Here is a 57671-nt window from a genome sequence, read left to right as displayed (position 1 = left end):
CCGTGAGCGCCGCGATGATTCCGGCAGTCACCACGGTGGCATAGCCAGCGTCATCCGCGTGGGCGCGGCGCCGCCCTGGGCACGCGGGCGTCACTGGTTGCTTCCCGTCTGGCCGATTTCCGCGGGGAAGACCGCCTGCGCGCGCATCGTTCCCAGTGGTGCTGGGACTTCCGCCCGCGCGGTGACCAACCCGCCGCTATCGGTGACCATGATCTCTACTCCTTCGCGCTGGTAGTCCACCCCGATGGCGTGGGCGCGGGCGGCGGCCCCGGCGGCGTCGACAGCCGCGAGGTGCGCGGACATGGTGGCAACCCCACCGACGATGCCCGCGGCGACGATCACCAGTGCCGACAGCGACAGCGCGGCCTCGATGGTGACCGAGCCGGTCTCATCACGGATGCTCATGAGCCCGTTTAGCCCGGCGTGTTCGAGAGGGCGTCGGTGATGATGGACTCGATGGCGTCTGGGACTTGGCCGCCGTTAATCACGGCGTAGAGCACCGCGGCCAGGGCGGCTGCCGCTAGGCTCCCCATGGCATATTCGATTGTGCTCATACCGCTGTCATCGGCGAGTTTTCCCAGCTTATCGCCCATATTCTTCGCGCGAAAGCGCTGCACTAGATACGTGTACATAGTGTTGTCCTTCCCCCGGTTCCACCACAGCCGCGCGCAAGCACCGCTGCGTGGTCACGTAGTTCTTTCATTGGTGTCTCAGTTGATTTCCGGTTTGAATTCTCGGTTGGATTTCTCGGTTGGTTGTCAGTTGGTTATCGGTCGGAGTGATGCTCACAGGAGCTGCTGCCCCAGGCTGATAATGACGGGCACCAGCCCCACGATGATGAATGCTGGTAAGAAACACACGGCCAGAGGCGCGGCGATGAACACGCCGGCCCTTTCGGCCGAAGCAGTAGCCTGCGCCGCGGCCTCGGCGCGCAGCTGCGCCACCAAGCGGTGGCACCCGGATACCATCGCCGCGCCCGAATCCCCTGACATCTGGGCCAAGCGGACCATGCCCGCCAGATGAGGTTCGGCACGCAGCGACGCCCATGCGCTATCCATGGGAACGCCCACCCCCAGCAACGCTGCCGCCTCCCGCCACGCGGGCGAGGTGGTCGCGACGGCCGTGACCGCGGCCTGGGCCGACATTCCGGCATCCAAGCAAGCAGCGAAAAGCTCCAGGTCACAGGCTGCGTCCAAGGGGCCAAGCTGGGGGCGCGGACCGTCGCGAGGGGTCTTCACCCGCAGCAGCGCCCTGCGCTTGGCCGGGCCCTCAGCACCTCGTAACCGCGCCCGGGGTGCTGCGTCTGGGAGCACCAGGGCCGCCGCACACAACAGTGCCGCCATCATGCCGCTGCCCTCCGCAGGATCCACCGTGACCACGCAAAGCCCGCGCAGGCCAACCCCACACCGATGACGAGGAGAACCCCGCCCAGCCCACCGCCGAGCAGGAAGCCCAGGGAATCCGCACCCATCGCCCCGCCCATGAGCACACCCGCCGCCGGCAGACCAGCCAGGATGAGTGCGGTAGCCTGCGGGCCCTGCAGGGAGGCCTCGGTGGCCTGCGCGTGGCGCTTGGCTGCGTCGAGCTGATTCTGTGCCTGCTCCACCAGCCCGGCCAGGGCCACGCCGTGCTCGGCCGACAGCGCCACCAGGCTGCCCAGACGGCGCAGCTCCGCGGAGGTCAAGGCCTTCTCTGGGCGTCCGCCGTGCGCCGCCAACCCGGCTGCGGTGCGCAGTGAGGTGACCAGACTCTCCGGCGCGGAATCCGGCAGCGCCTCCACGCCGTGCTGCAGTGCGGCGGCGGTGGTCGCGCCCGCGCGCAGCTCCGCGGCCACAGCACCCAGGTAGGCCGCCAGGGCCTCTCGCCCGCGGCGCTCACGGCGCGCCGCCGCAACGTCTCCGGCGTACCACAGCGCGCAGCCCACCACGCTGGCGGCAGCCAGGGCAATGCTCACCCGGCCCAGCAGCACGCAGGCAATACCCGTCGCGGCCACAGCCACCGGCAGCAAGCGGCGCTTCGGCGGCTCGGGCTGTAGCCTGCGTACCACCGCCGGTGGGTGAATGCTCAGGGCCAGGGCACACAGGAGATACGTCATGACGCCCCCAGACGCGCGCTGAGCTCAGCAAAGCCCTCTCGAGGGCCGCCTTCAGTGCTCCACACCAGGCGTGGGACCACGGGGTTTCCCTCCAGCACACCGATGTGCGCCAGCCTGCGACCGTGAGTTGTGCGCTCCATGCCCAGCACCACGTGTACCGCCGCGGCCAGTTGCGAGTGCAACGAGGCCCGGTCCAGCCCGCCCAGGGCGGCGAGCGCCTCCATGCGCGCGGGCACCTCATCCACCGAGTTGGCGTGCAGCGTGCCTGCCCCGCCATCATGACCCGTGTTGAGCGCAGCGAGCAGTTCGACCACCTCGGCACCGCGGATCTCCCCCACCACAATGCGGTCTGGACGCATGCGCAGCGCCTGCTGCAGCAGGAGGGACATCGAGATTTCCCCGCGCCCCTCCGCGTTCGCCCGGCGCGAGACCAGGGTGACCACGTGCGGGTGCACCGGGGCAAGCTCCGGGGTGTCCTCGATGATGAGCAGGCGATCGCTGGCCGGCACCTCCCCCAGCAGCGCGGCGAGCAGCGTGGTCTTGCCGGAACCGGTTCCGCCGATCACCAGGAAGGACGCCCGCTTGGCGACGATCCCGCGCACCACCGCCTCCACCTCCGGTGCGATGGTCCCATTGCTCACCAACTGTTGCAGGCTAGTCTGCGCCTGACGCAGCACGCGCAGGCTCATGCACGTCCCGCTGGCCGAGGGCGGCGCCAGCAGTGCGTGCAGGCGCAGCACCGTGCCATCAGGGCGGGTCAGGCGGCCATCGGCAAAGGGCTGGGCATCATCCAGGCGCACGCCCGCCACCGCGGCGAGCCGGGTGGCCAGCTGGCGGACCTCGGAGTCGTCGGCAAAGCGCACGTTCACCTGCTCCAAGCCGTTGCCGCGATCAACAAAACACGAGCGCGGCCCGTTAACCACCACGTCGCTCAAGCCCGGCAGCGAGAGCACCGGCTCGAGCACGCCGAGGCCTAAGGAATCATGGCGCAGGCGCTGCAGCAGATCCAGCACGTCGACGTCGCTGATCACCCCAGCTTCTTGCCGGATGCGTTGGGCTAGCGCCGTGGCATCGCGGGCGAGTTGTGGTTCGGTGGCCAGGACACCGCGCATGGTATCGATGAGACTCATACCGCCACCTCCCATGCTGCTGCCTCCCACGCCGCCTGGGCGGCCGCGCGCAGCGACCCCGGCAGCCGACGCGGCAGACCCCCGGTCTCGCAGGCCTTGGTCAGCCCGCGCAGCGTGGGAATCTCCGCGATGGGCTCGGTGTGCACGAGCGCCGCGATGTCGTTGGCGTCCAGCCCCGACCACTGGCGGTGACGTACCACCACCGAGCACGGCTGCTTGCGCGCGCGCAGTATCGCCACCACCTCGGCACAGGCCGCCGCCGAGCGCACCTCCGCGGCGGTAAGGATGATGACGTGGTCCGCCCCGACGGGCACGTCCCACGCCGGGCAGTCAATGACCACGGGGGCGGGATGCAGGCACGCAGCCTGGATGATGGATTCCCGGCGCGCCGGCTTCATGCTCACCGGGGTGGTACTGCGCGCAGCTGAGAGGACCGCCAACCCACCTGCGGAGGGCAGCGCCCTGGCCAATTCCACCGGGTCCACGGCGCCCGTGCCTGCGGCAAAGTCTGGCCATCGCGCACCGGGCTCCGACTCGATGCCGGCGAGCAGGTCGAGTCCGCCGGAGTAGGGGGAGGCATCGACAAGCAAGGCAGCGTCCGCCTCCCTGGCAATCGCCAGCGCCAGCGTTGAAGTGCCCACCCCGCCCGCCGAGCCTGTCACGGCAACCGTGGGCGCGCTGATGGTTTCCCTGCTGGGATGAGATTCTTGCGCGAGTGCGGCGAGCAGCCCCTTCGATTCCGCCGGCAGGATGAAGGCGGCCTGGGCGTGGCAGCGCAGCGCGGCTTCGTAGTCGATGGGCCCTGGGTCCGCCGCCACGAAGAAGACGCGCGGGTGCTCCGCCACCAGCCCCGCGGTCAAGGCATCCGCGATGACCACGTCCGCTTTGGGCAGGTAGCGCGGAAAATCCCGGGGATCCTCGATGGTGAGGACCTCCGCCGTGCTGGCGGCTGCTGCCGAAGCCGCCTCGGCACGCAGGGCTGAGTCCCCCACGGCCAGAGCAAGAAGTTGTGTGTTCATGGCACCAACTCTGCGCGAGGGCCAGCGCGCACACTAGGGCGAAAAATCTGCCTGTGGATAACCCAGCCCTCAAGCACCCCGCAGTGCCGCGGAGGATGACACGTCAACGTGCGCCTGTGGATAACACCCCGAAAAAGCCTTGTTACACGACAGCGTAAATTGCCCACGTGATGAGGAAGCCAACTACGCCATAGACAGTGGTTAAGCTGGTCCAGTACCTCAGTCCTTGCTTCACAGAGAGACCCAGATACTTGGTCACAATCCAGAAACCCGAGTCATTAATGTGTGAAAGCCCTAGGCCACCGAAACCAATAGCCACCATCACGAGTGCGCCTTGAATCGTCGAAAGCTGTGCGTCTGTAATCGGTTGGGCAAGCAGTCCCGCGGTGGTCAAAAGTGCGACTGTTGCAGACCCCTGAGCAGCACGGAGTGCGGCTGCCATAACAAATGCCATCAAGATGAGCGGCAGACCAGTATCGATCAGAATTTCTGATAGGACGTCACCGATTCCAGACTCGACAAGCACATTGGCGAATCCTCCGCCAGCGCCGGTGACAAAGATGATTACCGCGACCGTAGGCAAAGCAGAATCCATCACGTCAGTACTGCGCTGGCGATCCCAATGCTGCTGACTGCCAAGTACAAACCAAGCGACGATAACGCTGATGAGAAGAGCTACTGGCGAGGAGCCGAAGAATGAAACGAAGGTATAGAGGGCACTACCTTCCGTTGCCATCATTTGTCCAGTAGTTCCAACCATGATGATCAAGATTGGGAGCAGAATCAGCGAAATAACAGTCCACGGTGACGGCGCGTGATCGAAGTCTTCGATCACTTCGATTTCAGCCGGAGACTTCCCTCGTTCAATGGACTCCACCTTAAAAAGTTTCACAGTGAAGAAGCAGATTGCCGCTGTAACAGCTGCAACCGGAAGCGCGATGGTAAGTAGCATTCCTGCATCCTGTCCAAGAATCTCAGCAACTGCTACCGGACCTGGATGCGGAGGAACAACAACGTGAACTGTCAAGAGCGTTGCCGCAACTGGCAGGCCAATCTTGAGCGGATTGATCTTCGCGACGGCTGCGAAACCGAAAATGATTGGCGCAAGGATAATGAATCCGACGTCGAAAAAGACTGGAATACCTAGGATAAACGCGGCAACGGTAATAGCTACTGGGACTCTTGCCCTACCGAGTTTGTCCGTAAAGTAGTTGGCTAGAGATTGGGCACCACCAGATTCTTCGATGATCCTGCCGAGCATCGCGCCTAAGCCAACAACGACCGCTACAGATCCAAGTGTCTTGCCAACACCACCTGTCACCGTGGAGACTGCATCAGCCAAGGGAATGCCGGAAACTACCGCGGTAGCAAGTGCTACCAGCATCAGGGCTACAAACGCAGGCATTCGGACCCAAATAACCAATGCCAGCAAAACTGCAACCGCGAGTGCTCCCAGCAGGAGAAGAGAAGTTCCTGTCACTTAACTAACCCTTCTGTGCGGGATCCGTTGGCGACACGATACGGATAATGGCTGAATCATCGACTGCAGCCATGTCACGTGCAATGGCCTGTGAGTACTGCTGTTGCGCAGCAGCGGCGACAGGCACAGCAATTCCAGCTTCTTTCGCTGCTGTAGTGACAATGTCCATATCCTTGACGAAAATGTCCATACGAGACTTCACCTCAGCACCATCTTCGGTGTACGCCTCGAGCATCCGCTGACCGCGGTCGCCCAACATGAACGAGGACGCGGCACCCGACATCAGCGCATCGAGTGCGCTTTCCTGATCTAGGCCAAGCTTGCCTGCCAACGCCATTGCCTCACCGGCAGCAGCAATATGGACACCACACAAGAGCTGGTTTACAGTCTTGAGCGCTTGTCCCTTTCCTGGGTTGTCTCCAACGATGACAAGGTTTCCAGCCATGCACTCAAGGACGCCGCGATGCTTCTCGAGAAGCTCGGGATAAGCACCTACAGTCACGAGGAGATCTCCTTCGCCTGCGCGCACCGGCCCACCGGAAACGGGAGCATCAATAAGCCCGAATCCTTCCGATTCCAAACGCTGAGCTGCCTTTTCAACGGCTGCAATGCCAACCGTCGAGATGAGAAGAATAGTGGCTCCAGGCTTCAGCGCGCTGGCGATTCCGTCGTTCCCAAACAGCACTTCGTTGAGCTGCGCTTCGTTTCGAACCGCGAGCAAGACAAGATCTGAGTTGGTGACCGCTTCACGCGAGTTATCAAAAGTTGCAATTCCCGTTTCTTCGGCGAGAGCCAGCCTCTCAGGAGAGATATCCACGCCATTGACGTGGAATTGCGTTGAAAGATTGGTGGCAATGGGAAGGCCCATAGCACCCAGACCGATGACAGTGATGACAGACGTCATTATGTGCTCCTTGAAATTTCGAAACTTAGTTACTGAGACGAGAGACAACGTCCACGAGTGACTGGTCGTTGCCTACGTTTCCGGCAAAGACGATGTACGGGATGCCTTCCGCGGGGCCGTCTTCGGACTTCCACAGGCTGATGATTCCCGGCTGCATCGGCCCGACAACCGTTGCTCGCGTCATTTCAAGTCCTCGCGATGCAGTATCAGAGGATGTGATTCCGCCCTTTGCAATGACAAACTTCGGCGTAGATGTCGTGACAACCTTGTTGACTGCCGAAACCAGAGCTGCGGAGACAGTGCGTGCGATTCGCAAGCTATCATCTTCATTTTTTCCTGTGACCAGCGTCCGCGACGTGTGCAGGACGGCATTACCATGCTCCAATGTCTGGACAATTTTCTTCGCAAGTGCATCCACGTAACCTGATTCATCGTCGAGAACCTTGTGTACGTCGAGCTCAAAAATGGTGGCCAAATCCGATGCGACCAAGGCATTCAGCTGACGCGTAGTCGTTGGCACATGGGAGCCGACGACAATCAAACCCCCTACGAGATGGTCTTGGGTAACTCCTGCATTTTCTAGGGACTGCTCATCCACAACCGCAGGGATATCTTGCCCGATAACCGCACGGACGAACGGCGGGCCAACCCTATAAATAAACTTCTTGCCGCTTGATTCTGCAACGTGTAGCGCTACAGCCAGAAGGCGCAGATCCTCCTCGGTCACTACATCAACAACAATGGGGCTTTGATCAGTTGCTGCTTGAAGAACGTCAGCTGCTTTCCCCGCGCGAAGAGTATCGAGAGAAATTGACAACACGTCCGACGCAGGGACTCGGCCTTCTGTCTTTTCCTCGACCCACTCGTTGAGCTTGGAGCTGTGGTAGCCAAAGCTTGCGTCTTGGGCGAACTCAGTTTCAGCCACAGGGCTAAATCCGTCGAGCTTGGAGCCCGCATAGTGAACGCCATCGATAGTCACGCGTCCGGCATCGGGAAACGCAGGCACAAGGAGATATCCATCCACGTCTTCTCCATGCTCATGAGAAATCTCCGCCAGAGTGTCTGGCTCTAGCGGAAAGTGCCCTCTCAGGGTGGAGTCAGACCGAGAAACAAAACTCAACTTCCGCCCCTCGGAAGCTGCCAGCGCAGAGCGAGCAACGTCTTCGTTAATTCGGCGCGCATCTTCAGGCGACAATGACCTCGAATTCGTCATGACATAGATAGCCGGTGCGCCCTGGGAGAACGCCCACTCCATATCTTCTTGCGTCCAACGCGTTAGGACAGGCAAATCACGCACGGACTGCGTACCCGTCGGATCGTCATCAAGGACGATGAGTATGTCATTGCGTTTGGGAACTTCAGCAGCATCAATGGCTACTGGCGGGCGACAATTCTTAGTCAATTCTGCGAGAGAAAAGGGCACGGGACCCCTCCTTACTTACCAGTGGACAGACCTCTGAGGACTTCACGTGTAGTGTGTCACCTTGCATCGAAAATGTAAAGCAGCACAACGAACGGAGGCAGATCAAACTGGAAAGCTGCCAGAAATACTCACAAACTAGTGGAATGGGAAGTCAGCGTCAGCACCTTCGACATATGCCTTGATGTCATCAAACGTCTGCCCCATGTGACCGCGCATCGCATCCTTAGCCGCTTGGGTGTCCCCAGCTTCAATAGCAGCAAGAATCCTCTCGTGATGCCGAATCGCCCGTTCCCGAATTTCCTCCACGCTATTGGTTTCCAGGCGAGAACTCGCGAGCGCCCCTTTTAGCGGCAACATCATCGCACGCAAAAATGGGTTGCCCGTCGCGTCGAGAATTGCGTCATGAAAGTCAACATCGGCGATGGTTGCAGCTTCAGAATCATCGCGCTCAGACGCATCTTTATATCGCTGCAAACTCCCCCTCATGCGTTCAAGGTGAGAGTCAGAAATGTTGTAAGCAGCGAGCCCCGCCGAACCTACCTCGATCATGCGCCTCAGCTGTGTCAGGTACATGCCTACCTGCTTTTTATCCAACTGCTTCGAAAGCGCATATACGACTGTTCTGACATCGGTCCATTGGCTCTGAGGTTGAACGAATGTACCGCGACCGTGAATCACCTCGACCACCCCACGGTTTGCAAGAGTTCGGACTATCTCACGTGATGTCGGACGTGAAACTTCCAAGTATTCCGCTAGCTTTATCTCGCCCGGCAGCGCCTCGCCTTCGGGGAATGTCCCGGCCACAATCTCATCAAGAAGCCTATAAACGCCTTCAGTTACGCGGTCGATGCGCATCAAGTTCCTTCTCTCATGGGTTGCCTCTCAACGTTAACGCGTCAACTCCGCGCCAAAGCCATAGTCCCTAGTACATACATCGCCTGTTGCCGCTTACTGAAAACGGAAAAGTTCGATTTACGCCACAAAGCCCCTACGCTTTCCGCTGCAATGCAAATTTCCGAAGCTCATTCTTATAGTCCAAATAACGAATTAGTACCACATGAGCGCAAGAATAGGTGATGGCCCGCGCCTCGGGGGGGGTGTGCGCGGGCCATCGAAGTAACCCGGCCTCGGGGGGGTGAGCCGGGGCAGGCCGCACTGTATATCGGGGCCTTGCACCGCTCATTATGGCATGGACTCGAAGAGATGACAATAGCAACCGGCCATCAATTCTGTGGCATGCCGCGCTGGGCTGGTTTTCGCGCGCCGCGCTGGGGCGGTTCTGGCGTGCCACACTGCGCCGGATTGGCGTGCCACGCCGGGCCTGTCGCCGCAGGTTTCCCCTAGAATCGAAAGGCAATGACGCACACGCCCCAGACCCCAGCTCCCGTCGCGGCCCGCGGCGGGCGCGTTGCTGCGTTCTTCGATCTGGACAAGACCATCATCGCGACCTCCTCGGCCTTTGCCTTTGGCAAGGAATTCCTCAACAACGGCCTCATCACGCCCTCCGAGGCCCTTCAGCTCTCACTGGCCAAGGCCGGCTACATGCTCGCCGGGCAAAGCAGCGAGCAGATGGACTCCACCCGCGACCAACTCGCCGCCATGATCCAGGGCTGGTCCGTGCGCGAAGTGCACGACATCGCCGTGGAGACCATGCACTCCGTAGTCACCCCAGCCATCTACGCCGAGGCCCGCGAGCTCATTGAAGCCCACCGCGCCCAGGGCCATGAGGTGGTGATTATTTCGGCGTCGGCAAGCGTGCTCGTACGCCCCATCGCGCAGGAGCTCGGCATCGAGCACGTAGCTGCCACGGAGTTGGCCGAGGAAGACGGCCGTTTCACCGGGGAGATCACCTTCTATTGCAAAGGCCCCGCCAAGGCAGACGCGCTGACCTCGATGGCGGACAAGCTCGGCGTGGATCTCGCCGCCTCTTATGCCTATTCCGATTCCACCACCGACATCCCGATGCTGGAACTGGTGGGCAACCCCGTGGCCGTCAACCCCGAGCGGGGCTTAAAGAAGCACGCGCTGGAACGCGGCTGGCAGGTGCGCACCTTCAAGGACCCCGTGCCGCTCATCCCCAAGCCCAGCGCGCGCGAGATCGGGATTAGCTCCGCCGTACTGGCAGGCATCGCCGCCGTCGCCGGCGGCGTGTGGCTGGCCCAGCACCCCGGGCTGGTGTCTTCAGTCTCCGCCAAGCTCTTCGGGCCCAAGCGCGGGCTCTAAGAAGTACGGGTTCTAGGCGGCGCGGGCAATGCCGTCGGCTTCAGCGGCCCCGGCCTCCCAGGCCTGCATGAGCAGGCCCAGCAGCTCCGCGGGTTCCTGCGGGTAGGCCGCCAGGGCGTCGGCATAGCTCTGGCGATGCCGGTTGAGGTAGGTCTCCGGCACGGCCAGGCCGCGCGGATCCAGGCCCGTGTGTATCGCTGCGGCCCGGGCTGTCACCAGCGCCACGCAGGTGCTGCGCGGTCCAAAGAGCTCACGAGCGGCAATCTCCGCGTGCACCACGGCGGGAAGCAGCACGTCGAAGTCCCGGCCCGCCCCTTGCGTGATGAGCTGCGCCAGGGCCTGCGCCGCCGCGGGCTCAGCCGCTGGGGTGCCGGAACCGCCGGCGGCAACGTCCACCCGGGCAAGCACCTGGATGGGCGCCCTGGCAAAGACGCGCACGGTGCGCTCCTGAACCCCCGGCCCCAAAAGCGAGTACGCGCTGACCACCGGCCCCAAGGGGCCTGCTTCCACCTCCGCGGGTTCCACGGCGGGGATGCGCTTACCGCCCAGTGCCACGCAGGCACGCGCCCCGCGCAGCAAAGACTCCGAGGAAATGACGTCTGCCCTGCGCAGGGCGGCGGGACGCCGGTGCACGCGGGCGAGGGCGGCCGCAGCACGCTGCGCCGCCTGGGCCACCGCCGCATGCTCCATGAGCGGGGTCAACGGGTCAAAAGTCGGCATAACGATTAGGATAACCCCGTACCCTCTTCGCGAGCCTAGCCCCATGAGCTTTCCAAAAGCCATTACTATGGCCCATATCGACTAAAAATAAACGCGCTGAAACAAACTGTAGGAGTTTTTACCGTGAGCAACGAAGGACTATTCACCGACGGGACTAATCAGTTCGCCCCCAAGGTTGATGGAATCCCGCTGAGCGATGTTGACACCTCCCGCCGCGGCGAGGCATCCATCGGCCAGCTGGTGTCCAACGCCACCGAGCAGATGTCGCAGCTGGTGCGTTCCGAGGTTGAGTTGGCCAAGACCGAGCTCGCAGCCTCCGCCAAGAAGGGCGGCATCGGCGCCGGCATGTTTGGTGTCGCCGGTACCGTGGCCCTCTACAGCTCCTTCTTCTTCTTTTTCTTCCTGGCTGAGCTGCTGGCCAAGTGGATGGACCGCTGGGCAGCGTTCCTCATTGTCTTTCTCATCATGATCGTCGTCGCCGGCGTTGTTGCCCTCATCGGCGTCAAGCAGATCAAGCAGGTCAAGGCCCCGGAGAAGACCATCGAATCCGCCAAGCAGCTCAAGAAGCTGGTACCGGGCAAGGCCACGAAGTCCATCGACCGCGGCCTCTACACCTAAAGTTTCACCCGCGGCGCCGCCTGCGCGCCGCAGTGCATAGCACCCCGTTCCCGCCTGAGATTCTCTCGGGCGGTTTGGTGTTTCTGGCCCCCTTAGCCGAAAGGATGTCATGGCTCACTCTCCGCTGTCCCCCTCTGTGGTGGAACTCGACGGCCCCTTCAGCCACGAGCTGCTCCACACCCGCGGGTTGCGATTGCACGCCGCCACCGCCGGCGATCCGGCCGATCCCTTGGTCCTGCTGCTGCACGGTTCCTTCGGCGGCTGGTTCGATTTCCGCGCGGTCATCGCCCCGCTGGCCGAGGCCGGCTTCCACGTCGCTGCGATTGATATGCGCGGCTTCGGCATGTCGGATAAGCCCCCGGTGGAGCTGGGCCAGGACATCCGGGCCGCAGTGGGCGACGTCTCCGGGGTCATCCAGGCGCTCGGGCATGATGATGCCTTCCTCGTCGGCGCCGACAGCGGCGGCGCGGTGGCCTGGGCACTGGCCACCCAACGCCCCGAGCGGGTACGGGGGCTTGTCTCCGTGTCCTCGGCACACCCCACGGACCTGCGCCGCGCCATGGCCGCCCGCCCCTGGGACTTCAGCTGGTTGCTGCTGCGCGCCCTGCTCTGCCACACCGGCAACGCTGTCAGCCGCCACAATCCCTTGCTGCGCGAGTCTTCTTACCAGCGGGAGATGGCGCTGAACACGCTGAGTTCCTTTGACAGCAGCGCCCGCGAGGAGGCCCTGGCGCTGCGCATCACGGCCTCGCGCATCGGCAGCGTGAGCCGAGGCATCGTGTGGAATCACCGGCTGCGCACCGCGGTGGTGCCGCTGGCCTGGATCGACTCCAAGGTCTCTTGCCCGGTGCTCTTCATCCACGCGCAGCAGCACCTCTGGCAACCGTTGGCCCGGCGCGCGACGCGGCGCTGCACTGGCAGGTTCACGGCCACCTCCATTCCGGGGACCAAGAATCTGCCTTTCCTGGAGAATCCTCGGGAGTTTTCCGCGTCACTTATCTCTTGGCTGCGAGATAAGTAACAGACACATGGTGTCCGAGCGTCACCCCACAAAGGGGTGGCGCTTTTCGTCACTCCTGTCACAAACATGCAGGTGGGTGAATATTAACTAACGATGTATAGTTTCTAAACACGACGCATACTATCCAAATCCTTGTATATGAGAGCGCGCCCCGGTAGCTTCATAGAAAACCGCTTGAAGGTTTTCCCACTGTTTATCGCGACACGGAGGTCTCTCCCCCTCATGACCATCAAGAAGACTCTTGCTGTGGTGTCCGCAGCTTCTCTGTCTCTCACCCTGGCTGCTTGCGGCGGCGGCGAAGGTGGCAACTCCGCCGCCAGCGGCGAGAACTACGTCACCGCCTGGGGCAGCGAGCCGCAGAACCCGCTGATCCCAGCCAACACCAACGAGACCGGCGGCGGCCGTATCATCGACTCCATCTACTCCGGTCTCGTCTACTACGACAAGGACGGCGAGACCAAGAACGAGCTGGCCGAGTCCATCGAGCCCAACGAGGACAACACCAAGTTCACCGTCAATCTCAAGGAGTCCACCTTCTCCGATGGCTCCCCGGTGACCTCCAAGAACTTCGTTGACGCCTGGAACTACGCCGTGGCCAACGACCAGCTCGCCGCATCCTTCTTCAGCAACATCAAGGGCTACAAGGAGGGCGTCGAGAAGCTCGAGGGCCTGCAGATCGTCGACGATCACACCTTCACCATCGAGCTGTCTTCCCCGGAGCAGGACTTCCCCTCCCAGCTGGGCTACTCCGCGTTCTACCCGCTGCACGAGTCCGCCTTCGATGACATGAGGGCCTACGGCGAGAATCCGATCAGCAACGGCCCCTACAAGCTGGCTGAGTGGAACCACAACGCTGACGCCACCGTCGTACCCAACGAGGAGTACAAGGGTGACCGCACCCCGGCCAACGACGGCATCAAGTTCGTCTTCTACGCCTCCCAGGATGCGGCCTACGCCGACCTCCTCTCCGGCAACCTCGACGTGCTGGATTCCATCCCGGATTCCGCTTTCGACGTCTACGAGGCCGACCTCGGTGACCGCGCCGTGAACCAGCCCTACGCCGGTTTCCAGTCCTTCACCATCGGCGAGAACCTCGAGCACTTCTCCGGGGAGGAAGGCAAGCTGCGCCGCCAGGCCATCTCCTACGCCATCAACCGCGAGGAGATCACAGAGACCATCTTCAAGGGCACCCGCACCCCGGCCACCGACTTCACCTCCCCGGTCCTGCCCGGCTTCTCCGAGGACATCAAGGGCAATGAGGTTGTCAAGTATGACCCGAAGAAGGCCAAGGAGCTGTGGGCCAAGGCCGATGAGATGAACAAGTGGGAGTCCCCGTCCTTCGAGATCGCCTACAACTCCGACGGCGGCCACAAGAGCTGGGTCGACGCCGTATCCAACTCCATCAAGAACACCCTGGGCATTGAGGCCGTGGGCGCCCCGTACCCGGACTTCAAGTCGCTGCGTGACGAGGTGACCAACCGCACCATCAAGACCGCCTTCCGCACCGGCTGGCAGGCAGACTTCCCGAGCCTGGGCAACTTCCTTGCCCCGCTGTACGCCACCAACGCCTCCTCCAACGACGGCGACTACTCCAACCCGGAGTTTGACAAGCTGCTCAACGAGGCCGCAACTTCCGCTACCGATGAGGAAGCAGCCAAGAAGTACAACGAGGCGCAGGCCATCCTCTTTGAGGAGCTTCCGGCCATCCCGCTGTGGTACCCGAACACCACCGGTGGCTTCTCTGAGGCCGTGGGCAACGCCGCCTTCAACTGGAAGGGCGTCCCGGTCTACGAGGCCATCACCAAGGAGTAATCCCTCCGGAGTCCGCGCCTCAAGGCGCTCGCCCACCCCGGTTCCGCACCAGCGGGCCGGGGTGTTGCCGTTCTACCCGCGGCGCGCTCCACCCCAGCACCCCCACACGTAGTCATTAGGGCGAGCTATGGATGTTCAGCCATTAACAAAGCGGGTGCCCCCGACCACGTGGCGACGCCCCCATCTCACCCCACCACGCACGCCCGGCATTGGGGCGTATTAGCTGCGGCTACTGGAATCTCAGCTGCTGAGAAGTCAAGAAAGAATCAGTTTCTTGTGATTTGAGCAGCTCTATAGATTTCTAACGACAGTGGATCACACACTAATATGCCGGGTAGCCATGTCTGGCGAACTCTCCGGAGACGAGGGGCGTCGGCACGCACTGCACACAAATAAGTAAAGGACAACACTATGTTGCGCTATATCGGGCGACGAGTGCTCCAGATGATCCCGGTGTTCTTCGGAGCCACCTTGCTCATCTACGCGCTTGTCTTCTTGATGCCAGGCGACCCAGTCGAGGCACTCGGCGGAGACCGCGGCCTCACCGAGGCAGCCCGCGCCAGGATCGAAGCAGAGTACAACCTGGATAAGCCCTTCATCATCCAGTACCTGCTCTACATCAAGGGCATTTTCATGCTGGACTTCGGCACCACCTTCTCCGGTGTCCCCGTCACCGAGGTAATGGCCAACGCCTTCCCGGTCACGGTGAAGCTGACGGTCATGGCCATCATCTTCGAGTCCGTCTTCGGCATCCTGCTCGGCGTTATCGCCGGTATGCGCCGCGGCGGCATCTTCGATTCCACCGTCCTGGTCATGTCCCTGCTGGTCATCGCTGTGCCTTCCTTCGTCATCGGCTTCGTCTTCCAGTACCTCGTGGGTATTAAGTGGGGTGTTCTGCCGGTGACCGTCGGCGCGAATGCCACGGTGAAGTCGCTGCTCATGCCCGCCATGGTGCTCGGCGCGCTGTCCCTGGCCTACGTCATCCGCCTGACGCGCCAGTCCGTCTCCGAGAACTTGCGCGCCGATTACGTGCGCACCGCGCGCGCCAAGGGCCTGTCCAACTTCTCGGTGACCACCCGCCACGTGCTGCGCAACTCGCTGATTCCGGTGGCCACCTTCATCGGCGCCGACATCGGCGCCCTGATGACCGGCGCCATCGTCACCGAGGGCATCTTCGGCATCAACGGCGTGGGCGGCACCATGTACCAGGCCATTCTGCGTGGTGAGCCGACCACCATCGTCTCCTTCACCACCGTGCTGGTGATCATCTACATCATCGCCAACCTGCTGGTTGACCTCCTGTACGCCGTACTTGATCCGAGGATCCGCTATGCCTAATTTTGAGAAAACCACTCACTACCCCGGCCAGGAGCACTTCATCTCCGAGGTCGATGAGACCGGCCTCGGCGCGGTCGACGCCGTCAAGGACGAGTCCGCCCCCTCCTCCCAGTGGGGCGAGGCCTGGCGCTACCTGCGCCGCCGCCCGCTGTTCTGGATCGCCGCGGTGATGATCCTACTGGCCATCATGCTGGCGGTCTTCCCCGGCCTGTTCACCAACACCGACCCGCGCATGTGCGAGCTCTCCAAGTCGCTGGCACCGGCTGAGCCGGGCCACCCCTTTGGCTTCAACCGCCAGGGCTGCGACATCTACGCCCGCGTCATCTACGGCGCACGCGCCTCCGTGGCCGTCGGCGTGCTCACCACCGCCCTCGTGGTGGTCCTGGGCTCCCTCATCGGCGCCGTAGCTGGCTTCTTCGGTGGCTGGATCGACTCGGTGCTCTCCCGCATCACCGACATCTTCTTCGCCATCCCGCTGGTGCTGGCCGCCATCGTGGTCATGCAGATGTTCAAGGAGCACCGCACCATCATCACCGTGGTCCTCGTGCTGGGCCTCTTCGGCTGGGTCTCCATCGCCCGTATTACTCGCGGCGCCGTGGTCTCCATCAAGAACGAGGAATTCGTCCAGTCCGCCCGCTCCATCGGCGCCTCCAACTGGCACATCCTCTTCAGCCACATCCTGCCCAACGCGGCCGCCCCCATCATCTCCTACGCCACCGTGGCGCTGGGCACCTACATCGTCGCCGAGGCCACGCTGTCCTTCCTGGGCATCGGCCTGCCGCCGACTTTCGTGTCCTGGGGCGGCGACATCTCCGACGCCCAGGCCTCCCTGCGCGTGAACCCGGCGGTCCTGTTCTACCCGGCGGGTGCTCTGGGCCTGACCGTGTTGAGCTTCATCATGATGGGTGACGTCGTCCGCGACGCCCTCGATCCGAAGGCAAGGAAACGCTAATGACTGACCAGAACCCACAGAATCAGCAGATTCAGCCCCTTCTTGAAATGAAGGACGTCCACATCTCCTTCACCTCCTCCACCGGCGTGGTCGAGGCCGTGCGTGGCGTCAACATGACCATCTATCCTGGCCAGTCCGTGGCCATCGTGGGTGAGTCTGGCTCCGGCAAGTCCACCACCGCCATGTCCATCCTGGGCCTGCTGCCCGGCACAGGCAAGGTGACCAAGGGCCAGATCCTCTTCGAGGGCGAGGACATCACCCACTACAACAACAAGCAGTTCGAGAGCCTGCGTGGCTCCAAGATCGGCCTAGTCCCGCAGGACCCGATGTCCAACCTCAACCCGGTGTGGCGCATCGGCACTCAGATCGAGGAATCCCTCAAGGCCAATCACATCGTCGAGGGCTCCGAGCGCCACAAGCGCGTGGTGGAGCTGCTGGAGGAAGCCGGGCTTCCCGACGCCGAACGGCGCGCCAAGCAGTACCCTCACGAGTTCTCCGGCGGCATGCGCCAGCGTGCGCTCATCGCCATGGGCCTGGCCGCGCGCCCGAAGCTGCTCATCGCCGACGAGCCCACCTCCGCGCTCGACGTCACCGTGCAGAAGACCATCCTCGATCACCTCGAGAACCTCACCGAGGAGCTGGGCAACGCCGTCCTCTTCATCACCCACGACTTGGGCCTGGCCGCCGAGCGCGCGGAGCACCTCATCGTCATGCACCGCGGGCGCATCGTGGAATCCGGCCCCTCGCGCGAGATCCTGCGCGCGCCGAAGCATCCCTACACCCGCCGCCTGGTCACCGCCGCTCCCTCCCTGGCCTCCTCGCGCATCCGCGCTGCCCAGGAGGCTGGTCTGGAGACCTCCGAGCTCAAGGCGGGCCAGGTTGGCGCTCCGGCCGGCCACGCCGGCAACATCACCGAGGAGAACGTCATCTCGGTGAAGAGCCTCACCAAGGAGTTCAAGATCCGCGGCCAGCGCGGTGAGAAGCAGCTCCTCAAGGCCGTCGACGACGTCACCTTCGACATCCGCCGCGGCACCACCCTGGCGCTGGTGGGCGAGTCCGGCTCGGGCAAGTCCACCGTGGCCAACATGGTGCTGGGCCTGCTGGAGCCGACCTCCGGCACCATCGCCTTCGAGGGCAAGGACACCTCGACGCTGTCCAAGAAGGAGATCTTCAACCTGCGCCGCAAGATGCAGGTGGTCTTCCAGAACCCCTACGGCTCGCTGGACCCGATGTACTCCATCTACAAGTGCATCGAGGAGCCGCTGGCCCTGCACAAGGTGGGCAGCCGCAAGGAGCGTGAGGCCCGCGTGGCCGAGCTGCTGGACATGGTCTCCATGCCGCGCTCGGCGATGCGCCGCTACCCCAACGAGCTCTCCGGCGGCCAGCGCCAGCGCATCGCCATTGCCCGCGCCCTTGCCCTCAAGCCGGAGGTGATTGTCCTCGACGAGGCAGTCTCCGCCCTCGACGTGCTGGTGCAGAACCAGATCATCCAGCTGCTGGCCGAGCTGCAGGCCGAGCTCAAGCTCTCCTACCTCTTCATCACCCACGACCTCGCGGTGGTCCGCCAGACCGCCGACGACATCGTGGTGATGCGCAAGGGACAGATGGTGGAGCACGGCACCTCCGATGAGATCTTCACCAACGCTCAGGCCGAGTACACTCAGAACCTCATCAACTCCGTTCCGGGCATGCACCTGGAGATCGGCACTGGTGAGGAGCTGGGCACCATCTAGCAGCCAGCTGGCTGCTAGCCCACGCAGCTGCCAGTCTGCACAGACTGGCGCAGCTGCGTCACATCCCCCACATGGCCCTTGACCTCATCGGCGGTCAGGGCGTAGCCGGTCTCGGAATCATCCACCGAGGCCCCGAACACCACGCCGAGAACCTGCCCCTCCGGGTTGATCATCGGCCCGCCGGAATTGCCCTGCCGGATGCTGCCGCGCACCGTGTAGGCGTCGCGCTCCACGCGGCCCTTGGAGTAAATGTCCGGCCCGGCAATCGTGATGCGATCCCGCACGCGCGCCATACGCGCCTCGAAGGGCCCGGAGTGCGGGAATCCCATGACGATGGCGTCGTCGCCCGTGGTGGCGGCGTCATCCGCCCAGGGCAGGGGCTCGATGCCCAGCCCGGCGCTGTGCAGCACCGCGATGTCGACGTCGGAGTTGTAGTACACCACCTCGGCCTCCTTGAGGCCCACCACGGTATCCAGGCGCACCTTGTCCGTGCCGGCTACCACGTGCGCGTTGGTGATCACGTAGTCAGGAGCGGTGACAAAGCCCGAACCCATGAGGCGGCGGGAGCACACTTCGGCGTCACCAAGCACGTGTATCACCGAGGGGCGCAGGCGCTCCACCAGCGCCGGGTCGCTGACGTCCTGCGCGGGTGCGGCGACCTCCACGGAGTCCCCCGGTGTCTGCCACGGCGAGACCAGCGGCGGCAGGCCGGACTCGTTGAGCATGGCCGCCACCCCGTTGGGTAGGGAGGCCAGCTGCGAGGGCGCGGCCGCGTTGAGGCCGCTCAAGATGCGTGATTCGCGCAGCGCCTGCCCCGGTGCGCCCCCGATGTTGGAGGCCGCGGGCAGGGAAACCAGCCAGATGACCACCAGCACCGCCACCGACTGGAAGGCCGCGCCGATGAGCGAGTCCACCCGCTGGCCCGAGCGCGTGCGCATGCGATCGCGCAACCGAGCGCCCAGGCTCGCGCCCACCAGCTGGCCCAGGCCCACCATGAGTACCACGACGCCAATGGCAAAGAGGAAGCGCAGCGCAGGAGCCTCGGTCAGCCGCATGGCGGGCGGGGCGAGCACGAGGCCCAGCACGAGGCCTGCGATGATGCCGATAGCGGAAAGCACGGCGGACATGGCCCCCTGGCGCCAGCCTGCCCACACGGCGAGGACAAGGGCGAGCACAATGAGGCCATCAAGGATCAGGGCAAGCGACACGTAGTTTGCTGCTTTCTCAGGCTAAATGAACAGTGAAAATGATAGTGATGCGAGGAGTGCCTGCTGCCCTCAGAGCAGCAAACTAAATCATTTTCTCATTGTTTCGAGAGCGCTTGAGTGTATCACGCAGCTCGTGCACCGAATTGTTATCCCATTCCAAGGACCAGCCCGCGTGATCCAGGAGCGTGGCCAGGATCCCGCCGGTAAAACCCCAGACCACGTAGTCACGGACGTGGAAGGCCGGGCCCTTCCACGGGCCCAGGCCCACCATGAAGCGGTTCTCCGGCTCGATGAGCTCGCGCACCGGTACGAGGAAGACGTCATCGGTCTCCTCCGGGCTGGCCGGCCACACCTCGCCGGGCTCGTGCCAGTAGGCCAGCACCGGGTGCACGGGGTTACCGGTGGCCCGAATGTGCAGCTCCTCCCACTTTTCCAGCGGGGTCACGCTGCGCGGATCCAGGCCGGTTTCCTCCCAGGCTTCGCGCAGGGCGACGTCCACAAGCGTGGCGTCCTCCGGATCCCTGCGCCCGCCGGGAAAGGCGATCTGCCCCGAGTGCGAGCGCATGCTCGGCGAGCGGTGGGTGAGCAGCACCTCGGCGTCCTCCACGCTCGTCCCCTTGAGCAGGATCAGCACCGCCGATTCCTTCTTCATCGCCGGCAGGCGTTTCATCTGCCGGGCCATGGTGTTCGCGCCAATGCGGCGCTGCGTGTCCGCGCTGTCCACGCCGAGCGCTGGGCGCAGCCAGTCCGGGGTGGCCTCGGGGCGCAGGACGCCGAGCTCTGCGCCGGGGTGAGTGAGCTTATCCTCGCGCCTCATCCAATCACGTCTTGAATGGCGGAATCGAGCTCCTCGGAGGAGGTGAAGGGCTTGACAAAGGTTCCCTTGACCTGGCCGTCCACCACCACCAGCGTGATGGGGATGACTCCGGGCAGCCCGAGCTCGCCGGCGAAAGAGTTGTCATCATCCTGGTAGCTGGGCAGATCCACCCCGATGTCCTCGAGGAAGGCCGCGCCCTTGGCGGCGTCGGCGTCGGCGTGCACGCCCACCACGTTCCACGCGGAGTGCTTGCGCGCGATCTGCTGGAAGTAGGGCAGCTCCGCCCGGCAGGGCTCGCACCACCAGGCCCAGATGTTCACGATCTGCACCTCGCGGGCCTCGGCGTAGCTCTTGGCCCCCAGGCAGGGCAGATCCACCCCGGCGATGGGCCCGGCGGGGCACACCGGGCGGTCCGCCACCGGCTGCTGGCCGGCGGCCCCGGCGGAATCCTGGCCCGCCTGCTGCGCGGAGTCCTGCGCCGTGGAAAACTCCGGCTCCTCGCCCTTGCCCAGCAGTGAGCGCACGCCGATGACGGCCACCACGGCCACAATCAACGCGACAGCAACCGTCCCGAGCACGTACTTTTTCATGACTGCCACCTTAGCCCTTTATGGGCCCTTCACGCCCGGCTGCCGCTGCGCGCGGCCCACATCGCACAGCGCGACCACCACGCACTCCTGACAGTTCGGCGTGCGCGCGTGGCACACCCGGCGGCCGTGAAAGATGATGCGGTGGGAAAACATGGTCCACTCCTCCTCCGGGATGAGCTGGGCAATGTCCCGTTCAATCTTCAGCGGCGTGCTCCCGCGGCTCAGCCCCATGCGCTTCATGAGCCGCCCGAAGTGCGTATCCACCGTCAGGCCCGGCACCCCAAATGCGTTACCCAGCACCACCAGCGCGGTCTTGCGCCCCACCCCGGGCAGCGCCACGAGCTTGTCGACGTCCCCCGGAACCTCCCCGTCCCCCTCCGCCATGAGCTGCTCACCGATGCCGATAAGGTGGCCGGCCTTGGCGCGGTGAAAGCCCAAGGGGCGCAGCAGTTCCTCGAGCTCGGCGCGATCGGCGGCGGCGAGCGCGGCGGCGTCGGGATAACGCCGGAAGAGCTCCGGGGTCACCTGGTTCACCCGCGCGTCAGTGCACTGCGCCGAGAGCACCGTGGCCACGAGCAGCTCAAAAGGACTGCGAAAGTCCAGTTCACAGCGGACATCGGGGTACTCCCGGGCGAGCTCCGCGTTGATCTGCTGCGCGCGTTGGCGAAGCTCGGACGACGGGATGGAGCGAGACATGCGCCTTAGCTTAGTAAACTGGCCCCCATGATCGTTCTCGTCCTGCTCGTGCCCCTGTGCCTCGCGCTCTTTGCCATCCTCATGGAGAAGTTGGAATCCACCGCCTTCGGTGATTGATACCGTCGTGATTGATACCTTCGATTGATTTCTTTTCTCCGAAAGTTTGGCGCGAATCTTCCCTGCACAGTGGCACGCATTCCTGCTAACTCCGGGTTAATTCTGTGATAATTTGTCTCGGTGTTATAGAAAGTGACTAATTACACTGTATGATGAGACTCAGTGCCAAGCAGCGGGTGCTCATGTTCCCGCTCTTCAACCAAGCATAGACCGGCTCTCACCAGGTAGGACTGGGCGGCGAGCTGTAAGGAGTAATCGTGGAAGGCGTACAGGATATTCTCTCCCGCGCTGGTATCTTCCAGGGCGTCGACCCCGTGGCGGTACAGAACCTCATCGAGCAGATGGAGACCGTCCGTTTCCCTCGCGGTACCACCATCTTTGAAGAAGGCGAACCAGGTGATCGCCTCTACATCATCACCTCCGGCAAAATTAAGCTCGCCCGCCACGCCCCGGACGGCCGCGAGAACCTGCTGACCGTGATGGGCCCCTCCGACATGTTCGGTGAGCTCTCCATCTTCGATCCGGGCCCCCGCACCTCCTCCGCCGTGTGCGTCACCGAGGTCACCGCGGCCACCATGAACTCTGAGATGCTCAAGCAGTGGGTCGCTGACCACCCGGCCATCGCCCAGCAGCTGCTGCGCGTGCTGGCCCGCCGCCTGCGCCGCACCAACGCCAACCTGGCTGACCTCATCTTCACCGACGTCCCCGGCCGCGTGGCTAAGACCCTGCTGCAGCTGGCCAACCGCTTCGGTATGCAGGAAGGTGGCGCCCTGCGCGTCAATCATGACCTCACCCAGGAAGAGATTGCCCAGCTGGTCGGCGCGTCCCGCGAGACCGTGAACAAGGCCCTGGCTACCTTCGCCCACCGCGGCTGGATCCGCCTAGAGGGCAAGTCCGTGCTCATCGTGGACACCGAGCACCTGGCGCGCCGCGCCCGCTAAGCCCGGCGCGCGTCAGCCCGCATAAGCCACAAAAGCACAGGCCCCGCTCACCGTGCATCCTGCACGGCGGCGGGGCCTTGTTGCGTTCCCGTACGCGGCGTCGCCAGTACGTGTGGCTAGTTCTTTTTGTCCAGGTACTTCAGCGCGGTGCGGGTGGACTGCTCTGCGGCGTGGCGCAGAACCGGGTCCACATCGTCATACATCTCATCCACCATGGTCTTCAGATCCACGTCCTCACCCAGGCGGGCGCGGACCTCCTTGATCTGATCCAGGCGGTAGTGGCGGCGGTCAATGTACTTGCGCGCCACAGCGGAGGTGTCCTCCAAGTCTGGGCCGTGGCCCGGGAAGAGGGCGACATCCTTGCCGCGGGTCTCCAGCATGTCCAGGGTCTCGAGGTAGGCGGCGAGATCGCCGTCGGTCTCAGAGAGCAGGACGGTGTGGCGGCCAGCGATGGTGTCACCGGTGAGGATGCCCTCCAAATGAGACTCCTTGGCTTCTGCGGACCACACGAAGAAGCAGGTGGAATCTGCGGTGTGACCAGGCGTGTGCACAACCTCGAGCTGCGGGGTGACGCCGTCGATGGAGATCACTTCGCCGTCGACAAGCGCCTCAGCGCCATTGCAGTAGTTCGGATCGAAAGCGCGAATCGGCGCGCCGGTGAGCTGGCGCAGGCGCTGCGCGCCGGAGGCGTGATCATCGTGACGGTGGGTCACGAGAATGAGTGCGACCTCACCCGCGTTGGCAGAGACAACGTTGAGGTGACCCTCATCTTCGGGGCCCGGATCCACCACGATGGCGCGGGAATCCTCGGCGGCGCGGATGATCCAGGTGTTGGTCCCCTCCAATGCCGTGTAGCTAGGGTTATCACACAGTACTACCCCGACCGACTGGCTCACGGGGCGCAATTGGCTATATGCAGGATGCTCCATGATTCTTAGCCTATCTGATTACTCAGCGAATTCTACGATGACTTCGATTTCTACCGGGGAGTTCTTTGGCAACACGGCCACGCCGACGGCAGATCGCGCGTGCGTGCCCGCCCCACCGAAGAGCTCACCAATGAAATCCGAGGCTCCGTTAATCACGGCCGCCTGCTCCACAAAGTCCGGAGCGGAGGAGACAAAACCCACGACCTTCACCACGCGGGTGACCTTATCCAGGCCCACGAGGGAATCGATGGCGGCCAGGGCGTTGAGCGCGGCGGTGCGCGCCAGCTCCTGGGCCTGCTCCACGGTGATCTCGGCACCGACCTTGCCGGTGGCCGGCAGGGCGCCGTCCACCATGGGCAGCTGGCCGGAGGTCCAAACCTGGTTGCCCACCTTCGTGGCGGGCACGTAGGAAGCCAGCGGGGCGGCGACGGCAGGCAGCGTGTATCCCAGCTCCTCAAGGCGCGCGCGGTGGCCCATTAGTTCTCCTCCAGCGGGCGCTTGAAGTAGGCAACCACGTTCTCCGGGTTCATACCCGGGGTGATGGTGACAAGCTCCCAGCCGTCTTCACCCCACGTATCCAAAATCTGCTTCGTAGCGTGAGTAAGGACAGGTGCGGTGGCATATTCCCATTTAGTCATGCAGACAATGCTACCGGTTCAACCGCTTAAATGCCGATGAGTTCGCCACCTTCTGCAAGGTAGTGCGCCCAATTGGTGATGTGCGGGTTCTTGCGCAGCAACGCACGGCGCTGGCGCTCCGTCAGGCCACCCCACACGCCGAACTCGACGCGGTTATCCAGGGCGTCAGCGCGGCACTCGTTGAGCACTGGGCAGTGGCGGCAGATGACCGCGGCCTTGCGCTGCTCGGCGCCGCGGACAAAGAGGGCGTCGGGGTCTCCGTTGCGACACTTGGCCTGGGTCACCCAATCACCACGCTCCGTCATGGTACCCGTCCTCTTCGTCAGCGCGGACCGGCCCGCACCCTTAACGCTTAAGGTCATGGTTAGGCAACTCCTTCCAAGCTTCCACGGTCTCCCGCGGATCTCGCACGGATCTCATTGCGCGAAAAATTCGCTTTGTGAATAATTCCCGATGAGACAGAATATTATGTACCATTGGTAAGTCTATTCACAGGATTCGCTGCTTGTCTAACACGTCACACTTTAGGGGGGAGTTTGCTCTTCCGCCCGCGCAGAATCACCACGTAGGGTATGGAGGGTGACTGTCATGAAATCCCTGGGAAAGATTGTCCTTTCCACTCTCCTCGCGGCATTGTTGCTGGCGGTGGGCCTGGCCCCCTTTGCCGGTGCGGGCGGCGTCGCCGTCGCGCGCGCCAACGCCACCATGCAATCGGACCTGCACGACCTCACCGCAGGCACCGCCCCCGAGGTGACCACCATCCTCGACGCCCGCGGCAACAACCTTGCCTACCTCTTCGAGCAGCGGCGCCACCCAGTGGAGGCGGACGAGATCTCCGAGAACATGAAGAACGCCATCGTCGCCATCGAGGATCACCGCTTCTACGAGCACGACGGCGTGGACCTGCAGGGCAACTTCCGCGCACTGTGGACCAACCTGGCCGCCGGCGGGGTCTCCCAGGGTGCTTCCACCCTCAATCAGCAGTACGTGAAGAACTACCTGCTGCTGGTCACCGCGCAGACCGACGAGGAACGCCAGGCTGCCATCGAACAATCCGTGGCCCGCAAGCTGCGCGAGATGCGCATGGCCACCGACCTCGACCGCGAGCTAAGCAAGGACGAGATCCTCACCCGCTACCTCAACCTCGTTCCCTTTGGTAACCACTCCTACGGCATCGAGGCCGCCGCCCGCACCTACTTCGGTGTGCACGCCTCCGAGCTCACGGTGCCCCAGGCCGCCATGCTCGCCGGCATGGTGCAGTCCTCCGAGTACCTTAACCCCTACACCAACGCCTCCGGCGCCACCGAGCGCCGCAACCAGGTGCTGCAGGCGATGGTCAACAGCAACTACATCACCCAGCAGGAGGCTGACGAGTACTCCCAGCAGGATCTCGACGTCCTCGACGAGCCTGCCACCCTGCCCAACGGCTGCATCAGCGCCGCCGACCGCGGCTTCTTCTGCGATTACGTCATCGGTTACCTGGAAGACAAGGGCATCGACCGCCAGCAGCTGGCCCGCGGCGGCTACACCATCACAACCACCCTCGACCCCGAAGTGCAAGATGCGGCCCTCAACGCAGTCCGGGCCCACACCGACCCGAACGCGGCCGGGGTGGCCGAGGTGATGAACGTCGTCAAGCCGGGCACCTCCTCCCGCGAGGTGCTGGCCATGGTCTCCTCCCGCACCTACGGCCTGGATGCCGCGAAGAACGAGACGCTGCTGCCGCAGCCTAACTCCCTGGTGGGCAACGGCGCCGGCTCGGTGTTCAAGCTCTTCACGGCCGCCACCGCGCTCGAGGCCGGCTACGGCATCAAGGACAAGCTCGCCGTTCCCACCCGCTACGAGGCCGAGGGGCTGGGCTCCGGCGGCGCGGCCGGCTGCCCGCCCAACAAGTACTGCGTGGAAAACGCCGGCACCTACGCGCCCTCGATGACCATGCAGGACGCGCTGGCCTACTCCCCCAACACCCCCTTCATCCAGCTCATCGAGCAGCTCGGCGTGGACCCGGTGGTGGATACCTCCGTCAAGCTGGGCCTGCGCTCCTACGCGGAGAAGGGCAGCTACGACGAAAATACCTCCATCGCCGACCACATCAAGGAGGCCAACCTGGGCTCCTACACGTTGGGCCCCACCGCGGTGAACCCGCTGGAGCTGTCCAACGTGGGCGCCACCGTGGCCTCGCAGGGCATGTGGTGCGAGCCCTCGCCCATCAAGGAGATGACGGACGCCCAGGGCAACGAGGTCTACCTCAAGACCCCGCCGTGCGAGCGCGCGATCGACAAGGGCATCGCCAACACCCTGGCCAACACCATGACCGCCGATACCGAGAAGGGCACGGCCGCGGGCGCTGCCTCCGCGGCGGGCTTCGGCGGCCAGGCCGCAGCGAAGACCGGCACCACCGAGTCCAACCAGTCCTCGGCCTTCCTGGGATTCAACTCCGGGGTGGCCGCCGCGCCCTACATCTACAACGACGGCACCACGACCACCCCACTGTGCACCGGCCCTGTGCGTCAGTGCGATTCCGGCAACCTCTTCGGCGGCTCCGAGCCGGCCGGCACCTTCTACACCATGGCGGTCAACGTCCCGGCGGCCGCGAAGGGCACCGTGCCGGACTATGACCACGCCTACGATTCCGGCACCCTCGACGCCGCGCTGGATGGCCTGCGCGGCAAGTCCGAGTCCGAGGCCCGCGAGGCCCTGGAGAAGGCCGGCTACAGCGTCAAGGTCACCCAGGTCACCGGCAACGGCGTGCCCTATGGCCGGGTGGTGCGCGTCATCGCGCCTGAGGGCCTAAAGAAGGGTGCGGAGGTCACCGTGCAGCTTTCCGACGGCACCTCCCCCGCCCCCGAGCGCTCCAAGGATTCCGGCTCAGGCGGCGGTGAGCGCAACCGCGGCGATAACGGCAACCGCGGCGGCCAGCCCTCCCGGGGCAACGGCGGCGGCGAGCCGCTCATCCGCCAAGAGGACATCGACGCCTTTGCTAACGACGTCCGCAACTTCTTCGGGCTCTAGCCCTTGGTAGGCCTGGCCCCGAGAACCTCGAACCCCCGATAGGCCGCCTGGGCTTGCGTTAAGCCAGGGCGGCCTTGACTGCGGTGGACAGGCGCTTGCCGTCGGCGCGACCCGCGGCCTTGGCGTTAGCCACCTTCATCACGGCACCCATCTGCTTGATGGTCACCTCAGCGCCGGTCTCCTCCTTGACCTGGGCCACGGACTCGGCCACGAGGGCCTCGAGCTCGTCATCCTCCAGCTGGGTGGGCTGGTAGGCCTCGAAGAAGGGGACGTCGACAAGCTCAGCCTCAGCCAGCTCCGGGCGGCCGTTCTCGGCGTAGACCTCAGCGGACTCGCGGCGCTTCTTAATCTCGCGGGCGATGACCTTGAGCACGTCCTCATCGGTCAGCTCGTGGCGGGAGCCGCTGGTCTCCTCTGCCTGGATGGCGGCCAGCAGGGAACGGATAGCGCTGGTGCGCTCCTTCTCCTTGGCCTTCATGGCGGTCTTCAGGTCTGCGCGGATGGAATCTTTCAGCTCACTCATGCCTTTTAAGATACGCCTCCACGGGCGCTGCCTCAGTGACAGGTAGGGTGGTTGAGGTGAAGATTTACTCAATTCTTGGCGGCCTCGCCGCCGCAGGACTCGGCCTCGCCGCCTGGGGCCACAGCGAGCTCACCAAGTTTGAGCTCAAGGAGTACACGCTGCCGCTGCTACCGCCCGGCACGCTGCGCGGCGAATCGGAGTTTCGCATTCTACACGTGTCCGACCTCCACATGATCCCCGGCCAGAAGGCCAAGATCGAGTGGGTCTCCGGGCTGGCCCGCTTGGAGCCGGACCTGGTCATCAACACCGGCGACAATCTTTCCGACGCCGCCGGGGTCCCCGAAGTCCTGCGCGCTCTCGGCCCGCTGCTGGACCGGCCGGGGCTGTTTTGCTTCGGCACCAACGACTACTGGGCACCACGCCTGCCCAACCCCTTCAACTACCTGCTGGGCAAGAAGAACACTCCGTCCTACGTGGACCTTCCGTGGAAGGGCATGCGGGCGGCCTTCATTGAGCACGGGTGGCACGATGCCAACCAGGCCCGCGTGGAGTTCAAGGTGGGCAACGTCCGCCTAGCCGTGGCCGGCGTGGATGACCCGCACCACGATCTTGATGATTACTCCGACGTCGCCGGCGCACCGAACCCGGATGCGGACCTAGCGCTTGCACTGCTGCACACTCCGGAGCCCCGCGTCCTGGCCAAGTTCGCCGCCGAAGGCTACCAGTTATCCTTCTCCGGGCACACGCACGGCGGCCAGCTCTGCCTCCCGTTCCCCGTGGGCGGCTCCAAGGCGATTGTCACCAACTGCGGCATCGATCGCGTTCGCGCCTCGGGGCTGCACGATTTCGATTCCATGAAGATGCACGTGTCCAACGGCCTGGGTACTTCAAAGCTCGTGCCGCTGCGCATTTTCTGCCGCCCCTCGGCCGCGCTGCTGCACATCACGGAGCGCGCCAACTGACCCCCTCACACCCGAACCCCTGATGAGCTGCCGTTTTGTCGTTTCAGCCTCGGCTGGGTTACAGTATCTCAGTACCGCGTGAAACGGTTTCTCCGGGATATGGCGCAGTTTGGTAGCGCGCTTCGTTCGGGACGAAGAGGTCGCAGGTTCAAATCCTGTTATCCCGACCAGCAGCCTGGCTAGATTTTCTAGCCAGGCTTTTTCGTTTTCACTTTTCCGGTTTTCAGGTTTTCAGGGTTTCGCATTGCCGTTCCTGGATTCCCGGATTTTCCGTTCGTCCGCGGGCATATACGCCTTCGTGGCCTAAATCGAGCTTTCCCGTTTTCAATAGACATTCACTAACCCGGGAGAGCCCCGTTAGGCCCCTCCCGAGCGGGCTGTACACTCTACGCTGCCTTCGCCGGGCATCCTTTTGACTTTTCCTCACTACATTTGCTGCGGATCGGAGGCCAAACTTCTGGTGTGTAGTGAGGAAAGGTCAAATAGTCGCTGCCCCTCGGAGCTTGGCTCCAATCGTTGAGCAGCGCCGGCCGCGGAGAGGCGTTCCACATCCAAGCACTCTGGACACACGGCCACTGAGGTCTCCCAGCTTCAAACTCCCGCTCAGATCGGGCAAGTTTTGGCCACGATTGTGAAGCTGGGAGACCAAGGAGCCCACGAAGACCAATGGCGTAGCAAACGAGGCATCCCTCGAGGCCGCGCGCAGTGAGGCCATGCGCATTAGACCGTGCTTGTTGCGCCCAGGCTGCTGCGCCGCGGATAGGACCGGCGCACCGCGAGGAAGATTCCGGCTAGAAGCGCGATGTGGATGAGCAGCACCGCGATGAGGCCGTAGCTGCCGGAGCGGAAAAAGATGTAGCCCACCACGGTCACGCCCAGCGCCGCGCCGAATTGTTGCAGCGTGGTGATGGTGCCGCTGGCCATGCCGGCATGACTGTCGGGGACATCGCGCATGGCCACGGAGAGCAGCTCGGGAAGCACCAGGCCATTGCCAAAGCCGGTGGCGATAACCGTCGCCACGAGCGCCGCCACCGGGGCGGCGTTGCCGGCGGAGAGCAGTGAGGCGACCAGGGCCACGGCCAAGCCCGCGGCGGTGATCGGGCAGCCGTAGAGCACGCGCGTGCGGGTATCCCACCCCAGGCGCGGGGCCAGCATGGAGCCGGCCATGAACGTCAGGCCGGAGGGCACAAAGACCAGGCCCGCGGCAGCCGGGCTCAGCCCGTGAGTGCGCTGCAGCACCAGCGCCAGGACAAACATGAAGCTGGCAAAGTACAGCATGAACGCGCAGATCGCAGCCCCGCCAAGCCGCATGGAGCCCAGGCGGAAGAGCGCGGGATCGAAGGTAATGGCCTGCCCGCGATCGCGGCGGGCGGATTCCACCCACACCGTCGCGGCCAGCGCAGCCACGCCGAGCCCCAGGGACAGCACCGCCCACCACGGCAGGCCGCGCTGCGCGATGGACATCGCGGCGACAACAAGCCCCATGCCCACACAAAGGCCGAGCGATCCCCACGGGTCGATGCGGCGGTGGGCGGGGTTGTGCGCCGCGGCGTCGGGAGCCAACTGCGGAACGAGCAGCACCGCGGCGACCATGGCGCAGGCCATGATGGGAACGTTGATGAAGAAGATGCTGCGCCAGCCCAGGCCCCACGGCGAGGCCTCCACCAACCAGCCGCCCAGGCCCTGGCCCGCAATGGAGCCAATGCCTGAGGCCACGCCGAACCAGCCCATGGCGGCGGCGCGCTCGTCTCGGGGTACGGCGGTGTTGATGATGGCGAGCACCTGCGGAAGCATCACCGCGGCTGCTAGGCCCTGCACGGCACGTGCCGCGATGAGCGTGACGCCCGATTGCGCCAGGCCGCACAGTGCCGAGGTCACCGCAAAGGCAGCCATGCCGAGGATGAAGACGCGCTTGCGTCCGGAGACATCGCCAAGCCTGCCGCCCGTGATGAGGCCCGCGGCGTACGTGACGGCGTAGGCGGCGATGACCAGCTCAACGCGGCCTTCATCGAGCCCCAGGTCCGCCTGAATGTTGGGGGCGGCGACGTTGACCACGAAGAAGTCGAACTGCCCCATGAAGATAGCGATAAGGACTGCGGGCAGGAAGGTCGAGGAGCGGGAACGAGGCATACCCGCCACTTTAGTACGGACGTTTCCGGTTTAATTTAGAGGGCTGTGGCAGCAGGCTTTAGCGCTCATTTTTCACTTGGGCGGTGACTCTTCCATGGGTTGACCAGCTCGATGCCAGTCAACTGAAAGTCCTTCGTGTTCCGAGTCGCGCATACAGCATGCCGTGAGCGACACACTGCGGCAATCTGGGCGTCGATTGTTGAAATGGGGAGACCAGCCTGTCGTCGCATGCTAACCACCTGCGCATATTCGAGAGCCGCTCTTTTATCGAAAGGAAAAATAGAATGCCCCCGCAACGCGCTATCAACCGCCTTGGTCAAGCTGTCTCGCCGCCGTCCCTGCGGCAAAAGAAGGAGCCCTGTGCGCAGCTCAGCAACCGTCAACGCAGTGAGCGCAACTGGCGCTCTCAAAGAGTAGAGCCACGAAAGCACTGACTCATCAGGCTGGGGTTTCAGTACTTCAGATACCACATTCGTATCCAAGATAATCATTCGAACGCCACCGAACGCGCTTCATCCTTGCGATGCACAGCAGGAAGTTCCACGGGTGCTGTCCGGCTGGCTTCGTAGAGGGCCACACCAACGTTCCTTGCGGCCACGACGTCCGTCAAAATTGAACGGACCTCGGCCTCCATGGAGCGTCCATTCTCCCGAGCTCGCCGTGCGAGTTCCTTAGTGACGGCTTCGTCCAAGCCACGCACCACCAAAGACTCCATGTCTTCCCCTCCCTTGACGCAGGCACTGTTAGCAGTGACGATAGCACTCACAGACCCCAACTGTCAGAGGGCAAAACGGGAAACGACGCGGCGCCCCTACAGCAGCCGCGTCGCCCCTATTCCCTATCACTCACAACGGATTGGAGAAACCGTTTGCCTACCCCCTAAGTAGGCTTTGTGAGCGACTTTCACTTTAGCACCATGAGGCCCTAAACGGTAATGATTAAGACTCGTTATCGCTAACCTGCTTTTTTGCCTCCGCGGGCGCTTCCCGCAGGCCGCGCGCAGCGCCCAGGCACAGCACCGCGACCGCCCCCAGCACCGCCACGGCCGTCCACAGAAGCGCAGTATGCGCCCCGTTTCCAGCAGCGGTGAAACCGGAGGTAGCCCACTGCATGGGGAAGAGATAGCCGGCCACCGTCGCCACAACGGGCACGGCCGTTCCGGCCACGGCAGACTTCCACAGCCAGCCCACGAGTGCTACCTGAACAACGCCCAGCACGGCACTGAGCACCGCGCCCGCGGCACCCGCCACGCGCATCACCACGAACACCAAGCCTGCCGACGCCGCCGCGCCCAGCGCGGCCACCCCGGCCGCCAGTGCGATTGACGGCGCCGCCGGCACCGTGGCCAGCACCGCGAAGAGGACCGCGCCCACCGCGGTTAGCCCCAGCACGCCGCCGACCAGCGTGAGCCAAGGCTTAGAAGCGCGGGGCAGCACAGCGCCCAGCAAACCGCCGCCGAGCACCACGACCGCCGCGAGCAGCATCGCCACGATGGGGCTCAGTAGAGGCTCCGGCTCCGATTCCTGGGACACGCGCGGCAGCGCCTTGCTCACGGCCTGCACCTTGGACTTGTTCTGCCGGGCCATGCCGTCGATCTTCTGCGCACCGGAGTCGAGCTGATCGACGCCCTCCAGGGCCTTGTCCACGTTGGCGTTGAGCTCGCCCAGACCGGCGTTGAGCTGCTTGGCGCCCTCTACTGCGGAGTAGATGCCGTCGTGGTAGGCGTAGCCGCTGACCGCCAGCTGGTTGGAGAGCTCACGGGAGCCGTCCTTGGCGCGCTTGAGCTTGTCCGTGATGGACTGGTCCAGCTCAAAATTGTTGACCTGTGTGCGCAGGTCCCCCAGCTGAGAGCGGATGTTGCGGGCCTCGGCGGAGTTGTTGCCCTCCAGGTCCTTGAGGGTGCCGTCGATGGCGGCGAGCAGCTGACCCTGCACCACACCCAGGCCGATGACTTGATCGACGGCGCTTCCAACGCCGTCGGCAAGCTCGGTGGCACCCGAGCCGAGCTGGGCGGTGCCGGATTGCAGTTGCACGAGGCCGTCGTAAAGCTGCTGGGAACCGCCGGCGAGCTGGTCCACTCCCCCGCCGAGCTCATCCGCGCCGGACTTGAGCTCGCCAGTGCCCTGGGTGAGCTGCGTGGTGCCCGAGGACAGGAAGCCGGCCTGCGCGCTGGCCTCGTTGAGGGCCTGCATGGCCTTGAGCAGGTCGGCGGGCTCGATGGTCTCGTCCGTGGGGGCGCCGGCCGGGTCCGCGGACCATGCCCGCTCCGGCTCCCAGCCCGCGACTCCCGCTGCCACCGCTCCCGCCACCAAGGGCAGGAGCATGAGGAGACTGAGCAGGAGCGAGCGCACGCGCACTCTGCGGGGGCGAGCCGGTTCAGCGAGGCGGGAGTTCATTCTTTGAAAATATCGTTTCACCACGCACAACAGGGCAGGCGCGCCGATCTGAATGTGAGAAACCCCACCGGTTCACCCCGGAGTGAGGATGAGCCGGTGGGGCTAGGTCCACGCGCCTTAAGCGTTAGGCCTTGTTCTCGGCGAAGAGCTCGCGCACGCGCTTGCCCAGCTGCGGGGAGACGGCGTCCCAGTAAGCGTAGACGCGCTGCTCGGTCTCCGGGGAGACACCGGCCATCGCGCCGGCGATGTTGCCGGCCATGCGCTCCTTGGCGGCGTCATCGTAGACGTTCTCGTAGAGGTCAGTGGCCTGGACGGTGTCATTATCCTCCGCGTGGGTCACGTAGGCAGCGCGCACGAGGTCGTAGCCGGCCGGGTCCGGGTTGACATAGAGATCCTGCGCCGGGGCGGTCTCCTGTGCGAAGCGATCGTTGACGTCGCCGTCCGCGCTGCCGCCGCCCTTGGCGTGGCGGTTGGGCGAGTAGACCGGATCCTCCGGGGCGTTGAAGAAGTACTGCATCGGCCCCTCGTGCTCGTAGGTGTTGACCTGGTTAAGCGGCTGGTTGACCGGCAGCTGCTTGTAGTTCGGCCCAATGCGGTAGCGCTGCTGATCAGAGTACGCAAAGGCGCGCGCCTGCAGCATCTTGTCTGGGGAGAGGCCGATGCCCGGCACCAGGTTGGCCGGATCCAGGGCCACCTGCTCGATCTGCGCGAAGAAGTTGCGCGGGTTGCGGTTGAGCACAAAGTAGCCCACATCGTGCAGCGGGTAGTCCTTCTTGGACCAGACCTTGGTGAGGTCAAAGGGGTTGAAGCGGTAGTTCTCTGCCTCGTCGAAGGGCATGATCTGCACCTTGACGTCCCAGATGGGGTAGTCACCGCGCTCGATGGCGTTGTAGAGATCCTCGCGGTGGTAGTCGGCGTTCTTGCCTGCCATCTCGGTGGCCTCGGCGTCGGTGAAGTTCTCCACGCCCTGGCGGGTCTTGAAGTGGTACTTCACCCAGAAGGCCTCGCCCTTCTCGTTGATCCACTGGAAGGTGTGCGAGCCGTAGCCGTTCTGGTGGCGGGTGGTCTTCGGGGTGCCGCGGTCACCCATGAGGTAGGCCACCTGGTGGGTGCTCTCCGGGTTGCGGGTCCAGAAGTCCCACTGCATGTCGGCATCGCGCAGGCCGTTGGCGCCCAGGCGCTTCTGGGAGTGGATGAAGTCCGGGAATTTGATGCCGTCACGCAGGAAGAACACCGGGGTGTTGTTGCCCACGATGTCGTAGTTGCCTTCCTCGGTGTAGAAGCGCAGGGCAAAGCCGTGCACATCGCGCCAGGTATCCGGGGATCCTTGCTCGCCGGCGACGGTGGAGAAGCGTCCCATCATCGGAGTGACCTTGCCCGGCTGGAAGAGGTCTGCCTTGGTGTAAGCGCTGACGTCCTCCGTGACGTGCAGCTCGCCGAAGGCGCCGTGGCCCTTAGCGTGCGGCGTGCGCTCCGGAACGCGCTCGCGGTTGAAGTGGGCGAGCTTTTCGATGAGGTGAATATCATCAAGGGTGACGGGGCCGTTCTGCCCCACCGTAATTGACGTATTCTCGGTGGTGATCGGCTGGCCGGAGGGGCGGGTGGTCTGCTCGCCGCCGGCTGCGCGCTGGCCCTTGTCCAGGATCTTGTCTGCTGCGGAATCGGTCATGGGGAGTCCTCCTTCAAGGCGCGGTAATCGATTCAAATTATCAATTGTCCGTGGTTCATAGCCTACCCGATTAAATTGGCGTTCGCAGTGGTGCTGGTAAATTCAGGGAGGTGAAGCAGCACTCCGAGCGCGATGACGCGCACGTCACCGACCTCGCCCTCCGGGCCGGCCGTGGCGATCGCACCGCGCTCACGGAGTTCATCAAGGCCACCCAGGATGACGTCTGGCGCCTGCTCGCCCACCTGGGCGGGCCGGACATCGCCGACGATCTCACCCAGGAGACCTACCTGCGCGTCATCGGCGCCCTGCCCCGCTTTGCGGCCCGCTCCTCGGCGCGCACCTGGCTGCTAAGCCTGGCCCGACGCGCCTGGGTGGATAACGTCCGCCACGACATGGCCCGCCCCCGCAAGTCCGCCACCGAGTACGAGGACGCCGCCGCCCAGGCCCCTTCCGCCGAAAACGCCAGCGCGTGGAGCGAATGGATCGACGCTCGCTCGCTTATCGACGCCCTCCCGGCCGACCGCCGCGAAGCCCTCATCCTCACCCAGGTGCTGGGCTATACCTACGAGGAGGCCGCCAAGATTAGCGGCGTGCGGGTGGGCACCATCCGCTCGCGCGTGGCGCGCGCCCGCAAGGATCTCATCGACGGCACCGCCTTGTAAGGCTGCGCCTTAGGCCCGCACACAGCAATCGTTATCGACTAGTTATACGGTTTCGGATTGATAGTAAATACCTGCGGATTCATAGGAATACCCGCGCCCCCGGCCGCAAAGAAGTTGTTAAATTTGTGGCGGCCAGCTGGCAAATACAGTGCGCACCGGCTTAACGTCGAAGCATCACACGTGTTAAATCGAAGGTCGATCCGGCCGCGAGCTACAACAGCCGCACACCATGAACGTTTCTCTGGAGCACACTTCTTGGGGCACAGCCGTGCCCCAACACGCCCGTGCCCCTCAGACATGCTCGTGGTGTTCACCGGCGCGTGTGGGATAGCGAGACCTTTTACTACTTATGTTTAAACGCGCAGTGGCCATTTCTATGGCATTCATTGGCGTCATCGTCGGCGCCGGCTTTGCATCCGGCCAGGAGGCGATGCAATATTTCGTAGCATTCGGCACGATGGGCATGTGGGGCGTGGCTTTGGCCGCGGCCCTGATGCTCATCACCGGTATTGCAATCCTGCAGTTGAGCTCCTACTTCCAGGCTGAGGAGCACACCGCTGTCTTTAACAAAATCAGCGGCCCCGTGGTGTCCCGCATTCTTGACTGGGGCACGCTGGCCACCCTGTTTTCCATCGGCTTCGTCATGTTCGCCGGTGGTGGTTCCACCATCGCCCAGCAGTTCCCGGCACTCGACATCTGGGTGGGAGCCGTCGTCATGCTCGTCCTGGTCATCCTCGTGGGCCTGCTGGACGTGGATAAGGTGACCTCGGTGATCGGCGCTATTACGCCGTTCATCATCATCTTCATTGTCTTTGCCACCAGCTACACCATCCTCACCGCTGACGTGGACATCGCGCAGCTCAACGAGTTCTCCCTGAACCAGGTGGACACCACGCTGCCGAATTGGTGGCTCTCCGCGCTGAACTACACCGGCCTGAACGTCATGTGCGGTGTGTCGATGTCCATCGTGATCGGCGGCAACATCCTGGATAACCGCGCCGTGGGCGTGGGCGGCTTCATCGGCGGCATCATCTACCTACTGCTGCTGGGCCTGCTGGCCACCTCCCTGTTCATGGTCGCACCGACCGTCAACGGCCAGGACCTGCCGGTTCTCACCCTCATCAATGAGGTCAACCCGGCCCTGGGCTACATCATGACCTTCGTTATCTACGGCATGGTCTTCAACACCGCGGTGGGCATGTTCTACGCCATGTCCAAGCGCCTGACCCGCAACAACCGCAAGATGTTCTTCCCCGTCTACGCAGGTTCCTGCGTCATCGGCTTTGGCCTGTCCTTCGTGGGCTTCAAGCAGCTGGTCTCCAGCATCTACCCGATTCTGGGCTACCTGGGCCTGCTCATGATTGCCGTCATGGTCATCGCGTGGTTTGCTAACCGGGACAAGATCTCCAAGGAGTCCCGCCGCCGCGAGCGCGCGCACATCCTGGTGCAGCGCAAGCTAGATCCGCGCGAGCACTTCACCAAGAAGAACGAGCGCGAGCTGGCCAAGCTGGCCGCCCAGTCCAACATGAAGAAGGAGGAGTTCGTCGAGGCCATCTCCGAGGAGATCTACGACGAGCTCGAGGCCGACGAGGAACTGGACTACGACCGCGAGGACCCGGATCCTTCCGTCACCTTTGTGGAGCACACCAAGCCGGAAGTGCCCAAGGACTAAGACCGAAGTGCCTAGGCCCGAAGTGACTAGGCCCGAAATGCCTAAGGACTAACTCGCGGTACGCAAGAAGCCCCGGATCCTGCAGGACGATGACTGCAGTAACCGGGGCGGTACAAGTTTTTCGGCCTAAATCGCACCTTCTTTGTACTTTTCCTCGCTACAGAAGGCCCAGATCTGGCAGGGACTGGCACCGAATGTAGTGAGGAAAAGTCTAGCCCTGGAAGGCGAGACCTACAGGTCGCGTTGTGTCAGACTTTAAGCTCTGCACTTGGCGACGTCGAGGTCTGTACTTCCAGGGCTAGACTTGTGCGAGGTGGGGCTTGTGGAGGAATGGCTCGTTGGCCCCCACTGAGGTGACTCCTATGGGTTAACCGACGAGCAACTCCGCGATTTGGATGGTGTTGAGCGCGGCACCCTTGCGCAGGTTATCGCCGGAGACAACAAAGACTAGGCCCTTATTATCGTCCACCGTCTGGTCCTGACGGATGCGGCCCACCAGGGACTCGTCCTTGCCTGCCGCGGCCAGCGGGGTGGGAACGTCCACGACCTGCACGCCAGGGGCCTGGGAGAGAATCTCGCGGGCCTGGTCCGGCGTGATGGCCTTATCGAACTGCGCGTGCACCACCATGGTGTGGCCGGTAAAGACCGGGATGCGCACGCAGGTGCCGGCCACCTTGAGCTCCGGGATACCCAGGATCTTGCGGGACTCGTTGCGCAGCTTCTGCTCCTCGTCGGTCTCCTCGGAGCCATCGTCCACCAGGTTGCCGGCGAAAGGCAGGGCATTGAAGGCGATCGGCGCCACGTAGGGGCCCAGCTCGTCCTCGGAGACCTCGAGCACGGAGCCGTCGTGAGTCAGCTCCACGTTGCGGTCACCGATGGAGGCGACCTGCTTGGCCAGGGTCTCCACGCCGGCCAGGCCGGATCCGGAGACCGCCTGGTAGGAGGCCACGTGCATGGTGTTGAGACCGGCGGCGTCGTGCAGCGCCTTGATCACCGGCATGATGGCCATCGTCGTGCAGTTCGGGTTGGCGATGATGCCCTTCGGGGTGTTGTCCTTCTCCTGCGGGTTGACCTCGGAGACGATGAGGGGCACCTCCGGATCCTTGCGCCACGCCGAGGAGTTATCCACCACGGTGGCCCCGGCCTCAGCAAAGAGCGGGGCATACTGCTTCGAGGTGGATCCGCCCGCGGAGAAAACCGCGATGTCAACGCCCTGCAGGCTCTCGACGCTCTGCTGAGCGAGGTCTTCAACGGTTACCTTCTCACCGCGGAACTCCAGCTCCTCGCCCGCGGAGCGAGCGGAGGCGAAGAAACGCACGGTGTCTGCAGGAAAGTCGCGCTCTTCCAGGATGGAGCGCATGACGCGCCCGACCTGTCCGGTGGCGCCGACAACTGCAACGGTGGTCATAGTGGGTGGCCCTTCCTAATCAAAACTGGTGTCAAAACTGGTGAGTCTTAGTAGCGGTGACGCTTTAGCGCCCGGTACCAGCGTAGACGGTTGCTTCGCTCTCGCCGCCCAGCTGGAACTTCTCGTGCAGAGCCTTGCAGGCCTTCTCCAGCTCGGCCTCGCGCACGAGCACGGAGATGCGAATCTCGGAGGTGGAGATGAGCTCCATGTTCACGCCGGCGTCGCGCAGCGCCTCGGTGAAATCGGCGGTCACGCCCGGGTGGGAGCGCATGCCGGCGCCAACGAGGGAAACCTTGCCCACTTGATCGTCGTACAGCACGTTGGCCCAGTGGCCCTCCTGCTTGAGCTTGGCCAAGATTTCCATGGCCTTCGGGCCGTCGGAACGCGGGCAGGTAAAGGTGATGTCGGTGGTTCCGGACTCCAGGGAGGAGACGTTCTGCAGCACCATGTCGATGTTAATCTCCGCGTCCGCGATGGCGCGGAAGACCTTGGCGGCCTCCCCCGGCAGATCCGGAATGCCCAGGACGGTGACCTTGGCCTCCGAGTTATCGGTGGCGATACCGGTCAGTACAGCTTCTTCCATAGGAATATCCTCCATAGAACCGGCGATGAGGGTGCCGGGATCGGTTGAATAAGACGAACGAACGCGCAGCGGAACGTTGAAGGCGCGGGCGTACTCCACGCTGCGCAGAACCAGAATCTTGGAGCCCACCGCGGCCATCTCCAGCATTTCCTCGAAGGAGATCTGATCCAGCTTCTGGGCGTTATGCACGATGCGCGGATCCGCGGTGTACACGCCGTCAACGTCGGAGTAAATCTCGCACTCTTGTGCGCCCAGCGCCGCCGCCAAGGCCACCGCGGTGGTGTCCGAGCCGCCGCGGCCCAGCGTGGTGACGTCGCGGGAATCCTTGTTCACGCCCTGGAAACCGGCGACGATGCAGATCTTGCCTTCCTCGAGGGCCTCGGTGATGCGGCCCGGAGTAACATCCACGATGCGTGCGTTGCCGTGGCGCTCCGTGGTGAGCACACCGGCCTGGGAACCGGTGAAGGACTGTGCCTTTGCCCCCAGGGATTCCACGGCCATGGCCACCAGCGCGTTAGAGATGCGCTCACCGGCGGTCAGGAGCATATCGAGCTCACGTTGCGGGGGAACCGGGTTGACCTGTGCGGCCAGATCCAACAGTTCATCGGTGGTGTCTCCCATGGCAGAGCACACGACGACGACGTCGTAGCCCCGCTTCTTCGTCGCCACAATGCGTTCCGCCACTGCGCGGATGCGCTCAGCGCTCTCGAGGGATGAACCTCCGTACTTTTGTACCACTAGGGCCACTGAGTGTCCCACCTTTCCTTTTTGCGAAGTAGCGACCGGCCACACCGAGTCTATTCTCCATCAAACCCTCAGGCCACGAATACCTATAGCTAGGTAGTCAACTTCTTCAGACTACAGCGAAACTCTCCGCGCCGAAACAGAATGCTGGCTTTAAATGGCGGTAGGGTTGTGACAATGCTGGGAAACATGATTGCCGTGGTCTTCGCCCTAGCCTCGGCACTCGTCATCGCCTGGGGGACAGTCGTCCGCCACCGCATTGTGCTCGATGCGAGCTCGCGCAGCGTCATGCGCACCGCGATATCCACTCCCCTGTGGTGGGTGGGCACGGCCGCGGCCGTCGTAGCCTACGCGCTGCAGCTGGTGGCCCTGGGCTTTGGCACCCTGCTGGTGGTGCAGCCCATCCTCATGCTCAAACTCATGTTTACCCTGCCGCTGGCCGCGTGGTACTCCCGCCGCCGCATGCCGGCGCACGAAACCCTGTGGTGCATTGCGCTCACGGTCTCGGTGGGCTTCCTCGTGGCTTATGGCCGCCCCACCGCCGGCACGGACTTCCCGGCGTGGTCGCAGTGGTGGCCGGCCTTCGTGCTGGGCGGGCTGACCCTGGCAGCTCTGGCAGGCATCGCCTACACGCGGCGCACGGACCGCGCGCTGGCGCTGGGTACGGCCTGCGGCGTCATCTACGGCTACGTGGCCCTCGTGGCCAAGGTTTCCGTGGGCATCCTGCATCACGACGGCCTGCTGGCCATGCTGGGCAGCTGGCAGTTCTGGGTACTCGTGATTCTGGCCGGTACCGGCACCGTGGTGCAGCAGTATTCCTTCCACGCCGGCGCCCTCAAGCACTCCCTGCCCGCGATGACCATCATGGAACCCATCGTGGCCTTTGGCCTGGGCTACTGGGTGCTCGGTGAGCAGTTCCAGGTGTCTTCCCTCGCCGGCTGGACGGTCATGGGCATCTCCTTGGCGATCATGATCACCGCCACCTTCGTGCTCTCCCGGCTACCCGTGGGCGAGCCGCGCACCACCCACTAGATGGCCCCGTAAAGCTAAATGGCCCATTCAAAGACGGCCAGCATGTAGCCGGAGAACCACGCACCCCACAGCACCCAGGCGGCCACCGCCCACCACAGACCCCGGCGCGGTGGCGCAGCGGCCGCACGAAGAATCCACGGCAGGAGCACAAGGGCTGTGGGCAGAAGCAGGCGCGGGCGGGAGTGCATGATGCCGTCAGAAAGCACAACGTTGGCCGTGAGCGCCGCGCTGAACCACCACACCGCCGGCGGGAGCTTGCCCCAGCTAAGCACGAGCAGGATGGGCACGGCGATGATGACGGACACGCTGAGCAGGTAGCCCACGTTATCCCCGGTGGTGAGCACCGTCCACGCCCAGCGCATGGTGGCAGCGCCGAAGTCAAAGTGGGAGTTCCAGTGCTGGCGCTGAGTGCCAAAGTATCCACCCAGGTGCGCCAGGTGCTGGTTGGCCCAGGTGAGATACCCCACCAGCGGCAGCGCAGCCAGCACCAGCGCGCACCACGCCCGCCAATTGCGCACGGCGCGCAGCAGCACCATAAGCGCAAAGACGGCGAGGAAATCCACTGCGGTAAGCCGCACGAAGGACAACGCGAAGCCCGCGGCACCAGCCAGCCACCATCGTTCGTCGTGTAGCGCCACCAGGCCCCACATGAGCAGCGCCCCGAAGAGCGCCTCGGTATAGGGCATGGACAGCACGATGGACATCGGCGCGCTGGTGACCACGATGGCAGCGGCCACGCGCCCGGGGAATCCGGCCCCCATGCGCGCGGCGATGGCCATGACACCCGCAGCCAGGACGCTTAAGAAGATGAGGTTGAGGAGCATCGCCGCGGCAGACTCGTTGATGCCCAGCGAGGCCAGCGCCCGGATAACCAGCGGGAAGCCCGGGAAGAAGGCCATGGCGGTCTCAAAGGACTTGCCGGGTTCGCCCACCTCGGCGCCGAAGTAGCCGGCGCGGGCAATCTCCGTGTAGTACTGCGCGTCCCACTTGTTGAGCAGGCCCCACAGGCTGTCCTGGTTGGCGCGCGCGAAGATAGCGAGCACGCCCACGCGCAGCGCGGAGCCCAACACGGCGATAAGCGTGGCGGCGGCCCACCCCCGCGCGCCGAGCCCGCGGTTCTCCGGGGTACCCGGAGCCCGATCGGCGCCAGCAGTCGCCTTGAACCCAACCGCCTTGAATTCTGTCACGCAGAACATCGTAGCGCCCCGCACACGCGACCCTCCCCCGCTCAGCGGCGCTGCCCACCCGCGGATGTCTCATTGTATGGAATCGCTTGCCATAGAATGGGAAGGGATGTAATGTCGACCACATGATTTCGCGACACGGACTTCTCCTTACGTGCCGCGGCGGGATTTAGGCGAGCCACTGAGGCGGCCGGCGCCCCGTCGCGGAGCGTGGTGCTGCCGCACTGCAGCCGGCCGTTCGTAACGGAGTGCACGAGCTGTGCACCGAACGCTTAACCACTAACACACGTGTAAGGAATCTTCGCCATGTCCCCTTCTGACGCTTTCATCTCCGCACCCCGCCAGATCACCACCCCAACCGGCCCCCGCAACGAGGGCCAGCCCGCGTGGAACAAGCAGCGCGGCTCCTCCATGCCGGTGCACCGCTACATGGACTTCGCCACCGAGGTAGAGGACGTATCCCTGCCGGACCGCACCTGGCCGGATAAGAAGATCACCACCGCCCCGCAGTGGTGCGCGGTGGATCTGCGCGACGGCAACCAGGCGCTGATCGATCCGATGAGCCCGGAGCGCAAGCACCGCATGTTCGACCTGCTGGTGAAGATGGGCTACAAGGAGATCGAGGTGGGCTTCCCCTCTGCCTCCCAGACCGATTTCACCTTTGTGCGCGAGATCATCGAGGGCAACAAGATCCCAGATGACGTCACCATCCAGGTGCTGGTGCAGGCCCGCGAGCACCTGATCCGCCGCACCTTCGAGGCCTGCGCCGGGGCGAAGAACGTCATCGTGCACTTCTACAACTCCACCTCGAAGCTGCAGCGCCGCGTGGTCTTCCGCAAGGACCGCCCGGCCATCAAGAAGCTGGCTACCGACGCCGCCACGCTGATCAAGGAGATCGCCCAGGACTACCCGGACACCAACTGGCGCTGGGAGTACTCCCCGGAGTCCTTCACCGGCACCGAGCGCGAGTTCGCCGTCGAGGTCTGCGACGCCGTGGTGGACATCATGGGCTCCACTCCCGACAACCCCATGATCATCAACCTGCCCTCCACGGTGGAAATGATCTCCCCCAACGTCTACGCGGACCAGATCGAGTGGATGCACCGCAGCTTTGCCAAGCGCGATTCCATCATCCTCTCCCTGCACCCGCACAATGACCGCGGCGAGGGCATCGCCGCCGCCGAGCTGGGCTACATGGCCGGCGCGGACCGCATCGAGGGCTGCCTGTTTGGCAACGGCGAGCGCACCGGCAACGTTGATCTGGTGACCCTGGGCCTGAACATGCTGACCCAGGGCGTGGACCCGCAGATCGATTTCTCCGACCTGCCGACCATCCGTGAGACCGTGGAGTACTGCAACCAGCTTCGTGTTCCGGAGCGTCACCCCTACGGTGGAGAGCTGGTCTTCACCGCGTTCTCCGGCTCCCACCAGGACGCCATCAACAAGGGCCTGGACGCCCTGGCCAACGAGATCCGCCCCGGTGCTAACAACACGGAGGTCTCCTGGGAGGAGCTGCGCGATATCACCTGGGAGGTCCCCTACCTGCCCATCGATCCTAAGGACGTGGGCCGCGACTACCAGGCGGTTATCCGCGTGAACTCGCAGTCCGGCAAGGGCGGCGTGGCTTACATCATGAAGACGGATCACGGCATCAATATGCCGCGCGCCATGCAGGCGGAGTTCTCCTCCGCGGTGCAGGCGGTGACCGACGCCGAGGGCGGCGAGGTCAACTCTAAGAGCATGTGGGATCTCTTCGCCATCGAGTACCTGGACCGCGTCACCCCGCTGGAACTGGTGAGCTACCAAGTGGATAACGCCTCCACCGAGGGCGAGGACGCCAAGGTCACCGCCACTGTGGTCTACGCCGGCCAGCGCAGCGTGGTCTCCGGCCACGGCAACGGCCCGATTGCGGCCTTCGCTAACGCCTTGGAAGGCATCGGCATCGATTTCGAGGTCATCGACTACTCGCAGCAGTCCCGCTCGGCTGGCGACGACGCCGAGGCCGCCTGCTACATTGCCGCCGAGGTCAACGGCTCCGAGGTCTGGGGCGCGGGCATCGCTGGTTCCACCACGCGCGCGTCGCTCAACGCGATTGCCTCCGCGGTGAACCGCGCATTGAACTGAGTGGTGAACCGCGCACTGAACTAGCGGGTGCGCCAGCACCCGCTAACGGGGATCCGTCTCCTCCACCACGACGGGGGCCTTCGGCTGCGAGCGGAAGGTCCACACCTTGTTGATGATGAAGTTGATGGGCATGGCCACGATGATGGATATCATGTTGGCCCAGTAGTACATCTTGCGGAAGCCCGTGGAGTCATCGAAGATGTGCGGCGGCAGCTGGATGGGGGACTCCGGGTGCATGAGGAAGTGCTGCAGAACCAGTGAAACGACAAAGGCACCGATGCCGGTGAGCAGGAAGGGGAAGAATCCGCGCAGCCAGGAGACCTTCTCCACTGAGCGGAAGGTCCACATCCTGTTGAGCTGGTAGTTCCACATGTTGGCCACAAGGAAGGCCACGGTGGAAAAGACCATGTACCAGCGCACGTTGAAGGAGGAACCGAAGAGGTTCATGAAGGCGTCGTTGGGCTGGGCGCCAACAAGCGCCAGCCCCACCTTGGCGGCCACCACCGCGGTGAGCATGTTCACCAGCGTTCCGGAGCCGCCGACGAGTCCAAATTTGAGGAATTGCCCAAAGTTGGAGGCAAACCGCGCAAAGCTCAGATCCGCCACGGCGACCTCCTTTGCTGTCCCTAGTAAGCCATGACTCACGGATAGTCACAGCCTACTTTCGATGAATAAAACCTATTTGAGTTTAATCGTTTACCCCTACTACTGGAAAAATTCGCGCCGCGCGGCGCACGTGAGTTAGAGATTAAAGTATGTCCTCCTCCGCTTCTTCCACCTACCTCATTCCCCACCGTGGGCTCGGCGCGGTGCAGTCCGTGCCCGTCGTCCCCGCCACCGGGGTCAGCTTCCCCGCGGGCCAACCGGGCGGCGGCACCACCGAGGTCACCGCCACGCTGCATCCCAACGGCCGGGGCGGCTGGCGAGTGGAGGCAGAAGGCGCCCCGGCCAAAGAGCTCGGCCACATCACCGCCGAGGACGCCACCCAGTACCCCGAGCTGGAGCTGCTGGTCAACGCCGGCCTAATCCCTGCCGCCACGCTGCGGGCTGGTGCGGATGCCAATGCCGGTACACCCACGATGTCCCTCTTGCTGCCGCGCCCGGGCCTATGCCTGCCGGCCAACAACCCGCCTTCCACGCCGTGGGCGTTGCTTAGCTACGCCCCGCCGCTGAGCGTGACGCAGTTGGAGGACACGCCCAGCATCGACCCGCACGCGCGCATGCACCTGCTGGTGACCTTGCGTGCCACGCAGCCGGAGGGCCCAGTGGAGGTGGCTCTGGGTACAGAGAGCATTGCTGTGCTGGACAGCGCCCCCTCCTCCCTCCACGCCGTCCTCGCCGAGCACGCCGCGCAGGGATACACCACCCTGGCCCACGCCTATCACTTCCTGCGCGGCGGGCGCCGAGTGCTCAACATCTACGCAGGGCCGCAGGAATCCCAGGGAAGCGGCCAGGAGTGGGCACTGACCCAGCACGCGCCGTCCTCCCACCACGCGGCGCAGACCTTTGAGACCTCCAGCTTCCGCGTCATTACTGATTCTGACCTCGCCCGGCTGGATCGTCTTCCCGCCAATGTGGAGCCGGACGCGCAGGAACATGCACAGGAACAACGGTCAGCGCACTTCCGACGGCCGTGGTTAATGCTGTGCGTGGTGCTGGTTGTTGTTGCGATGATTGCCATGCTCACGTTTGCACTGTGACCGTCGCCCTATTGTAGGCTCTATCCAGTGCATTTGGTTTTGGATACTGCCTGCGCAGGGCTGTAAAGTGGGCAGCAGATGAGGGGTTACCGCGGTTCCAGCGCGCCCCGCAGCCCCTAGCGAAATTATTTTCTACGCTTTTTTCTGACAATATCCCCCTATACGCTGCCCAGTGGATGCACAGAGGCAGAGACTGAAGGCAGGCTATGGCGATCACGAATTACGTAGTTCCTGAACGCGGTTTTGGCGTGCCGCGACGCCTTTCCGTCAACGGGGTCGCACCGCAGACGTTCCTCACCATCCTGGGTGAGAACAAGGAGACGTGTTTCCCCGTAGTACTGTACGGCAACTCCGCCGCCGGCTTCCGTGTGCACCGCGACGACATTCTGCTCGGTTCTCTTTCTGCCGCAGATTCCCAGGACTACCCGGAGTTCGATTGGATCCTGGAGGCTGGCCTTTCCCCGCAGGTCACCGCGCATGTGCGCATGCAGGAGGACGCCGCTGGTGACGCCATTCCCACCTTCGAGCTAGTTCTGCCCGCCCCAGGTTTGTGCGTGCCCATGAACAACCCGCCCACGGAGCGCTGGGCCATGATGGAAAGCGGCCCCGGGGTCACGGTGACTGACTTCCTCGTGGATGAGACACGGCTGCCCTCCTCCGCCGAGCACATCCTCGTGCGGCTGGACGCCAAGCGCCTGTGGGGCAGGCGCACGGTCAATGTCTTCGTGGACAACACTCTGGTGGCCTCCCTACCCAAGGACGCCGCCCGCCAGCTCACGAAGAGCGTGCGTCACCTCAAGCAGGATGGGCTCACGCCCATCGCGCGCGCCTACTACTGCCTGGATGAGGGCGCGCCCAGCCTGACTATCTACGCCAGCGAGACCTCCACACACCGCGGCGCCATCGCCGGTGCGGCCGGTGCCGCCACGGCTACTTCTCTTGGCGTGTCCGCCTTGGCCGCGGCCCGCGCCCGCGCGCACGCTGCTGAGGCCACAGCGCAGGCAGCGCAGGCCACCTCCTTCCTCTCCGCCCCCGCGGCTTCCGTCGCCACGACGGCCGGGACTACCACCGTCGGCACCGCGGGCACCATGGGCACCGCAGGCACGGCGGGCGTCGCTGCGCAGACCGTCAGCGCAGCCGTGGGCGCCAAGCTCTCGGTGGCGGCCGGGGTGGCTGTGGTGCTCGGCGGCTCAGCTACCATCGCCGCGTCCACTTTCTCTGAGGAAGAGTCCGGCCAGCACTCTATCGCGCCTGCCGATGAAAGCATGGACGCCGAGGGCTCCTCGGCCGAGCACTCTGCGGAGAGCGAATCCGCCTCCAGCTCCGCCGCCGAATCTTCCTCCAGCTCCCTAGAGGAAAGCGAGGAATCCCGCGAGCGCACGCGCGAGTCCAGCACTGAGCGGGAGCAGAGCGGCGAGGGAACCAGCACGGTCATTGCCACCTCCGCGACGGAACCGCAGCCCCTGACCTCGACATCCGCCACCGCCGGCCTGCCGTCGAGTACTGTTCCCTCCGCTGAGCTCCCCTCCTCCGCCCTGCCGCCCGTTCCGGGCCTCGATCCAAGCGGGGAGCCGAGTGCGCCGTCAACCTCGCACTCGCACCACCGCGAGGAAGAGACCACCACCGAGCGCACCGAGCAGGCTGGGAGCACCAGCACGTCAGAATCGACCACCCGTACGGAGCAGACCTCAACGCCCGCGAGCGAGACGCCGTTTACCAAGGAGGAGACCTCCGTGTTGCTGCCGCCGGAGTGGACCACCATCCGCCCCGAGACCTCCACCCCGGAGGAAACACCCACGCCGAGCCGCACCGAGCACACCACGCCGGGCACCATCGTGATTAAGGGCTAACGCATCCGTCCGCCGTATCCACCCACCACGGCGCAGTGTGTGCCCTTTCCCACATCCCCACACCCGGGTATTAGACTTAGAACAATGACGACGACCCCCGGCACCCCTGCGCCCGCTGCAGACTCCCCCGCATCGGCGTCTCCGGCACAGTCGCCCTCCCACCACGCGCCCAAGCCGGGGCCCACCACCCACCGTTCCACTGCGTCCGCTGATGCACGCTCCCGCAACGAGCAGCGCCAGGCCGCACAGGCGGAGGCCGTCGCGGCCTTCCCCTTCGTGGCACTGACCATGCAGACCACCGGCATCCATCCCTCGACGGGGCGGCTGCTGACTATTGACGCCCTCACCTTCAACGAGTCCGGCGAGGTGGGCCAAGACTTCCACGCGGTGCTCAACCCCGACGGTGATCCCGGCCCCTTCCACCTGCACGGGCTCAGCCGCGAGGAGATCGCCCAGGGCCAGTCCTTCTCTGCGCTGCTCAAGCCCTTGGACAGGCTTATCGACGGCCGCACGCTCATCGTCCACGACACCCCCTACACATGGGGCTTCCTGGTGTCCGAGGCGCGCCGAGCCATGACCGCCGCAGCCCGGCAGAACCGCGCGCGGGGCCGCAATCGCTCCAAGGGCCGCCGGCGCCGCACCAAGGTGGGCCACGTGCCCGCACCGGTGGCCATCATCGACACCCTGGCCTCCGCACGTCTGCAGGAGATCTGGGAGAACGACGTGCGCCTGGCCGCCGTCGCCCGCCGCGCGGGCCTTGACGCGGAGGATCCCACCGCCAGCCACGAGCGCGCGCAGCGCAGCGAGGCGGAAACCTCCCGCGCGGCCACCGAGACCCTGCTGGCGCTCTACCAGCGCCTGGCCGCGGGCCCGCTGAATTCCTACACCCCGGAAGATCTACGCGCCGATCGCTTCGGATTGCAGCGCTCCCAGCTGCGTGTCGACGCCGCCGAGGCCCCGCGCATGCACCACAACCCCGGGCCTTATGTTCCGGGCAAGGAGCTGCGCCGCGGCATGGAGATCGTCGTGGCCCCCGAGATCGCCATGGATCCGGATGTGATCATCGAGGCGCTGGTGCGCGAGGAGCTCAACTATTCGGAGAAGCTCACCCGTGAGACCTCCCTGGTGGTCTGCAACATCACCACGGATCTCGTCGGCAAGCCCATGCACGCACACCGCAAGGACATCCCGCTCATGGCGGATGAGGCATTCCTGGCCGCCCTGGAGCGCATCGAGGAGGCCGTCGAGCCCAGCGAGGAGCCCTCCTCCTCAGGCCAACGCTCGCGCCCATCGCAGCCACAGCAGAAGAACCGCCGCTCGGGCGGATCCGCCCGCCGCCGTTCCAAGCGCAGGTCCGGCTCCCAGCAGGGCGCTGGCCAGAACGGCGGCAACAGCAACAGCAACAGCAGCAACAACCAGCAGTCCAGCGACTCCACCATCGGCAACAACGGTAGCAAGGGCAACACGGGCAACAAGGGCAGCAATAACAAGAGCGGCAATAGCCGCAGGCGCCGGCGCCGTGGTGGGCGCAATCGCCGCGGCGGCAAGGGCAACTCCCAGAATTCGGGACACAACCGCGGTCGCACACACGATAGCTAGGCGCGCCCCGCTACCCTAAAGGCATGAGTTTTAACTTCACAGGTGCCCTCGCCTCGGCGCGCACCGCGGTGGCCACTGCCGCGGCCTCCCTGGCCACGACGGCTTCCCGGGCCACGGGCCGCGGCGCCGGCGGCATGATCGGCGGCCTCGTTGCAGGCGCTATCGATCCCAACATCATGCACGGTCTGGCCAAGGACCGCCCGGCCGTGCTCGTCACCGGCACCAACGGAAAATCCACCACCACCCGCATGCTCGCCGCGGCGGTGCGCAGCGCCCACAGCGTGGCCACCAACGATGGCGGCGACAACATGGATGCTGGAATCATCTCCGCCCTGCTGGCCGGTAAGTCCGCCTCCCACCTGGTCCTGGAGGTCGACGAGCTGCACGTTCCCCACGTGGCGGAGAAGCTCAACCCGCAGGTCCTCGTGCTGCTCAACCTCTCGCGCGATCAGCTCGACCGCGTGGGCGAGATCAACAAGATCGAGCGCGCCCTGCGCGCCACGGTGGAGGCCCACCCGGACATGCTCGTCATTGCCAACTGCGACGACGTTCTCATGACCTCCGTGGCCTACGAGGCCAAGAACGTCGTGTGGGTCTCCGCCGGGGCCGGCTGGCTGGGAGAATCCGTCACCTGCCCGCGCACCGGCGGCCACATCATCCGCGACGGCGAGGACTGGTACGCCGTGAAGAAGCTGCCTAACGGCAGCGAGTTCCGCCGCCCCACGCCCACCTGGAGCGTCGACGCCGAGGGGCTACACACCCCGCAGGGCACCCGCGAGCTCTCTCTGGCGCTGCCCGGCCGCGCCAACCGCGGCAATGCCGCGCAGGCTATCGCCGCGGCCGTCGAGGGCTTCGGGGTGGATCTGGACAAGGCCATCGCCGCCACGGAATCCGTCACGGACGTCGCCGGGCGCTACTCCACCATCACGCTGGGGGATCAAGAGATTCGCCTGCTGCTGGCCAAGAACCCCGCCGGCTGGCAGGAGGCCCTGTCCATGGTGGATCGCAGCGCCGACGGCCTGGTCATCGCCGCCAACGGCCAGGTGGCCGACGGCGTGGACATGTCCTGGCTGTGGGACGTTCGCTTTGAGGATTTCGGCTCGCTGGCCGTAAAGGCCTGCGGCGAGCGCGGCACCGATCTGGCCGTGCGCCTGGTCTACGCGGACATTTCCCACGAGCTTATCCCCGATCCCCTGCAGGCCATCACGTCCTGCCCGGCCGGGCGCGTGGAGGTGCTGGCCAACTACACCGCCTTCCGCGATCTCAAGAAGGCGCTCAACGCCGCGGTCAAGGCAGAAAAGTCCGCTGCACAGGATGCTCAGAAGGGAGCACACCATGACTAAGCTGCAGATCGGCCTCATCCTCCCCGATGTCCTGGGCACCTACGGCGACGACGGCAACGCCCTCGTCCTGCGCCAGCGCGCCCGGATGCGCGGCTTTGAGGCGGAGATCATCCCCATCACGCTGGGCCAGCCGGTGCCCGATTCCCTCGACGTCTACACCCTGGGCGGCGGCGAGGACGTGGCCCAAATCCTGGCGGCCGAGCACCTCATCGCCGACGGCGGCCTGACGCGTGCGGCGAACGCCGGCCGGCCCATTCTGTCCATCTGCGCGGGCCTGCAGGTCCTCGGCGAGTCCTTCCGGGCCTCCGGGCGCGTCATCGACGGCGTGGGGCTTATCGACGCCACCACCGCCTCCATGGCCGAGCGCGCCATCGGCGAGGTGGCCTCCGAGCCCACCGGCGCCGGCATCACCGCCGAGCTCACCGAGCCGCTCACCGGCTTTGAGAACCACATGGGTGCCACCATCCTGGGCCCTGCCGCCCAGCCGCTGGGCAAAATCACCCGCGGCCAGGGCAACGCGGATACCGCGGCGACGGCGGATCTGCGCGACGGCTCCCAGCAACGCCACGCCGAGGGCGCGGTGCAGGGCAGCGTCATTGCCACCTACATGCACGGCCCAGCACTCGCCCGCAACCCGCAGCTGGCAGATCTCCTGTTGGCCCAGGCCATGGGCATTGCCCTGGCAGAGCTGGAGCCCCTCGACATCCCGGCGGTCACCCAGCTGCGCAAGGAGCGGCTGAAATAGCTTCGTCGCGGCAGCGCCCGCGGCCTAGACCGCCCGCAGTTTAGACAGTGAGCCTGCCGGACAAAGCGCGGGAGAGCGTGAGCTCGTCCACGAACTCCAAGTCCCCGCCCAACGGCATGCCGGAGGCCAGGCGCGTGATCTTCAAATCAGGAAAATCGCGCAGCAGCCGCACCAGGTAGGCTGCGGTGGCTTCACCCTCGGTGTTGGGGTCGGTGGCCAGGATGACCTCGGTGATGGCCGGGGTGTCGTCGTAAAGCGGGTGTTCCGGGGTGGAATCCGCCAGCTCGCGGTCCGGCAGCACCCCGCCGATGCGCTGCAGCAGCTGCGAGATGTTGAGGTCCTTTGGGCCGATATTGGCCAGCGGATCCAGCGCCCCGCCCAGCACGTGGTAGCGGCCAGAGTACTCGCCAGTGCGCTCGATGACCTGGATGTCCTTGGGCTCTTCCACCACGCACACGGTGGAGGCATCGCGCTGGGAGTTGATGCAGATGCGGCACACATCCTCGCGGGAAATGTTGCAGCAGATGCGGCAGAACTGCACGCCGTCGCGCACCGCGCCGAGGGCGTTTTGCAGGCGCTCGATGTCTTCGGGGTCCATGTGCAGGACGTGGAAGGCGATGCGTTGGGCGGACTTGGGGCCCACGCCGGGCAGGCGCGAAAACTCGTCAATCAGATCCTGCAGAGGTCCTTCGAACACGTTGCTCCCTTAATCGACAAAAGACCGCGCCCCACTGCGGGGCGACTGCCTTTTAGTGTAACGCGTGGCTTAGTTCTGGTTGCCAAAGACATCCTCGATGGACGGGCCATCGTAGTTCTGCTGGGACTGGCCCATGCCCTGGGAAAGCGGACCAATCTTCTCCTGCGCCAGCTCGCCGGCCTTGCGGTGAGCCTCCTTGAAGGCGCCGATGATGAGGTCCTGCAGGGTCTCCACGTCCTCCGGGTCCACGACAGACTTATCGATGCTGACCTCCTTGAGCTCAGCGCCACCGGTCATGGTGACCTTGACCAGGCCGTTGCCTGCGGTGCCAGTGACGGTGGCGGCGAGGATCTCCTCCTGCGCCTTCTGCAGCTCAGCCTGCACGCGGGCAGCCTGTGCCAGCAGTTCGTTCATGTCATTTGCCTGCTGCATCGGATCGGTCATGGGAAGGTCCTTTCATTCTTCGTCTGTAATTTCTATCTGCTCAGTGTACCGGCACCAGAGTACCGAGTGCGCTCTACAGGCGCCGCGCCCCTAGCTCCTGGGTGAGCAATTCCATAGCCACCTCGGTGGCGGTGCGGTGGTCCAGCTCGCCGGCATCGCGCGCGGCCTCCATCATCTCCCGCTCTTCATCATCGCGGGTATATGGCTGCGCTGGCTGCTGCTGTTGTTGCGGCTGGGATTGGGGCTGATACTGCTGCCCCGCCTGCGGTGCTCCGCTTGGCGACGCCCCCTGCTGCCCACCCGCATCCTCCGGCGGGTAGTACTCCTCCGGCGGCGCCTCGAAGGGCGGCTCGTACTCCGCTCCCTCCGGGGCGGGCTCCGGCGGCAGCGGCACGCCGTCACCGAACTTGGGCACCGCGTTGTAGGCGGCATCGCGCGCCGCCGCACTTTCCGTTGCCCGCGCGATGCGCGAGCGCCAGTCCGGCACCTGCTGCTGGGGCTGCTCCTGGCGCTGTGGCTGCTGCTGTGGCTGAGCCTGCACCCGGGGAGGCTGCTGCGGTTGTTCCTGGCGCTGCGGCTGCGGCCGTGGCTGTTGCTGTTGCTGTTGCTGAGTCTGCCGTTCTGGCTCCGGCTGTGGCTGCGCGCCGCGCCCGATGGGCCGCGGGACGCCCCAGGGATCAGCAGACTCTTCCGCAGGCGCAGCTCCCTGCGCGGGCGCCTCGGGCGCGCGCTCTGGCTGCGACTGGGGATCGGTCTGCGGGCTAGGACTCTCAGGCTCCTGTTCGGGCTCGGCGCTCTCGCGCTGGGCCTGGTTGGGGTTCCACGCCTGGCGAGTCACCGGCTGCTGACCGCTGAACCCAGCGGCCTTCGGGTCCGTGCCGATGATGCACTCGACCTGCAGGTCCCGGTTGTACTCCTCCTTGAGCACAGCCACGATGTCCTTGTTGTTCTCCGGGGCGTTGATGCGCTGCGCCAACGCGCCCGTGGTGTGGCCCAGTACCAGGATGTCATCGCGGATCCCCAGTACCCGGGCCTCTGCGAGCATGATCTCCGCAATCTTGTTGCGGCGGCCCACCCGCACGCGCAGGTCAGCCCACTGGCCGCGCACGCGTTCAGCCAGCTGCTCAGGCGATTCGTGGGCCTCTGCCTGCGTGGGCTGAGCCTGTGGCTGCTGAGCCTCTGGCTGCAGAGCGGGCTCGTGCTGGGGCTGCTCAGGCGCAGGTGCCTGCTGGGCTTGTTGCTCTTGCTGAGCTTGCTCCTCCTGCTGGGCCTGGCGGTTGCGGCGGCTGGCCAGGATGGCAGCGGCAGCAGCTGCGGGGTCCTGCGCGCTGGCCACGGCGGATTGCGCGGGTGCTTGGGCACCCTGGCTCTGAGCTTGTGCTGATGTTGGTGTCTGTGTTTGCTTCGGCGCCTGCGCGCCACCCGGCATCCCCTGCGGCAGTTGCACGCCCGAGCCCGCCGCGGCTGCGGCCGGGGCCGAGCCCACGAGCAGGTGAGCGCAGAGGATCTCCAGCAGCAGGCGCGGAGAGGTGGCCCCGCGCAGCGTCGAGATGCGATCGTTGACGGTCTCAGCCAGGTAGGCCAGCTGCGGGCCCGAGAAGCGCTGCGCCTGGGCGCTGAGAATCTCACCGCGGTCAGTCGGCGCGGAGACCAGCCCCTCCTCCACTGCGGTGGGCACGGCCTGCAGGATCATCAGATCGCGCAAGCGGTCCAGCAGGTCAATGGCAAAACGCCGCGGCTCGTGCCCGGCCTCAATGACGCCGTCGACCAAGCGGAACAAACCAGCCTTATCCTGGCTGGCCAGGGCCTCAATCGTGTTATCCAGCAAACCGAGATCCGTCACGCCCAGCAGCGGACGGGCGACGTCGTACGTCAGCCCATCCGGGCCCGCACCCGCCAGCAACTGATCCAGGATGGACAGCGTATCGCGCGGCGAGCCACCGCCGGCCTGAATGACCATAGGGTACACCGAATCATCCACGTGCACGCCCTCCGCGGCCACCGTGCGCTCCAGCAGGCCATTCATCGCCGGCGGGGTGAGAAGGCGGAAGGGATAGTGGTGGGTACGCGAGCGGATGGTTCCGATGATCTTTTCCGGCTCCGTGGTGGCAAAGATAAAGATGACGTGCTCCGGAGGCTCCTCCACCACCTTGAGCAGGGCATTAGCGCCGGAGGCGGAAATCATGTGTGCCTCGTCGATGATGAAGATGCGGTAACGCGACTCCGCCGGCGCGTAGTAGGCGCGGTCACGCAGCTCGCGCATGTCCTCCACGCCGTTGTGGGAGGCGGCGTCAAGCTCAGTGACATCGAGGTTGCCCGGCCCGCCGGGGGCCAGGGACACGCAGGAATCACACACTCCGCACGGCGTAGAGGTAGGCCCGTGCTCGCAGTTCAGCGAGCGCGCCATGATGCGCGCAGAGGAGGTCTTACCGCAGCCGCGCGGGCCGGAAAACAGGTAGGCGTGGTTGATGCGCCCTGCGTCGAGGGCCGCGGACAAAGGGGTGGTGACCTGCTCTTGGCCTACCACTTCCGCGAAAGTTGCTGGACGATATTTCCGGTAAAGAGCCACGGTTAGCCAGTCTAGCGTCTCCGCCAATCCAAGACGTCGATGCCCGCGTCCGCCACCGCCTGCTGCATGGCGCCGACGCCCTCCTCGACGGCGTAGGCATACTCGGCGTCGCTAAGCATGAGCAACTGGCAGACCACAGTGACGCGATTCTCCTCCACCACCTGCGGAGTTTGCCCGCCCCACAGAAAGGGGGCGATGAGCAGGCCGTGGCGCACGCTGAAGCTGGTGAATCGTGGGTCGTCGCTAGGAAAAAGCTCCGGCAACAACACACCCGGCTGGGCGGGCACCACGCCCTTGGCCCGGGCCAGCAGGCGCGCCGCGGACAGCACGGCGGCCACCGCGGCGGCGGGCTCGGCGCGGGCGACGGTAAGCAGCTCGCAGCGCACGTCGACGCCGCGCTCAACGTGCGTCAAGCCCGTATCGACCTCAGCGAACTCAGTGGTCAGGGCGAGGGATTGGGCGCCATCAAGCTCGGCGAAGCCAACCCTCTGGCCCTCAACGGTGCGGAACTCCAGCTCCGCGGGAACGCACTGAGCAAGCCAGAAAGCGGTCTCGTCCTTGTTGATGGCTTAAGCCCCCAGCTTCTCCAGAGCGGCGAGCAGCACGCAAGTTGCCACGCCATCCATGGCCAGCTCGACCTCCTCCTGCGGCGGCAGGGAGGGAGCCAGGCGGATGTTGCGGTCATTCTCGTCGTGGCCGTGCGGGAACGCGGAGCCCGCCTTGGTGAGCACGATGCCGGCCTCCTTGGCCAGCTCCCACACGCGGGTGGCGGTGCCGTCGACGACGTCGAGGGAGACGAAGTAACCGCCCTTCGGCTCGGTCCAGCGGGCGACGTCGTACTGCGTGAGGCGATCATCCAGAATGCGCAGCACGGCCTGGAACTTCGGGGCCAGCAGCGCAGTGTGGCGGCGCATCACCGCGCGCACGCCCTCGGCGGAGCCGAAGAACTGCTGGTGTGCGAGCTGGTTGACCTTGTTCGGGCCGATGCCGCGGATGCCGGCGATGGACAGGTACCAGTCCAGGTTCTCGCGGGAGGAAGCAAAGAAGGCCACGCCCGAGCCAGCGAAGGTGATCTTGGAGGTCGAGGACATAGCCCAGAAGCGGTTGGGGTTGCCCTCTTCGCGTGCGATGTCGAGGATCGGCAGGATCTCCGGGAACTCGTCGGTCAGCGTGTGCACTGCGTAGGCGTTGTCCCACACGATGCGGAAGTCCGGGGCGGCTGCCTCCAGGGAGGCCAGGGTGCGGGCCTTCTCCTCCGTGATGGTGGCGCCGGTGGGGTTGGCAAACATCGGCACCATCCACATGCCCTTGACCTGCGGGTCCTTGGCCAGCTCGGCGACGGCCGCCACATCCGGGCCGTCCTCCAGCATGGGGATCTGGATGAGCTCGAAGCCCAGCTTCTCCGTGATGGCGAAGTGGCGGTCATAGCCCGGGGTGGGGCAAATCCACTTGACGGTCTCTTCCTGGGACCACGGGCGCTCAGAATCGTTGTTGCCGAAGGTGTAGGACCACGACACCAGGTCAAACATGATGTTGAGCGAGGAGGAGTCCCCGGCGACGAGCAGCTCAGGGTCAGTGTTGGTCAGCTTGCCCCATAGCTGGCGCAGCTCCTTGATGCCCTCAAGGTTGCCGTAGTTGCGCACATCGTTGCCGGCGGCGTCGACGTAGTTGCCAGCACCCGGCAGCTCCAGCAGGTCATTGGACAGCGTCAGCTGCGACTTGCTGGGCTTGCCACGGGTCAGGTCGAGCTGCAGGCCCCTAGCCTTCAGTTCTTCGTATTCCTTGCGGACCTGGGTGGCGAGATCATCCAGCTCGGACTTTTCAAGCTTAAGAAGCGACATCCGTCTTCCTTCCGGCACGTGGTGCGTACATGTGGCAACCAATACTAACGCGATCAGATGGACAGTGTAGACGGTTACCGGCGGCAATTGAGCGCTTGGGCGACGTCCCTGCTTCCCCAGCACCAGTCGCAGGCAACTCACCGGCGCTTCACCGGGGGCCGCAGTCTCCCAGCTTCAATTTCACGCCCGAAAAGCCCTCGATCCGAGCAGGATTTTGAAGCTGGGAGACCACCGACCCGCGGGGCTGAAGATTAAATGACGGAAGCCCCGGTTCCGAAGAACCAGGGCTTCCCTGTGGCGGAGGATAGGGGATTTGAACCCCTGAGGGATGTGACTCCCGCACGCGTTCCAGGCGTGTGACATAGGCCGCTAGTCGAA

General features: G+C 64.5%; 54 protein-coding genes and 1 tRNA gene (1 of these 55 running past the window's edge). 20 read left to right on the top strand and 35 right to left on the bottom strand.

The window, feature by feature from the left end; all coding sequences use genetic code 11:
* From Q4E25_RS04435 to Q4E25_RS04385, 11 genes are all read right to left on the bottom strand, one after another.
* Positions 1-94, bottom strand: the beginning of a protein-coding gene (locus tag Q4E25_RS04435; protein ID WP_303154484.1) for an Rv3654c family TadE-like protein. Its footprint begins 251 nt before the window's first position; only the first 94 of its 345 coding nucleotides appear in the window; its start codon is at positions 92-94; its stop codon lies off the left edge, out of view.
* Positions 91-405, bottom strand: a complete 315-nt coding sequence (locus Q4E25_RS04430) for a hypothetical protein (protein ID WP_303154483.1) — start codon at positions 403-405, stop codon at positions 91-93. Before Q4E25_RS04430 ends, Q4E25_RS04435 begins: the two co-directional genes overlap by 4 nt.
* Positions 406-413: 8 nt before the next feature.
* Positions 414-593, bottom strand: coding sequence for a DUF4244 domain-containing protein (locus tag Q4E25_RS04425; protein WP_303154627.1), 180 nt, complete (start codon positions 591-593; stop codon positions 414-416).
* Between the two features lie 192 nt (positions 594-785).
* Positions 786-1346 carry a type II secretion system F family protein gene (locus Q4E25_RS04420; protein WP_303154481.1) on the bottom strand — a complete coding sequence of 187 codons (561 nt, stop codon included), beginning with the start codon at positions 1344-1346 and terminating at the stop codon, positions 786-788.
* Positions 1343-2095: a type II secretion system F family protein gene (locus Q4E25_RS04415; protein WP_303154480.1), complete on the bottom strand. Its 753-nt coding sequence runs from the start codon at positions 2093-2095 to the stop codon at positions 1343-1345. Before Q4E25_RS04415 ends, Q4E25_RS04420 begins: the two co-directional genes overlap by 4 nt.
* Positions 2092-3225 (bottom strand): TadA family conjugal transfer-associated ATPase, encoded by a 1134-nt coding sequence (locus tag Q4E25_RS04410; protein ID WP_303154478.1) that lies wholly within the window; start codon positions 3223-3225, stop codon positions 2092-2094. The genes Q4E25_RS04415 and Q4E25_RS04410 overlap by 4 nt, the downstream gene beginning before the upstream one ends.
* Complete coding sequence (ssd, locus tag Q4E25_RS04405; RefSeq protein ID WP_303154477.1) at positions 3222-4244, bottom strand: septum site-determining protein Ssd; 1023 nt, start codon at positions 4242-4244, stop codon at positions 3222-3224. The genes Q4E25_RS04410 and ssd overlap by 4 nt, the downstream gene beginning before the upstream one ends.
* A 142-nt stretch (positions 4245-4386) precedes the next feature.
* Positions 4387-5724, bottom strand: a complete 1338-nt coding sequence (locus tag Q4E25_RS04400; RefSeq protein ID WP_303154474.1) for a GntP family transporter — start codon at positions 5722-5724, stop codon at positions 4387-4389.
* 4 nt (positions 5725-5728) lie between these two features.
* Positions 5729-6628, bottom strand: coding sequence for an NAD(P)-dependent oxidoreductase (locus Q4E25_RS04395; RefSeq protein ID WP_303154472.1), 900 nt, complete (start codon positions 6626-6628; stop codon positions 5729-5731).
* Between the two features lie 25 nt (positions 6629-6653).
* Complete coding sequence (locus tag Q4E25_RS04390; RefSeq protein ID WP_303154471.1) at positions 6654-8051, bottom strand: four-carbon acid sugar kinase family protein; 1398 nt, start codon at positions 8049-8051, stop codon at positions 6654-6656.
* Between the two features lie 135 nt (positions 8052-8186).
* Positions 8187-8906 carry a FadR/GntR family transcriptional regulator gene (locus Q4E25_RS04385; protein WP_303154468.1) on the bottom strand — a complete coding sequence of 240 codons (720 nt, stop codon included), beginning with the start codon at positions 8904-8906 and terminating at the stop codon, positions 8187-8189.
* A gap of 501 nt (positions 8907-9407) precedes the next feature.
* Here Q4E25_RS04385 and Q4E25_RS04380 point away from each other — a divergent pair.
* Positions 9408-10274: an HAD family phosphatase gene (locus Q4E25_RS04380; RefSeq protein ID WP_303154466.1), complete on the top strand. Its 867-nt coding sequence runs from the start codon at positions 9408-9410 to the stop codon at positions 10272-10274.
* A gap of 12 nt (positions 10275-10286) precedes the next feature.
* Here Q4E25_RS04380 and Q4E25_RS04375 read toward each other — a convergent pair whose 3' ends face one another.
* Positions 10287-10994 (bottom strand): oxidoreductase, encoded by a 708-nt coding sequence (locus Q4E25_RS04375; protein WP_303154464.1) that lies wholly within the window; start codon positions 10992-10994, stop codon positions 10287-10289.
* 123 nt (positions 10995-11117) lie between these two features.
* Here Q4E25_RS04375 and Q4E25_RS04370 point away from each other — a divergent pair, with 123 nt between their 5' ends.
* The 6 genes from Q4E25_RS04370 to Q4E25_RS04345 all read left to right on the top strand — a co-directional run bounded on the left by Q4E25_RS04370 (position 11118) and on the right by Q4E25_RS04345 (position 18468).
* Positions 11118-11612, top strand: coding sequence for a phage holin family protein (locus Q4E25_RS04370; protein ID WP_303154462.1), 495 nt, complete (start codon positions 11118-11120; stop codon positions 11610-11612).
* Between the two features lie 109 nt (positions 11613-11721).
* On the top strand, positions 11722-12633 hold the full coding sequence (locus Q4E25_RS04365; protein ID WP_303154460.1) for an alpha/beta fold hydrolase: 912 nt from the start codon (positions 11722-11724) through the stop codon (positions 12631-12633).
* 222 nt (positions 12634-12855) lie between these two features.
* Positions 12856-14445: an ABC transporter substrate-binding protein gene (locus tag Q4E25_RS04360; RefSeq protein ID WP_303154459.1), complete on the top strand. Its 1590-nt coding sequence runs from the start codon at positions 12856-12858 to the stop codon at positions 14443-14445.
* 411 nt (positions 14446-14856) lie between these two features.
* A complete protein-coding gene (locus Q4E25_RS04355) occupies positions 14857-15783 on the top strand; it encodes an ABC transporter permease (RefSeq protein ID WP_303154457.1) in 927 nt (308 codons plus the stop codon).
* Positions 15776-16735 carry an ABC transporter permease gene (locus tag Q4E25_RS04350; protein WP_303154456.1) on the top strand — a complete coding sequence of 320 codons (960 nt, stop codon included), beginning with the start codon at positions 15776-15778 and terminating at the stop codon, positions 16733-16735. The genes Q4E25_RS04355 and Q4E25_RS04350 overlap by 8 nt, the downstream gene beginning before the upstream one ends.
* On the top strand, positions 16735-18468 hold the full coding sequence (locus Q4E25_RS04345; protein ID WP_303154455.1) for an ABC transporter ATP-binding protein: 1734 nt from the start codon (positions 16735-16737) through the stop codon (positions 18466-18468). Before Q4E25_RS04350 ends, Q4E25_RS04345 begins: the two co-directional genes overlap by 1 nt.
* A gap of 14 nt (positions 18469-18482) precedes the next feature.
* On the opposite strand, the gene Q4E25_RS04340 is transcribed toward Q4E25_RS04345, so the two are convergent.
* From Q4E25_RS04340 to nth, 4 genes are all read right to left on the bottom strand, one after another.
* A complete protein-coding gene (locus tag Q4E25_RS04340; RefSeq protein ID WP_303154453.1) occupies positions 18483-19676 on the bottom strand; it encodes a MarP family serine protease in 1194 nt (397 codons plus the stop codon).
* 82 nt (positions 19677-19758) lie between these two features.
* Entirely contained in the window at positions 19759-20493 is a 735-nt protein-coding gene (locus tag Q4E25_RS04335; protein ID WP_303154451.1) for a CoA pyrophosphatase, read from the bottom strand.
* Entirely contained in the window at positions 20490-21083 is a 594-nt protein-coding gene (locus Q4E25_RS04330) for a TlpA disulfide reductase family protein (protein ID WP_303154449.1), read from the bottom strand. The genes Q4E25_RS04335 and Q4E25_RS04330 overlap by 4 nt, the downstream gene beginning before the upstream one ends.
* An 18-nt stretch (positions 21084-21101) precedes the next feature.
* Positions 21102-21779 (bottom strand): endonuclease III, encoded by a 678-nt coding sequence (gene nth / locus Q4E25_RS04325; RefSeq protein ID WP_303154447.1) that lies wholly within the window; start codon positions 21777-21779, stop codon positions 21102-21104.
* A gap of 374 nt (positions 21780-22153) precedes the next feature.
* Here nth and glxR point away from each other — a divergent pair, with 374 nt between their 5' ends.
* Positions 22154-22837, top strand: coding sequence for a CRP-like cAMP-activated global transcriptional regulator GlxR (gene glxR / locus Q4E25_RS04320; RefSeq protein ID WP_070564319.1), 684 nt, complete (start codon positions 22154-22156; stop codon positions 22835-22837).
* 116 nt (positions 22838-22953) lie between these two features.
* Here glxR and Q4E25_RS04315 read toward each other — a convergent pair whose 3' ends face one another.
* From Q4E25_RS04315 to Q4E25_RS04300, 4 genes are read right to left on the bottom strand one after another with little or no spacing between them, the layout of a single operon-like run.
* A complete protein-coding gene (locus tag Q4E25_RS04315; RefSeq protein ID WP_303154442.1) occupies positions 22954-23766 on the bottom strand; it encodes an MBL fold metallo-hydrolase in 813 nt (270 codons plus the stop codon).
* 18 nt (positions 23767-23784) lie between these two features.
* A complete protein-coding gene (locus Q4E25_RS04310; RefSeq protein ID WP_303154441.1) occupies positions 23785-24243 on the bottom strand; it encodes a RidA family protein in 459 nt (152 codons plus the stop codon).
* Positions 24243-24404, bottom strand: a complete 162-nt coding sequence (locus Q4E25_RS04305; RefSeq protein ID WP_303154440.1) for a DUF4177 domain-containing protein — start codon at positions 24402-24404, stop codon at positions 24243-24245. The genes Q4E25_RS04310 and Q4E25_RS04305 overlap by 1 nt, the downstream gene beginning before the upstream one ends.
* 26 nt (positions 24405-24430) lie before the next feature.
* Positions 24431-24766, bottom strand: coding sequence for a WhiB family transcriptional regulator (locus tag Q4E25_RS04300; protein ID WP_303154439.1), 336 nt, complete (start codon positions 24764-24766; stop codon positions 24431-24433).
* Between the two features lie 217 nt (positions 24767-24983).
* Here Q4E25_RS04300 and Q4E25_RS04295 point away from each other — a divergent pair, with 217 nt between their 5' ends.
* Complete coding sequence (locus tag Q4E25_RS04295) at positions 24984-27416, top strand: transglycosylase domain-containing protein (protein ID WP_303154437.1); 2433 nt, start codon at positions 24984-24986, stop codon at positions 27414-27416.
* 58 nt (positions 27417-27474) lie between these two features.
* Here the strand turns inward: Q4E25_RS04295 and Q4E25_RS04290 are convergent, their stop codons facing one another.
* On the bottom strand, positions 27475-27939 hold the full coding sequence (locus Q4E25_RS04290; RefSeq protein ID WP_303154434.1) for a GatB/YqeY domain-containing protein: 465 nt from the start codon (positions 27937-27939) through the stop codon (positions 27475-27477).
* Between the two features lie 56 nt (positions 27940-27995).
* On the opposite strand from Q4E25_RS04290, the gene Q4E25_RS04285 reads away from it, so the two are divergent.
* The gene (locus Q4E25_RS04285; RefSeq protein WP_303154432.1) at positions 27996-28901 is read left to right on the top strand and encodes a metallophosphoesterase; all 906 of its coding nucleotides are present in this window, start codon (positions 27996-27998) and stop codon (positions 28899-28901) included.
* A gap of 93 nt (positions 28902-28994) precedes the next feature.
* Positions 28995-29071 (top strand) — tRNA-Pro (locus Q4E25_RS04280).
* 550 nt (positions 29072-29621) lie between these two features.
* On the opposite strand, the gene Q4E25_RS04275 is transcribed toward Q4E25_RS04280, so the two are convergent.
* The 5 genes from Q4E25_RS04275 to Q4E25_RS04255 form a co-directional block, all read right to left on the bottom strand.
* A complete protein-coding gene (locus tag Q4E25_RS04275) occupies positions 29622-31031 on the bottom strand; it encodes an MFS transporter (protein WP_303154430.1) in 1410 nt (469 codons plus the stop codon).
* Between the two features lie 65 nt (positions 31032-31096).
* Complete coding sequence (locus Q4E25_RS04270; RefSeq protein WP_303154428.1) at positions 31097-31522, bottom strand: type II toxin-antitoxin system VapC family toxin; 426 nt, start codon at positions 31520-31522, stop codon at positions 31097-31099.
* Positions 31519-31797, bottom strand: a complete 279-nt coding sequence (locus Q4E25_RS04265; protein WP_303154426.1) for an Arc family DNA-binding protein — start codon at positions 31795-31797, stop codon at positions 31519-31521. The genes Q4E25_RS04270 and Q4E25_RS04265 overlap by 4 nt, the downstream gene beginning before the upstream one ends.
* A 172-nt stretch (positions 31798-31969) precedes the next feature.
* Entirely contained in the window at positions 31970-33427 is a 1458-nt protein-coding gene (locus Q4E25_RS04260; RefSeq protein ID WP_303154423.1) for a hypothetical protein, read from the bottom strand.
* A gap of 124 nt (positions 33428-33551) precedes the next feature.
* A complete protein-coding gene (locus Q4E25_RS04255; RefSeq protein WP_303154421.1) occupies positions 33552-35096 on the bottom strand; it encodes a catalase in 1545 nt (514 codons plus the stop codon).
* A gap of 110 nt (positions 35097-35206) precedes the next feature.
* On the opposite strand from Q4E25_RS04255, the gene Q4E25_RS04250 reads away from it, so the two are divergent.
* On the top strand, positions 35207-35758 hold the full coding sequence (locus Q4E25_RS04250; protein WP_303154419.1) for an RNA polymerase sigma factor: 552 nt from the start codon (positions 35207-35209) through the stop codon (positions 35756-35758).
* 349 nt (positions 35759-36107) lie between these two features.
* A complete protein-coding gene (locus tag Q4E25_RS04245; protein WP_303154417.1) occupies positions 36108-37430 on the top strand; it encodes a hypothetical protein in 1323 nt (440 codons plus the stop codon).
* Between the two features lie 367 nt (positions 37431-37797).
* Here Q4E25_RS04245 and Q4E25_RS04240 read toward each other — a convergent pair whose 3' ends face one another.
* The gene (locus tag Q4E25_RS04240) at positions 37798-38838 is read right to left on the bottom strand and encodes an aspartate-semialdehyde dehydrogenase (protein ID WP_303154415.1); all 1041 of its coding nucleotides are present in this window, start codon (positions 38836-38838) and stop codon (positions 37798-37800) included.
* A 64-nt stretch (positions 38839-38902) separates the two neighbouring features.
* Positions 38903-40168, bottom strand: coding sequence for an aspartate kinase (locus tag Q4E25_RS04235; protein WP_303154412.1), 1266 nt, complete (start codon positions 40166-40168; stop codon positions 38903-38905).
* A gap of 174 nt (positions 40169-40342) precedes the next feature.
* Between Q4E25_RS04235 and Q4E25_RS04230 the strand changes: the two genes are divergently transcribed.
* Entirely contained in the window at positions 40343-41197 is an 855-nt protein-coding gene (locus Q4E25_RS04230) for a DMT family transporter (protein WP_303154409.1), read from the top strand.
* 14 nt (positions 41198-41211) lie between these two features.
* On the opposite strand, the gene Q4E25_RS04225 is transcribed toward Q4E25_RS04230, so the two are convergent.
* Positions 41212-42384, bottom strand: a complete 1173-nt coding sequence (locus Q4E25_RS04225; RefSeq protein ID WP_303154408.1) for a mannosyltransferase family protein — start codon at positions 42382-42384, stop codon at positions 41212-41214.
* 303 nt (positions 42385-42687) lie between these two features.
* On the opposite strand from Q4E25_RS04225, the gene leuA reads away from it, so the two are divergent.
* Positions 42688-44505 carry a 2-isopropylmalate synthase gene (leuA, locus tag Q4E25_RS04220; protein ID WP_303154406.1) on the top strand — a complete coding sequence of 606 codons (1818 nt, stop codon included), beginning with the start codon at positions 42688-42690 and terminating at the stop codon, positions 44503-44505.
* Positions 44506-44547: 42 nt separating this feature from the next.
* Here leuA and Q4E25_RS04215 read toward each other — a convergent pair whose 3' ends face one another.
* On the bottom strand, positions 44548-45111 hold the full coding sequence (locus tag Q4E25_RS04215) for a GtrA family protein (RefSeq protein ID WP_303154403.1): 564 nt from the start codon (positions 45109-45111) through the stop codon (positions 44548-44550).
* A gap of 149 nt (positions 45112-45260) precedes the next feature.
* On the opposite strand from Q4E25_RS04215, the gene Q4E25_RS04210 reads away from it, so the two are divergent.
* The 5 genes from Q4E25_RS04210 to Q4E25_RS04190 all read left to right on the top strand — a co-directional run bounded on the left by Q4E25_RS04210 (position 45261) and on the right by Q4E25_RS04190 (position 51742).
* Positions 45261-46205 (top strand): hypothetical protein, encoded by a 945-nt coding sequence (locus Q4E25_RS04210; RefSeq protein ID WP_303154400.1) that lies wholly within the window; start codon positions 45261-45263, stop codon positions 46203-46205.
* 206 nt (positions 46206-46411) lie between these two features.
* Positions 46412-48055, top strand: coding sequence for a hypothetical protein (locus Q4E25_RS04205; protein ID WP_303154398.1), 1644 nt, complete (start codon positions 46412-46414; stop codon positions 48053-48055).
* An 84-nt stretch (positions 48056-48139) separates the two neighbouring features.
* Entirely contained in the window at positions 48140-49654 is a 1515-nt protein-coding gene (locus Q4E25_RS04200; protein ID WP_303154395.1) for a DNA polymerase III subunit epsilon, read from the top strand.
* A 23-nt stretch (positions 49655-49677) separates the two neighbouring features.
* Positions 49678-50997: a MurT ligase domain-containing protein gene (locus Q4E25_RS04195; RefSeq protein ID WP_303154394.1), complete on the top strand. Its 1320-nt coding sequence runs from the start codon at positions 49678-49680 to the stop codon at positions 50995-50997.
* Positions 50990-51742 (top strand): type 1 glutamine amidotransferase, encoded by a 753-nt coding sequence (locus Q4E25_RS04190; RefSeq protein WP_303154392.1) that lies wholly within the window; start codon positions 50990-50992, stop codon positions 51740-51742. Before Q4E25_RS04195 ends, Q4E25_RS04190 begins: the two co-directional genes overlap by 8 nt.
* A 40-nt stretch (positions 51743-51782) precedes the next feature.
* Here the strand turns inward: Q4E25_RS04190 and recR are convergent, their stop codons facing one another.
* The 5 genes from recR to Q4E25_RS04165 form a co-directional block, all read right to left on the bottom strand.
* A complete protein-coding gene (gene recR, locus Q4E25_RS04185) occupies positions 51783-52439 on the bottom strand; it encodes a recombination mediator RecR (protein ID WP_303154390.1) in 657 nt (218 codons plus the stop codon).
* Positions 52440-52508: 69 nt separating this feature from the next.
* Positions 52509-52883, bottom strand: coding sequence for a YbaB/EbfC family nucleoid-associated protein (locus Q4E25_RS04180; RefSeq protein ID WP_303154387.1), 375 nt, complete (start codon positions 52881-52883; stop codon positions 52509-52511).
* 73 nt (positions 52884-52956) lie between these two features.
* Positions 52957-55452, bottom strand: a complete 2496-nt coding sequence (locus tag Q4E25_RS04175) for a DNA polymerase III subunit gamma and tau (RefSeq protein WP_303154385.1) — start codon at positions 55450-55452, stop codon at positions 52957-52959.
* 11 nt (positions 55453-55463) lie between these two features.
* The gene (locus tag Q4E25_RS04170; protein ID WP_303154383.1) at positions 55464-55865 is read right to left on the bottom strand and encodes a suppressor of fused domain protein; all 402 of its coding nucleotides are present in this window, start codon (positions 55863-55865) and stop codon (positions 55464-55466) included.
* Positions 55866-56021: 156 nt separating this feature from the next.
* Positions 56022-57293 (bottom strand): aminotransferase class I/II-fold pyridoxal phosphate-dependent enzyme, encoded by a 1272-nt coding sequence (locus Q4E25_RS04165; RefSeq protein WP_303154381.1) that lies wholly within the window; start codon positions 57291-57293, stop codon positions 56022-56024.
* Positions 57294-57671: the final 378 nt, after the last annotated feature.

It is taken from the genome of Corynebacterium sp., from assembly GCF_030532325.1.
Classification (GTDB): Bacteria; Actinomycetota; Actinomycetes; order Mycobacteriales; family Mycobacteriaceae; genus Corynebacterium.
This window is presented reverse-complemented; position numbering and strand designations above follow the sequence as displayed.

Coding starts and splice junctions, on each gene's coding strand:
- Q4E25_RS04360 (WP_303154459.1), top strand. CDS start 12,856: ATGACCATCAAGAAGACTCTTGCTGTGGTGTCCGCAGCTTCTCTGTCT.
- nth (WP_303154447.1), bottom strand. CDS start 21,779: ATGTCTCGCTCCATCCCGTCGTCCGAGCTTCGCCAACGCGCGCAGCAG.
- Q4E25_RS04190 (WP_303154392.1), top strand. CDS start 50,990: ATGACTAAGCTGCAGATCGGCCTCATCCTCCCCGATGTCCTGGGCACC.
- Q4E25_RS04300 (WP_303154439.1), bottom strand. CDS start 24,766: ATGACCTTAAGCGTTAAGGGTGCGGGCCGGTCCGCGCTGACGAAGAGG.
- Q4E25_RS04335 (WP_303154451.1), bottom strand. CDS start 20,493: ATGAGGCGCGAGGATAAGCTCACTCACCCCGGCGCAGAGCTCGGCGTC.
- Q4E25_RS04255 (WP_303154421.1), bottom strand. CDS start 35,096: ATGACCGATTCCGCAGCAGACAAGATCCTGGACAAGGGCCAGCGCGCA.
- Q4E25_RS04385 (WP_303154468.1), bottom strand. CDS start 8,906: ATGCGCATCGACCGCGTAACTGAAGGCGTTTATAGGCTTCTTGATGAG.
- Q4E25_RS04350 (WP_303154456.1), top strand. CDS start 15,776: ATGCCTAATTTTGAGAAAACCACTCACTACCCCGGCCAGGAGCACTTC.
- Q4E25_RS04425 (WP_303154627.1), bottom strand. CDS start 593: ATGGGCGATAAGCTGGGAAAACTCGCCGATGACAGCGGTATGAGCACA.
- Q4E25_RS04380 (WP_303154466.1), top strand. CDS start 9,408: ATGACGCACACGCCCCAGACCCCAGCTCCCGTCGCGGCCCGCGGCGGG.
- Q4E25_RS04290 (WP_303154434.1), bottom strand. CDS start 27,939: ATGAGTGAGCTGAAAGATTCCATCCGCGCAGACCTGAAGACCGCCATG.
- Q4E25_RS04420 (WP_303154481.1), bottom strand. CDS start 1,346: ATGATGGCGGCACTGTTGTGTGCGGCGGCCCTGGTGCTCCCAGACGCA.
- Q4E25_RS04165 (WP_303154381.1), bottom strand. CDS start 57,293: ATGTCGCTTCTTAAGCTTGAAAAGTCCGAGCTGGATGATCTCGCCACC.
- ssd (WP_303154477.1), bottom strand. CDS start 4,244: ATGAACACACAACTTCTTGCTCTGGCCGTGGGGGACTCAGCCCTGCGT.
- Q4E25_RS04210 (WP_303154400.1), top strand. CDS start 45,261: ATGTCCTCCTCCGCTTCTTCCACCTACCTCATTCCCCACCGTGGGCTC.
- Q4E25_RS04310 (WP_303154441.1), bottom strand. CDS start 24,243: ATGGGCCACCGCGCGCGCCTTGAGGAGCTGGGATACACGCTGCCTGCC.
- Q4E25_RS04200 (WP_303154395.1), top strand. CDS start 48,140: ATGACGACGACCCCCGGCACCCCTGCGCCCGCTGCAGACTCCCCCGCA.
- Q4E25_RS04270 (WP_303154428.1), bottom strand. CDS start 31,522: ATGATTATCTTGGATACGAATGTGGTATCTGAAGTACTGAAACCCCAG.
- Q4E25_RS04245 (WP_303154417.1), top strand. CDS start 36,108: ATGTTTAAACGCGCAGTGGCCATTTCTATGGCATTCATTGGCGTCATC.
- Q4E25_RS04230 (WP_303154409.1), top strand. CDS start 40,343: ATGCTGGGAAACATGATTGCCGTGGTCTTCGCCCTAGCCTCGGCACTC.
- Q4E25_RS04430 (WP_303154483.1), bottom strand. CDS start 405: ATGAGCATCCGTGATGAGACCGGCTCGGTCACCATCGAGGCCGCGCTG.
- Q4E25_RS04240 (WP_303154415.1), bottom strand. CDS start 38,838: ATGACCACCGTTGCAGTTGTCGGCGCCACCGGACAGGTCGGGCGCGTC.
- Q4E25_RS04415 (WP_303154480.1), bottom strand. CDS start 2,095: ATGACGTATCTCCTGTGTGCCCTGGCCCTGAGCATTCACCCACCGGCG.
- Q4E25_RS04395 (WP_303154472.1), bottom strand. CDS start 6,628: ATGACGTCTGTCATCACTGTCATCGGTCTGGGTGCTATGGGCCTTCCC.
- Q4E25_RS04345 (WP_303154455.1), top strand. CDS start 16,735: ATGACTGACCAGAACCCACAGAATCAGCAGATTCAGCCCCTTCTTGAA.
- Q4E25_RS04410 (WP_303154478.1), bottom strand. CDS start 3,225: ATGAGTCTCATCGATACCATGCGCGGTGTCCTGGCCACCGAACCACAA.
- Q4E25_RS04330 (WP_303154449.1), bottom strand. CDS start 21,083: ATGAAAAAGTACGTGCTCGGGACGGTTGCTGTCGCGTTGATTGTGGCC.
- Q4E25_RS04365 (WP_303154460.1), top strand. CDS start 11,722: ATGGCTCACTCTCCGCTGTCCCCCTCTGTGGTGGAACTCGACGGCCCC.
- leuA (WP_303154406.1), top strand. CDS start 42,688: ATGTCCCCTTCTGACGCTTTCATCTCCGCACCCCGCCAGATCACCACC.
- Q4E25_RS04260 (WP_303154423.1), bottom strand. CDS start 33,427: ATGAACTCCCGCCTCGCTGAACCGGCTCGCCCCCGCAGAGTGCGCGTG.
- Q4E25_RS04305 (WP_303154440.1), bottom strand. CDS start 24,404: ATGACTAAATGGGAATATGCCACCGCACCTGTCCTTACTCACGCTACG.
- Q4E25_RS04355 (WP_303154457.1), top strand. CDS start 14,857: ATGTTGCGCTATATCGGGCGACGAGTGCTCCAGATGATCCCGGTGTTC.
- Q4E25_RS04375 (WP_303154464.1), bottom strand. CDS start 10,994: ATGCCGACTTTTGACCCGTTGACCCCGCTCATGGAGCATGCGGCGGTG.
- Q4E25_RS04205 (WP_303154398.1), top strand. CDS start 46,412: ATGGCGATCACGAATTACGTAGTTCCTGAACGCGGTTTTGGCGTGCCG.
- Q4E25_RS04180 (WP_303154387.1), bottom strand. CDS start 52,883: ATGACCGATCCGATGCAGCAGGCAAATGACATGAACGAACTGCTGGCA.
- Q4E25_RS04195 (WP_303154394.1), top strand. CDS start 49,678: ATGAGTTTTAACTTCACAGGTGCCCTCGCCTCGGCGCGCACCGCGGTG.
- Q4E25_RS04315 (WP_303154442.1), bottom strand. CDS start 23,766: ATGGAGCATCCTGCATATAGCCAATTGCGCCCCGTGAGCCAGTCGGTC.
- Q4E25_RS04275 (WP_303154430.1), bottom strand. CDS start 31,031: ATGCCTCGTTCCCGCTCCTCGACCTTCCTGCCCGCAGTCCTTATCGCT.